General features: G+C 37.0%; 58 protein-coding genes (1 of these 58 cut by a window edge). 41 read left to right on the forward strand and 17 right to left on the reverse strand.

Annotation, left to right across the window (positions count from 1 at the left end; translation table 11 throughout):
• Positions 1-183 precede the first annotated feature (183 nt).
• A complete protein-coding gene (locus HND50_12330; protein NOG46019.1) occupies positions 184-1,131 on the reverse strand; it encodes a serine/threonine-protein phosphatase in 948 nt (315 codons plus the stop codon).
• A gap of 340 nt (positions 1,132-1,471) precedes the next feature.
• Between HND50_12330 and HND50_12335 the strand changes: the two genes are divergently transcribed.
• The gene (locus HND50_12335) at positions 1,472-2,236 is read left to right on the forward strand and encodes an enoyl-CoA hydratase/isomerase family protein (GenBank protein NOG46020.1); all 765 of its coding nucleotides are present in this window, start codon (positions 1,472-1,474) and stop codon (positions 2,234-2,236) included.
• Positions 2,237-2,921: 685 nt separating this feature from the next.
• Here HND50_12335 and HND50_12340 read toward each other — a convergent pair.
• A complete protein-coding gene (locus HND50_12340) occupies positions 2,922-5,732 on the reverse strand; it encodes an insulinase family protein (GenBank protein NOG46021.1) in 2,811 nt (936 codons plus the stop codon).
• Positions 5,733-5,976: 244 nt separating this feature from the next.
• Here HND50_12340 and HND50_12345 point away from each other — a divergent pair, with 244 nt between their 5' ends.
• The 11 genes from HND50_12345 (at position 5,977) to HND50_12395 (ending at position 15,798) form a co-directional block, all read left to right on the forward strand.
• Complete coding sequence (locus HND50_12345) at positions 5,977-8,748, forward strand: T9SS type A sorting domain-containing protein (protein NOG46022.1); 2,772 nt, start codon at positions 5,977-5,979, stop codon at positions 8,746-8,748.
• A 333-nt stretch (positions 8,749-9,081) separates the two neighbouring features.
• Positions 9,082-9,393, forward strand: coding sequence for a BrnT family toxin (locus tag HND50_12350; GenBank protein ID NOG46023.1), 312 nt, complete (start codon positions 9,082-9,084; stop codon positions 9,391-9,393).
• Positions 9,368-9,646, forward strand: a complete 279-nt coding sequence (locus HND50_12355; protein NOG46024.1) for a hypothetical protein — start codon at positions 9,368-9,370, stop codon at positions 9,644-9,646. Before HND50_12350 ends, HND50_12355 begins: the two co-directional genes overlap by 26 nt.
• 346 nt (positions 9,647-9,992) lie before the next feature.
• The gene (locus HND50_12360) at positions 9,993-10,190 is read left to right on the forward strand and encodes a hypothetical protein (GenBank protein NOG46025.1); all 198 of its coding nucleotides are present in this window, start codon (positions 9,993-9,995) and stop codon (positions 10,188-10,190) included.
• 58 nt (positions 10,191-10,248) lie between these two features.
• Positions 10,249-11,196: a YafY family transcriptional regulator gene (locus HND50_12365; protein ID NOG46026.1), complete on the forward strand. Its 948-nt coding sequence runs from the start codon at positions 10,249-10,251 to the stop codon at positions 11,194-11,196.
• Positions 11,197-11,305: 109 nt separating this feature from the next.
• Complete coding sequence (locus tag HND50_12370) at positions 11,306-12,178, forward strand: alpha/beta hydrolase (GenBank protein ID NOG46027.1); 873 nt, start codon at positions 11,306-11,308, stop codon at positions 12,176-12,178.
• Between the two features lie 171 nt (positions 12,179-12,349).
• Entirely contained in the window at positions 12,350-12,943 is a 594-nt protein-coding gene (locus HND50_12375; GenBank protein NOG46028.1) for a hypothetical protein, read from the forward strand.
• The gene (locus tag HND50_12380) at positions 12,944-13,762 is read left to right on the forward strand and encodes an arylamine N-acetyltransferase (protein ID NOG46029.1); all 819 of its coding nucleotides are present in this window, start codon (positions 12,944-12,946) and stop codon (positions 13,760-13,762) included. It abuts the gene before it with no gap.
• Between the two features lie 47 nt (positions 13,763-13,809).
• On the forward strand, positions 13,810-14,295 hold the full coding sequence (locus HND50_12385; protein ID NOG46030.1) for a hypothetical protein: 486 nt from the start codon (positions 13,810-13,812) through the stop codon (positions 14,293-14,295).
• A 48-nt stretch (positions 14,296-14,343) separates the two neighbouring features.
• Positions 14,344-15,321, forward strand: a complete 978-nt coding sequence (locus HND50_12390; protein ID NOG46031.1) for an NAD(P)-dependent alcohol dehydrogenase — start codon at positions 14,344-14,346, stop codon at positions 15,319-15,321.
• A gap of 24 nt (positions 15,322-15,345) precedes the next feature.
• Complete coding sequence (locus HND50_12395) at positions 15,346-15,798, forward strand: pyridoxamine 5'-phosphate oxidase family protein (protein ID NOG46032.1); 453 nt, start codon at positions 15,346-15,348, stop codon at positions 15,796-15,798.
• A 36-nt stretch (positions 15,799-15,834) separates the two neighbouring features.
• On the opposite strand, the gene HND50_12400 is transcribed toward HND50_12395, so the two are convergent.
• Positions 15,835-17,316 (reverse strand): PLP-dependent aminotransferase family protein, encoded by a 1,482-nt coding sequence (locus HND50_12400; protein NOG46033.1) that lies wholly within the window; start codon positions 17,314-17,316, stop codon positions 15,835-15,837.
• A gap of 106 nt (positions 17,317-17,422) precedes the next feature.
• Between HND50_12400 and HND50_12405 the strand changes: the two genes are divergently transcribed.
• Genes HND50_12405 through HND50_12425 form a run of 5 tightly spaced genes read left to right on the forward strand, consistent with a single transcriptional unit; the run spans position 17,423 to position 19,649 of the window.
• Positions 17,423-17,983 (forward strand): pyridoxamine 5'-phosphate oxidase family protein, encoded by a 561-nt coding sequence (locus HND50_12405; protein ID NOG46034.1) that lies wholly within the window; start codon positions 17,423-17,425, stop codon positions 17,981-17,983.
• Positions 17,976-18,266 carry a DUF1272 domain-containing protein gene (locus HND50_12410; protein NOG46035.1) on the forward strand — a complete coding sequence of 97 codons (291 nt, stop codon included), beginning with the start codon at positions 17,976-17,978 and terminating at the stop codon, positions 18,264-18,266. The genes HND50_12405 and HND50_12410 overlap by 8 nt, the downstream gene beginning before the upstream one ends.
• A gap of 6 nt (positions 18,267-18,272) precedes the next feature.
• Positions 18,273-18,854, forward strand: a complete 582-nt coding sequence (locus HND50_12415; protein ID NOG46036.1) for a LysE family translocator — start codon at positions 18,273-18,275, stop codon at positions 18,852-18,854.
• A 35-nt stretch (positions 18,855-18,889) separates the two neighbouring features.
• On the forward strand, positions 18,890-19,192 hold the full coding sequence (locus HND50_12420; GenBank protein NOG46037.1) for an antibiotic biosynthesis monooxygenase: 303 nt from the start codon (positions 18,890-18,892) through the stop codon (positions 19,190-19,192).
• A gap of 22 nt (positions 19,193-19,214) precedes the next feature.
• Positions 19,215-19,649 (forward strand): GNAT family N-acetyltransferase, encoded by a 435-nt coding sequence (locus tag HND50_12425; GenBank protein ID NOG46038.1) that lies wholly within the window; start codon positions 19,215-19,217, stop codon positions 19,647-19,649.
• Positions 19,650-19,652: 3 nt separating this feature from the next.
• Here the strand turns inward: HND50_12425 and HND50_12430 are convergent, their stop codons facing one another.
• Genes HND50_12430 through HND50_12445 form a run of 4 tightly spaced genes read right to left on the reverse strand, consistent with a single transcriptional unit; the run spans position 19,653 to position 21,352 of the window.
• Positions 19,653-19,871, reverse strand: coding sequence for a hypothetical protein (locus HND50_12430; protein ID NOG46039.1), 219 nt, complete (start codon positions 19,869-19,871; stop codon positions 19,653-19,655).
• A gap of 30 nt (positions 19,872-19,901) precedes the next feature.
• Positions 19,902-20,051: a hypothetical protein gene (locus HND50_12435; GenBank protein ID NOG46040.1), complete on the reverse strand. Its 150-nt coding sequence runs from the start codon at positions 20,049-20,051 to the stop codon at positions 19,902-19,904.
• A gap of 45 nt (positions 20,052-20,096) precedes the next feature.
• Complete coding sequence (locus HND50_12440) at positions 20,097-20,960, reverse strand: hypothetical protein (protein NOG46041.1); 864 nt, start codon at positions 20,958-20,960, stop codon at positions 20,097-20,099.
• 11 nt (positions 20,961-20,971) lie between these two features.
• A complete protein-coding gene (locus HND50_12445) occupies positions 20,972-21,352 on the reverse strand; it encodes a GntR family transcriptional regulator (protein NOG46042.1) in 381 nt (126 codons plus the stop codon).
• A gap of 180 nt (positions 21,353-21,532) precedes the next feature.
• Here HND50_12445 and HND50_12450 point away from each other — a divergent pair, with 180 nt between their 5' ends.
• The 4 genes from HND50_12450 to HND50_12465 all read left to right on the forward strand — a co-directional run bounded on the left by HND50_12450 (position 21,533) and on the right by HND50_12465 (position 24,190).
• Positions 21,533-22,822, forward strand: a complete 1,290-nt coding sequence (locus tag HND50_12450; GenBank protein ID NOG46043.1) for a hypothetical protein — start codon at positions 21,533-21,535, stop codon at positions 22,820-22,822.
• A gap of 222 nt (positions 22,823-23,044) precedes the next feature.
• The gene (locus tag HND50_12455; protein ID NOG46044.1) at positions 23,045-23,401 is read left to right on the forward strand and encodes a glyoxalase; all 357 of its coding nucleotides are present in this window, start codon (positions 23,045-23,047) and stop codon (positions 23,399-23,401) included.
• A gap of 15 nt (positions 23,402-23,416) precedes the next feature.
• Positions 23,417-23,812: a DUF3224 domain-containing protein gene (locus HND50_12460; protein ID NOG46045.1), complete on the forward strand. Its 396-nt coding sequence runs from the start codon at positions 23,417-23,419 to the stop codon at positions 23,810-23,812.
• A 15-nt stretch (positions 23,813-23,827) separates the two neighbouring features.
• A complete protein-coding gene (locus HND50_12465) occupies positions 23,828-24,190 on the forward strand; it encodes a DUF1801 domain-containing protein (GenBank protein ID NOG46046.1) in 363 nt (120 codons plus the stop codon).
• Positions 24,191-24,272: 82 nt separating this feature from the next.
• Here the strand turns inward: HND50_12465 and arsM are convergent, their stop codons facing one another.
• The 5 genes from arsM to HND50_12490 all read right to left on the reverse strand — a co-directional run bounded on the left by arsM (position 24,273) and on the right by HND50_12490 (position 28,360).
• Complete coding sequence (gene arsM, locus HND50_12470) at positions 24,273-25,076, reverse strand: arsenite methyltransferase (protein ID NOG46047.1); 804 nt, start codon at positions 25,074-25,076, stop codon at positions 24,273-24,275.
• Between the two features lie 281 nt (positions 25,077-25,357).
• On the reverse strand, positions 25,358-25,675 hold the full coding sequence (locus HND50_12475) for a winged helix-turn-helix transcriptional regulator (protein NOG46048.1): 318 nt from the start codon (positions 25,673-25,675) through the stop codon (positions 25,358-25,360).
• Between the two features lie 178 nt (positions 25,676-25,853).
• A complete protein-coding gene (locus HND50_12480; protein NOG46049.1) occupies positions 25,854-26,747 on the reverse strand; it encodes a diacylglycerol kinase family lipid kinase in 894 nt (297 codons plus the stop codon).
• Between the two features lie 15 nt (positions 26,748-26,762).
• On the reverse strand, positions 26,763-27,470 hold the full coding sequence (locus HND50_12485; protein NOG46050.1) for a 1-acyl-sn-glycerol-3-phosphate acyltransferase: 708 nt from the start codon (positions 27,468-27,470) through the stop codon (positions 26,763-26,765).
• On the reverse strand, positions 27,467-28,360 hold the full coding sequence (locus tag HND50_12490) for a diacylglycerol kinase family lipid kinase (protein ID NOG46051.1): 894 nt from the start codon (positions 28,358-28,360) through the stop codon (positions 27,467-27,469). Before HND50_12490 ends, HND50_12485 begins: the two co-directional genes overlap by 4 nt.
• A gap of 225 nt (positions 28,361-28,585) precedes the next feature.
• Between HND50_12490 and HND50_12495 the strand changes: the two genes are divergently transcribed.
• The 10 genes from HND50_12495 to hydF are packed head-to-tail and all read left to right on the forward strand — an operon-like array spanning position 28,586 to position 40,743.
• Entirely contained in the window at positions 28,586-29,197 is a 612-nt protein-coding gene (locus HND50_12495; protein NOG46052.1) for a redox-sensing transcriptional repressor Rex, read from the forward strand.
• Between the two features lie 48 nt (positions 29,198-29,245).
• Positions 29,246-29,731, forward strand: a complete 486-nt coding sequence (nuoE, locus tag HND50_12500) for an NADH-quinone oxidoreductase subunit NuoE (protein NOG46053.1) — start codon at positions 29,246-29,248, stop codon at positions 29,729-29,731.
• Positions 29,724-31,658 (forward strand): NADH-quinone oxidoreductase subunit NuoF, encoded by a 1,935-nt coding sequence (locus tag HND50_12505; protein NOG46054.1) that lies wholly within the window; start codon positions 29,724-29,726, stop codon positions 31,656-31,658. The genes nuoE and HND50_12505 overlap by 8 nt, the downstream gene beginning before the upstream one ends.
• A 17-nt stretch (positions 31,659-31,675) precedes the next feature.
• Positions 31,676-33,397 carry a 4Fe-4S binding protein gene (locus HND50_12510; protein NOG46055.1) on the forward strand — a complete coding sequence of 574 codons (1,722 nt, stop codon included), beginning with the start codon at positions 31,676-31,678 and terminating at the stop codon, positions 33,395-33,397.
• 9 nt (positions 33,398-33,406) lie between these two features.
• Positions 33,407-35,395 (forward strand): 4Fe-4S binding protein, encoded by a 1,989-nt coding sequence (locus HND50_12515; GenBank protein ID NOG46056.1) that lies wholly within the window; start codon positions 33,407-33,409, stop codon positions 35,393-35,395.
• A 41-nt stretch (positions 35,396-35,436) separates the two neighbouring features.
• Positions 35,437-35,844, forward strand: a complete 408-nt coding sequence (locus HND50_12520) for a response regulator (GenBank protein NOG46057.1) — start codon at positions 35,437-35,439, stop codon at positions 35,842-35,844.
• Between the two features lie 4 nt (positions 35,845-35,848).
• On the forward strand, positions 35,849-37,012 hold the full coding sequence (locus HND50_12525; GenBank protein ID NOG46058.1) for a response regulator: 1,164 nt from the start codon (positions 35,849-35,851) through the stop codon (positions 37,010-37,012).
• On the forward strand, positions 37,002-38,057 hold the full coding sequence (gene hydE / locus HND50_12530) for a [FeFe] hydrogenase H-cluster radical SAM maturase HydE (protein NOG46059.1): 1,056 nt from the start codon (positions 37,002-37,004) through the stop codon (positions 38,055-38,057). The genes HND50_12525 and hydE overlap by 11 nt, the downstream gene beginning before the upstream one ends.
• Positions 38,048-39,472, forward strand: a complete 1,425-nt coding sequence (gene hydG, locus HND50_12535) for a [FeFe] hydrogenase H-cluster radical SAM maturase HydG (GenBank protein NOG46060.1) — start codon at positions 38,048-38,050, stop codon at positions 39,470-39,472. Before hydE ends, hydG begins: the two co-directional genes overlap by 10 nt.
• Before the next feature lie 23 nt (positions 39,473-39,495).
• A complete protein-coding gene (gene hydF / locus HND50_12540) occupies positions 39,496-40,743 on the forward strand; it encodes a [FeFe] hydrogenase H-cluster maturation GTPase HydF (protein NOG46061.1) in 1,248 nt (415 codons plus the stop codon).
• Between the two features lie 7 nt (positions 40,744-40,750).
• On the opposite strand, the gene HND50_12545 is transcribed toward hydF, so the two are convergent.
• Positions 40,751-41,173, reverse strand: a complete 423-nt coding sequence (locus HND50_12545) for a DedA family protein (protein NOG46062.1) — start codon at positions 41,171-41,173, stop codon at positions 40,751-40,753.
• A 164-nt stretch (positions 41,174-41,337) separates the two neighbouring features.
• Here HND50_12545 and arsC point away from each other — a divergent pair, with 164 nt between their 5' ends.
• From arsC to HND50_12560, 3 genes are all read left to right on the forward strand, one after another.
• Positions 41,338-41,688: an arsenate reductase (glutaredoxin) gene (gene arsC, locus HND50_12550; protein ID NOG46063.1), complete on the forward strand. Its 351-nt coding sequence runs from the start codon at positions 41,338-41,340 to the stop codon at positions 41,686-41,688.
• 106 nt (positions 41,689-41,794) lie between these two features.
• Complete coding sequence (locus tag HND50_12555) at positions 41,795-42,073, forward strand: transcriptional regulator (GenBank protein ID NOG46064.1); 279 nt, start codon at positions 41,795-41,797, stop codon at positions 42,071-42,073.
• A 31-nt stretch (positions 42,074-42,104) separates the two neighbouring features.
• The gene (locus HND50_12560) at positions 42,105-43,472 is read left to right on the forward strand and encodes a TrpB-like pyridoxal phosphate-dependent enzyme (protein NOG46065.1); all 1,368 of its coding nucleotides are present in this window, start codon (positions 42,105-42,107) and stop codon (positions 43,470-43,472) included.
• 76 nt (positions 43,473-43,548) lie between these two features.
• On the opposite strand, the gene HND50_12565 is transcribed toward HND50_12560, so the two are convergent.
• Both HND50_12565 and HND50_12570 read right to left on the reverse strand, forming a co-directional pair.
• Positions 43,549-45,477: a hypothetical protein gene (locus tag HND50_12565; GenBank protein NOG46066.1), complete on the reverse strand. Its 1,929-nt coding sequence runs from the start codon at positions 45,475-45,477 to the stop codon at positions 43,549-43,551.
• 107 nt (positions 45,478-45,584) lie between these two features.
• Positions 45,585-47,087 (reverse strand): cytochrome C, encoded by a 1,503-nt coding sequence (locus tag HND50_12570; protein NOG46067.1) that lies wholly within the window; start codon positions 47,085-47,087, stop codon positions 45,585-45,587.
• A gap of 277 nt (positions 47,088-47,364) precedes the next feature.
• Between HND50_12570 and HND50_12575 the strand changes: the two genes are divergently transcribed.
• Complete coding sequence (locus HND50_12575; protein ID NOG46068.1) at positions 47,365-47,901, forward strand: cytochrome C554; 537 nt, start codon at positions 47,365-47,367, stop codon at positions 47,899-47,901.
• 34 nt (positions 47,902-47,935) lie between these two features.
• Here HND50_12575 and HND50_12580 read toward each other — a convergent pair whose 3' ends face one another.
• Both HND50_12580 and HND50_12585 read right to left on the reverse strand, forming a co-directional pair.
• Positions 47,936-49,306, reverse strand: coding sequence for a sigma-54-dependent Fis family transcriptional regulator (locus tag HND50_12580; protein NOG46069.1), 1,371 nt, complete (start codon positions 49,304-49,306; stop codon positions 47,936-47,938).
• Positions 49,307-49,308: 2 nt separating this feature from the next.
• On the reverse strand, positions 49,309-50,706 hold the full coding sequence (locus HND50_12585; protein NOG46070.1) for a HAMP domain-containing histidine kinase: 1,398 nt from the start codon (positions 50,704-50,706) through the stop codon (positions 49,309-49,311).
• 329 nt (positions 50,707-51,035) lie between these two features.
• Here HND50_12585 and HND50_12590 point away from each other — a divergent pair, with 329 nt between their 5' ends.
• The 6 genes from HND50_12590 to HND50_12615 form a co-directional block, all read left to right on the forward strand.
• Entirely contained in the window at positions 51,036-51,410 is a 375-nt protein-coding gene (locus HND50_12590; GenBank protein NOG46071.1) for a hypothetical protein, read from the forward strand.
• A gap of 21 nt (positions 51,411-51,431) precedes the next feature.
• Positions 51,432-53,381 (forward strand): T9SS type A sorting domain-containing protein, encoded by a 1,950-nt coding sequence (locus HND50_12595; protein NOG46072.1) that lies wholly within the window; start codon positions 51,432-51,434, stop codon positions 53,379-53,381.
• A gap of 263 nt (positions 53,382-53,644) precedes the next feature.
• Positions 53,645-54,706, forward strand: coding sequence for a hypothetical protein (locus tag HND50_12600; GenBank protein NOG46073.1), 1,062 nt, complete (start codon positions 53,645-53,647; stop codon positions 54,704-54,706).
• 132 nt (positions 54,707-54,838) lie between these two features.
• Positions 54,839-56,011, forward strand: a complete 1,173-nt coding sequence (locus HND50_12605) for a hypothetical protein (GenBank protein ID NOG46074.1) — start codon at positions 54,839-54,841, stop codon at positions 56,009-56,011.
• 14 nt (positions 56,012-56,025) lie between these two features.
• Positions 56,026-56,916 (forward strand): cytochrome c3 family protein, encoded by an 891-nt coding sequence (locus tag HND50_12610; GenBank protein NOG46075.1) that lies wholly within the window; start codon positions 56,026-56,028, stop codon positions 56,914-56,916.
• Positions 56,917-56,924: 8 nt separating this feature from the next.
• On the forward strand, positions 56,925-57,671 hold the 5' portion of the coding sequence (locus tag HND50_12615; protein NOG46076.1) for a cytochrome c3 family protein. 288 nt of this gene lie beyond the right edge of the window; only the first 747 of its 1,035 coding nucleotides appear in the window; it begins with the start codon at positions 56,925-56,927; the stop codon falls past the right edge of the window.

Raw genomic sequence — 57,671 nt, forward strand, 5'->3', positions numbered from 1 at the left:
AATAAAAGGTTTCATAAATTTTACGATAAGTAACCTAAAGAAAAACCGCTGCTTTTTCAAAAGGCAATTTCAATACCTGTTAAAAATCCATTTACCAAGAAAAGGTGTATTAATATTAATAGTGAAGTTTAATCAAGGCGAGTAAAATGTGATAGGTTGGATAGAACATAAGAAGATTTAATCTTATCCCAAATAAGTTAAGCCCAAAATAGAAATATCATCCTCAAATTTTATGCTGCCTGTAAACTGGGAAAGTTCGCGGATTGTATCATTGAGGGTTTCATCCAGGGAATTGGAAATATTTTTTTTAATCACGGAATTTAGGCGTTCATCCCCGAACCAGGTTTTGTCATGGTTTCTCGCTTCACAAATCCCATCGGAGTAAAGAAATATTCTATCACCTTTTTCCAACTGGTAATTTATTACAGGATCAACCCTGTCAAAGTCCCAACCAATTGGCAAGCCACCTTCCTTACTCTGCTGGATACATCCATCAGCGCGTAGAATAATTGGTGGGTTGTGGCCAGCACGACTAAACTGCAGGTCTCCCGTTCGGATATTAATTATCATATAAATCATTGTAAAAAAAATCTGGTAGCGCTCAAAAAACTTTTCATCATTTAATAATGATAAAACCCTGGACGGAGAATTAATCATATAATAAGGTTTATTTTTCAGAACGGTTTTTAACAAATTTTTATTGGATATATTTGCGTTGAGCATCTGAGATAAACTTACACTGAATAAAGCCGCGGCAACACCATGCCCGGAAATATCAATTTGGTACAAACCGACGTGATCCTCATCCAAACGGAAAACATTATAAGTATCGCCCGATACATACTGCGAGGGAATAAAGCGCGCCGCAAAATCGAGTTTTGATGTAAAATCAATCTTGGTTGGCAAAAGGTTTATTTGTGCCATACTTGCATTGTTTAGATCAGTTTTTACTGTATCAAGCTGCTTTTCTAAATGATAGTTTTTTTCAATGAGATCGCCATGTTGATAGATTATTTTATCAAGGATATGCTCTAAACCATATTTATGGATTTCTTCACGTTCATAACCAGTAAAAAGCGTATCCATTGCAACCATGTATTCTTCACGGTTCATAATTTTTGTCCGTTCCATTAACACTAACCAATCGTAACTGTTTAACAACAGCAAACCGGATTATGCTGATTTTTCTTTGAAATAAATTCGCCGGTTTGGCAAACGTATAGTTCAAAAAAGATTATTATTTAATTTGAATATTATTATTGTCGGTATTGCTATTTGTGTCTTTATACAATGATTGAAATGGCTTATATTTTAACCATTATATTTTATCATTCTCTTAATCTTAATCATACTCTTACTCGCCTTTAAGTTTTTGCTCATCCTCAACTTTAAATAAAATATGAGCAAGAGTAAGACCAAAGATTATGATAATGAGGTTTTTATATTAGCTATAGTTTTCTGGAGAAATCAAATGAAATACTTAAAAATTGAAAAACATGGTGAACGCTTCGATCTGATTTTAAACAGATCCAATAAGTTTAATGCTTTAAACCGCCCTCTTCTGGAAGAGCTGTTCAGCACATTTAACGAACTTGAAAAAGACAAACAATGTCGTTTGGTGGTTTTACGCAGTGCCACAGATAAGGCTTTTTGCTCGGGTGTCGACCTGGACCAGCTGCTCTCCTTCAAATCTATTGAAGAGGCGCGTAGTTTTGCACTCATGTTTGATGAGACCATGATCCGCTTATTAAAATTTCCAAAACCTATTATTGCGGCCATTGACGGATTGGCTTTTGGCGGTGGTTTTGCGCTTGCTTCCGCTGCTGATTTACGCATCATTACTGAAAATGGAAAAATTGCATTTCCTGCCGGGCGGCTTGGTGCAGTGCTGCCCCCTGCGTTAACTTTTATGCTTAATGCCCTTGTCGGTATTGGTATTAGCAGGGATTTATTAATGACAGGCCGCGTTGTAAATGCCGATGAATCATTTCGTTTGCGTCTGGTAAATCGCTTAGTTAATTCATCAGATATTGAAAATTCAATAGACAAAGAGGTGCATGAAATTTTAAAGAGCTCTGATACCGCTCTTCAAATGACTCGCCGTATTACAAACCAACAGCTGCTTGTTGAGATTGAAAAATATAATCTTACCGGTGCGGAGAATTTTGCTTTTCTTGCTTCGACTGAGGAATGGCAAAAGAGGGTTGCTTCTTTTTTTAATAAAAACAAGAAGTAGTGTTTTGGCTTTTATTTTATTTCAGCGATAGCTGAAAATGCGAATTTTCTGTTGGAGCAAGTGAAATCAGCAAATTAGTAATGGCCCACCGCGACTTTAAATTCGCAAAAGACTTTTGGTACTTTTAGTCTCTTTAAAAGTACGTTCCTGTCTATTCCTGATAAACCAAACCTCAATATTTACGGTAATAAAAACTAAAAAATACGTTCTTTTGTCTTGATACAAAAGAACCAAAACATCAAGGACAATTTTAACTCGCAATAGATCGTTTGTAAATTGAATAGTCTACTTGCTCAGACAGAAAATTGTCCGAAAAACAAAACCCTATTTCAGCGATAGCTGAAAATGCGAATTTTCTGTTGGAGCAAGTAAATCAGCAAATTAGTAATGGCCCACCGCGACTTTAAATTCGCAAAAGACTTTTGGTACTTTTAGTCTCTTTAAAAGAACGTATTAACGCTCTTCCCTCGAATTAGAGAAATACGTTCTTTTGCTTTGGCCCAAAAGAACCAAAAGGCAGTGGCAAACAGAAACTCAAACAAAGTTTTGGCTATAGTGATATCCCGGATAAAGAAATATAATCTTTCCAATTCGACTCGAACAATCTGTTTGCCCTTTCGATTTCATCGAACTAAGTTTTTAGTTTTTCTCCGTGTTCTATGTGCTTTCCGTGGTGAAATAATTACTATTTTCCCCAATCCTCAGGATATAAAACCACATCAACATAATTCTCCGTATCAAGATACTTTTTAGCAGCATCCTGGATATCCTGCAAGGTAAGTGCTTCAATCATTTCCGGGGTTTTTAAAATATTTTCCAATGGGAAACCATGAAAATAGGATGTTTGAATCTTGGTTAACCAAAATCTATTCTCCCGCAAACTGAGTTCATAATTACGTGATTTGGTTTCCTTAACTTTGTCCAGATAATCCTGAGTTGTACCAAAATTTTTAAGACTATCAATTTGTACAAAAACCTCTTTTTTCAATTCCTCAACCCGCTCGGGATTTGCGCCAAATGAAATCGTAACTTTATAACGCTCCTTAGGATAATGCCCATAAACGGTCCGAACACCAACCCCATAAGTACCGCCCTTATCCTCACGCAAACGCTCGCGAAGTTTAATACGCAGAACATCTTTAAAAGCTGTCATCTTAAAACGATCCTCTGCGTTGTAATTAATATCGCCGGTAAACACAAGCGCAACAGAACTTTTAGGTTCCAGGCCTTTGTAAACTTTTCGCTTATGGATGCCTTTTGGATATTCAAAATTATTATCCCGCCAGGTTTCTTCGGACTCCAGAACCGGCAGTAAACCGAGGTATTTCTCAATCAGTGGCTTAATCGAATCGAGCGTGAAATTGCCCACAAAAAAGAAACGAAAATCGTTGCCATCAGCAAAACGTTCTTTAAAAATCTTTTCCGACTGCTCCATATTCAGCTGAGAAATATCTGCATAAGTCATCGGTTTGCTGCGTGGATTGTGACGCGTCAAAATGCCATTGAGCGTATCATTAAAAGCTGTGCCGGGACTGCTATCCCGATTTTCCAGAATGGCTTCCATCCTTTTCGAGAATGAGGCAAAGGCATCATTTTCCATGCGTGGCGCTTTAAAATAGGCATACACCAGCTGCAGCAAAGTTTCCAAATCCTGCGGTGATGCGCTGCCATAAAAGCCCTCACTGATATCACCGATATAAGGCGAGGCCGAAGCCACTTTATCCGACAGGAATTTTTGCAATCCAATAAGATTATAATTGCCAACACCGCTATTCTGGATAAGCGCATCCGCGGTTTCCCCGGCAATCAAATCGGCCGTTTCGATTAGCGAAATGCCGCCGGGACTTGTTGCTGAAAAAAGTATCTGATCATTTTTAAAATCCGTTGGTTTGAGCACAACTTTTACACCATTGGCAAGCTGTAATTCAGTCACACCCACATCTTCAAAAACCATTTCTTTTACGATTTTAGATACGCCGTCCGGAAGTTCCACAATCGGTTTATCGAGTGCGATATCTTCATAAGGCAAAATTTCTTTCTGGTTAAATGCCACAATTTCTGCCATAAGCGCATCTTCTTCAGGAACAACAACGCCCTCCTTTTCCGGCAGGCTTACCGTGACCACCCGCCCGCTTTTCTTGACCCACAACTGCCCCACTTTATTAACCTCATCCAGGGTGATTGTTGGCAGATATTTTTTATAAACCTCAAACTCATATTCCAAACCCGGGATTGGCTCTCCGTCCAAAAAGGCGCGGATATACTCCGAAGCAAAACGGTTGGATTTCTGTTTGTCATACTCACGCATGGCCTGCTCCATACTGCGCAAAAATGATTTCTTTTCACGATCCAGTTCGCTGGCAGTAAAGCCATAAAGTTTTACACGCTCGCTTTCTGTCAGGATTGCATTCAGGCCGGATTCCAGTTTATTCTCGCTGACGATGGCATTCATCACATAAAAACCACGTGTCTTTACAAAATGGCTTTCCCCGGTTTGGGCAGCTAAAAATGGCGGATTCTCTTTTTGGGTCAATTCCGAGAGACGCTGGTTTAACATGGTGGAATACAATTGCTTCACGATTGACTGGCGGTAATCGGCGACGGTTTTATCCTGGTGCACTTCTATTTTTGTATACAAGGCCAGGCTGGAATAACGCACTTCCGGATCGCTGGCAATGGCAAACATCAGCTCCTCATGATCGGGGATTGGGAAATCTTTATGCTCGCGTGCGGGATCAGGATTTTCTAATTTTTCAAAATGCGATCTGATCAAACCTTCCACGTTGGCCACATCAAAATCACCAACGGCGATAACGGTAATCAAATCGGGGCGGTACCAATCTTGATAAAAGCGTGTTAAAGTTTTGTGCTCAAATTTTTCCAGGATTTTCTTTTTACCGATGGGCAGGCGATCGGCATATTTGGAGTTATGAAAAAGTGTCGGGAACTGCTTATCGCGCACCCGGCTGCTTGCACCACGACCGATGCGCCACTCTTCCACAACCACGCCGCGCTCCTTGTCAATTTCAGCAGAATCAAACGTGACATTATGCGCCCAATCTTCCAGAACCTGGAAACCGGACTCAAAAATTTTTACGGAATCGGTAGGCAAGGTGAGCATATAAACCGTTTCATCAAAACTGGTATAGGCATTTACATCGGCGCCAAAACGCATACCCGATTTTTCCAGGAAATCGACCAACTGCTGCTTTTCAAAATTTTTGGTACCGTTAAAAGCCATGTGCTCCACAAAATGGGCCAGACCCTGCTGATCATCATCTTCCTGCACGGAACCGGTTTTAACCACCAGGCGCAACTCAGCACGTTTTTGCGGCTCCGGGTTTTGGCGGATATAATATTTTAAACCGTTATCCAGCTCACCGGAAATAACTTTCTTATCCTGCGGGATTTGATCATCCAGGTTTAGAATGATTTGCTCCTGAGCTGCTGCTAAAAATGGGATTAAAAAGAGAAGAATTAAAAATTGACGTAACATGGTTTTAAGCTCCAATAATTTTTTATTTTAAAATGTGATTTTGAAAAATACTAAATGATTAGACGCCAATAAAGTTCAAATGCTATTCTCTGAAAAGTGCATTTTTTATATCATATTTTCATAAAAAATAATTTATTCACTATATTTCTTAAAAGGTAATCCTATTAAATTCCTCGAGCTTTATTTTCGATAAAATCTATTTATAAATTTTACAAACGATTAATGAAGAATAAGGATGTTTATTGTGAAACTAATTTTAATATCAATACTTCTATTTACAAACCTAGGTCATTTAATTTCCCAAGATTTTAGTCAATATGATTTAAAATTTACTGAAAACAATATTATTGGTAATACTAACTTTGGTAACTCTGTCTCTTCAGCAGGTGATTTAAACAATGATGGATTTGATGACTTAATAGTAGGGGCATATACCAAATCAATCGCGTTAATTTATTTTGGAGGGGCATTACTGGACACTATTCCAGACTTAATACTAACAAATGAAGGTGGCTATTTTGGTTATTCAGTGTCCACTGCAGGTGATGTTAATGGGGATGGCTTTGATGATGTTGTTATCGGTGATTATGTATATAATTCAAAAGGAAGGGCTTATCTGTATTTTGGTGGTTTAAATATGGATAATGATCCTGATATTATTTTTGATGGATCGGATGAGATTAGCAGTTTTGGATGGTCAGTCTCTGGTGCGGGTGATGTTAATAATGATGGTTATGATGATTTAGCTATTGGTGCTCCATATCTAAAAGGAAAGGTTTATATTTTTTTCGGCGGAAGTAATATGGATAATGTTTTTGATATTGAATTCTATGGAATGGATAAGTCACGTGGTTTTGGACATCAAGTCTCATTAAATGGAGATGTGAATAATGATGGCTTTGACGATTTAATTGTGAGCGCCAGTCACCAAGTATATGCATCATTACTATTTAATTCAGGAACTGGCTATGTTTTTATGGGTGACAATAATATGGATAACGAAGCTGATGTTATTTTAGATGGAAATGGAAGGGATGATTATTTTGCTTATTCTACTGCAAATGCCGGAGATGTAAATAATGATGGTTTTGACGACATTATAGTTGGTTCTTTTGGGTCTGATAATTGCTATTTATATCTGGGAAGTTCTCAAATGGATAGTATTCCTGATGTTCTTTTTACTTCCGAAAATGAAAATACTAATTTTGGGAAGTCGGTTTCTAGTACCGGCGATGTTAATGCTGATGGATTTGACGATATTTTAATAGGATCTGAATTTTCAGATAACAAGATTGGTAAATCGTTTATATTTTTTGGGAATACAAACATAAACAATATTAGTACTTTAACTTTTGAGGGAGAAAAAGAAAACTCGCATTTTGGGAACTCAGTGTCGTACGGTGGAGATATCGATAATGACGGATATGATGATGTCATCATTGGCTCGTACAAGTATGATATTTCTACAGGGAGAGCATATGTATACAATGGCAGTGCAATTGTTGACACAATTGCAGATCTTACTCTACCTGGAATAAAAACAGATAATTTTTTTGGTAGCAAAATTGCCCATATTGGTGATGCAAACAATGATGGATATGATGACTATATGATTAATGCAACAGGCTTTTCTAATGGTAAAGGACGCGTATATTTATATTCTGGCAATAATCTGTTTCCTGAAAAACCATTTAGGATCATAGATAGAATTGATAATCAGAGGAATTTCGGTTTTAACATTGCTGGTGTTGGTGATTTTAATAACGATGGATATGATGATTTTATTACGAGAGGGCTAGTAGGATTTGTAAGTAATTATGAAAAATATGAATGTAATTTATTTTTGGGTGGCACTTCTATCGATTTAGTCTCAGATCAAGCTTTCTTTTCAGACATATCTAATGATTCTTTTGGAAGTACTATTTCTGGCTTTGGTGATATTAATGGTGACACCTTTAGCGATATTTTAATTGGAGCAATGGAAAGCACCGTAGAAAAAGTTGGCATAAACGCTGGCAAATGCTATATATATTTTGGAAATACCAATTCATCTAATACCGAAATAATAACACTAAATGGGGAAGAACCGTATGATTATTTTGGGAAGTCCATTGCGACAAATGGAGATATCAATAATGATGGTTTCTCAGATGTCTTGATTAGCGCTATAGGAGATTATTCCACTGATGGTAAATGCTATATATATTTTGGTGGGGCACCTTTTGATACTGTTCCAGAAGTAATTTTACCAGGTAAAGAAATTGCTTTTATAGGTGACATAAACAATGACAGTTTTAGTGATTTTGTAATTCCTTCGACAAATAATCTTAATTGGAAAATAGATTTATTTTATGGTGGTTTAGTTTTAGACACTATTCCAGATTTAACTCTAAAGGGTGAAAATTTACATACAATGGGAATTGGTATTACAGAAGGAATTGGAGATTTTAATTCAGATGGTTTTGATGATTTATTGATAGGTGTGAATGATTGGCCTGGGAGAGCCTATGTTTATTTAGGAGGTACAAGTTTAGATACAATTCCTGATTTTACAATTATTGGCGAGGGAAATAGAAATACTTTTGCTTGGTCATTGTCAATCCTCGGGGATGTTAATAACGATAAATATGATGATTTTATGATAAGTGATATTCATAATGAATTTAACGGTGCAACTTATCTTTACTCCGGCCAAAATTTCATGACAAGCATAAAGACATTTAAAGAAGTGTATCCAAATACTCTAAAATTATTTCAGAACTATCCAAATCCATTTAATTCATCAACTATTATTTCTTATCATGTTCCAAAGAAATCCAAAATCAAATTAAATATCTACAACGCATTGGGACAATTAGTCCGCAAATTAGTTAATGAAAGACAACTACCGGGAAACTATAGTATAATTTGGAATGGTAAAGATAATCAAGGTTTAGCGTTATCAAGTGGAATATATTTTTATAATTTGGTAACAGAAGTGCAAAATATTTATATGAAAATGCTAATTATAAAATAGTCTTTAGAATGTAATGATTAAAGTTTGAATTACAGTAAGTATCCAGTTTTTTACACTTTTGTAAAATAGTAAGATAAAACCTTCTTTTTGAGAAATATTACATTCGGTTTAAGGAGAATAAAGTAAATTCCATAAATATAGGAATTCTTTTTCTGTTTTTCTGTTTACCCCCGTTGAAATGCATTCAATTATTTGGCACATTCCGGCATGAATAGAATTAACCGGGTTTCCTCCATCCTCATTAAATTACAATCGCAGCGGGTTGTAAAGGCAAAAGAAATCGCCCAGTAATTTTTCATTGCAAATTCGCGTATATTTTTATAATATACATCCATGATCGAAATTCTTGACAAATGCACAGGTTTCCAATGGGATAAAGGCAACTCTGAAAAGAACTGGGAAAAACATAAAGTTGCCCGGAATGAATGCGAGCAAGTTTTTTTTAATGTGCCTTTAATAATCCGGGATGACCCCGGACATTCAGAAAATGAAAGCCGTTGGTATCTACTCGGGCAAACGGATTCATCACGTTTCCTTTTTGTGGTGTTTACAATCAGGAAAGAATTAATCCGGGTTATCTCAGCTAGAGATATGAATAAAAAAGAAAAGGATGTATATAATGAGCAAATTAAAAAATATTCCTAAATTTAAAAGTGAAGATGAAGAGAGAGCTTTTTGGGCAGAAAAAGATTCTTCAGAATATATTGACTGGAGAAAATCTAAACCAATGTTCTTTTCAAAATTGAAACCGTCTACAAAAACTATTTCGTTGCGGTTGCCTGAATTCTTGTTGGAAGAAATACGGATGCTTGCCAACAAAAGGGATATACCGTATCAATCACTTATTAAGATTTTTCTTAAAGACAAGATAGATCAGGAACTAAAAAAGACTGCCTAAAAAAGCCAAACAATTCTCTTAGTTTATTTCTTCCTGATTCACATCTGCAAAATAATTTATGAACAGAATTAACCGGGTTTCCTCCATCCTCATTAAATTACAATTGCAACGGGTTGTGCGGGCAAAAGAAATCGCCGATATGTTTTCCATCAGCCTGCGCACCGTTTAACACCACATCCGAACTCAATAAAAAAATTGTAAATTACAAAATTGGCTTTTGCCAAAATCGTTATTGCTTATTAATTTATGTAAAGATGTATTTACAAATTTTGAGGAAATAAAAAGATGTTGAAAATAAGGAAAGAACTACCCAAAGATTACGACTCGGTTAGAAACATTAATAACCTTGCATTTCAGCATCGTGCTGGGGCATGAAAATTATTATCCAAAGTTTGGCTTCGAGAAAGCTTCAAATCACAATTTAAAGACACAATGGGAAGGTGTGCCTGATGAGGCTTTTATGGTTCTTATTCTGGATAAATCCGTAATGACCGGGGTTTCCGGTGTTGCTGAATACAGATCAGAATTTGATGAAGCAATGTAAACTATTAAACACAATCCATCCCGGTTGAAATTCATTCAATTTTTTGGCACATTCCGGCATGAACAGAATTAACCGCGTTTCCTCCATCCTTATCAAATTACAATCGCAGCGGGTTGTACGGGCCAAAGAAATCGCCGATATGTTTTCCATCAGCCTGCGCACCGTTTACCGCGATATCCGAACCCTGGAAGAAGCAGGCATCCCCATTTTAAGTGAAGCCGGTGTGGGCTATTCCATTATGAAAGGCTACTTCCTGCCTCCGGTAATGTTTACGCACGATGAAGCCGTTGCCCTGTTAACCGCCAAAAAGTTTGTCGAGAAAATGGCCGATAATACAATTAATTCGGCTTACTCCAATGCCATGCTCAAAATAAAATCCGTTTTAAAAATGCCGGAAAAAGACTCGCTGGAAAACCTGGATCCACGCATTGAAGTTATAAGAAGGCCGGAAGACCTGGGCATTAAATATAATGATGAAACCTATCAGACAATCCTAAAAAGCATTTCGCAAAAACAGATAATTAATATCAGCTATATCGCCGGAAAGGATGACAATCTTACCGAACGGAATATTGAACCGGTTGGCGTGCTTTATGGTGATGACCACTGGTATACAATTGCCTTTTGCCATCTAAGAAATGGCTATCGCAATTTCCGGCTGGACCGCATAAAGCACATTTCTTTAACAGATAATATTTTCGAAATTGACCACCCCACTTTAAAGGAATATCTCCAGCAAGTTTCCGATGAGAGACAACTTCAATCGGTAACCGTTGCTTTTAATAATGAGGTTGTCCAATACACGGACAGGCAAAAATATTATTTTGGATTTGTGGATTTGGAAGTCCGTGAGGATAAAACCACCATGACTTTTCTTACAAATCAGCTTGATGAAATGGCCCATTGGCTTTTGATGTTCACAGACAAAATAGAAATAATATCGCCGCAAATCCTATCACAAAAAATAAAAGCCCTTGTTGTTGAACTGCACAATCACTACAAATAACCTTTCGCAAAAAACAGCCTGCTAAAATAATTATAAACATTGTTGACATACTGTTGTCACCACGGCTTCTTATCTTGTTTCCAACAATGAACAAGGAGGCATTTTACACATGTACAAAACACTGTTAATAATGATTATGATATTGGTTAGCTTTAACTCTTCATGGTCAAAAAACAATATTCCAAAGGAGCAAACTATGCAGATCGAATTTGATAAAACAAAAATCAGCTATACGGAAAAAGGTCAGGGTGATATCACATTATTGTTTATCCATGGCTGGTGTATCAATAAAAGTTATTGGGATGCGCAACTAGAATTCTTTAGCAAAAATTACAAAACTATTGCGCTCGATTTACCGGGATTTGGAAACTCCACAGCCGAACGGGAGAACTGGACTATCGAAGAATACAGTTCAGATATTATCAATTTTATGGATCGGCTTAAACTAAAGAATGTAATTTTGGTTGGTCACTCCATGGCCGGCGAAATTATTTTGGAAACTGCGCTTACAGATCATCAGGCCATAAAAGGCATTATTGGGATTGATACTTTTAAGATAATCGATGTCCCCTTTTCACCAAAGCAAATAGAGGAAATGAACGCTTTTATGAAAGAGCTGGAAAAAGATTTTAACAAGATGGCGCCCTCTTATGTGGATTTAATGCTGGTCACTCCCGCAACTGATCCGGCGGTTACAAAAAGGTTAAAGTCAGATTTTGCCACTACTAATCCCGCGGTTGGGTTTCTGTCCATTAGCAGTTATATCAACTATACCCGGATTGAAGCGGGTAAGCTTCAGAGTTTGAATTACAAGCTTCATTTGCTGAACAGCGATGGTGTGCCAACTAATATTGCCGGTCTTGAAAAACATTGCAAAAGCTCTTTTGAACTTTTTGATGTGAAAGCCACCAGCCATTACCCGATGATTGAAAATCCGGATGGCTTTAATCAAGAGCTGCAAAAAATCATCAATCAAATATAAAATTTTTCCTTTTGCAACTAAGCCTTGCTGATGTCGTTAATCAGTGAGGCTTTTTAATTTATAATGGATTTTTTTTATCCTGCCGTTCGTTAAAATTTATAATTTGCATTTTGTCGGTTTGCACATAAGGTTAATCTCAAAACAATAATTGAAAAACTGCGAGGTCGCTAAATGAGAAGATATATTGTTTACATTTTTTTGATTTTATTTCTACTGTCATTAATTCCATTAAGCGCGCAGCACGAAATCAAACTACCTCCGGAACCCTTTACTTCTGTACAAAAAAAGCTTCACCCCGATGCGCCGCCGGAGACAAAATTACTAAGCCAGCTTTTTGGTGAATGGGATGCTTACCAGGTTAAAAGGAATAAGGACGGCAGCTGGTCCAGCGACACAACCCATTCTGCATGGCGTTGGTATTCTATTCTTGATGGGCATGCCATCCAGGATGACTGGATTACAATTTCTCCCGGATGGACTCCGGAACGCAAAATTGTTGGCACCAATATTCGTATTTACAACGCCAAAGAAAAGCAATGGCACATGGCCTGGATTGATAAAACCAATCGCCGGACGGCAACTTTTACTGCCAAGAATGAAAACGATACGGTTATTATGTCCGGCAAAAATGCCATGGGTAGAGATGTGAAAATTACTTTTTATAATTTTACCAAGGAAACATTCGACTGGAAACAGGAATGGACATTTGATGGTGGCCAAAGCTGGGTTGAAGTGACCAAGATGCATTGCAAAAGGAAACTATAATTGAGCCAATTAATTGTGAATAGAAAAGAAATAGTTCAAAATTACCTTCAGGCAATCAATCTGGGCTACAAAAATTTAGATTTTAACTTTCTAAAAAATCTTGTAAAGCAACACGTTGCTACTTTTGCTTTTAGCAGTGTCGGTTGTCAGCTTGGCGATGAGCTTCCTCTGGATCTTGAGTCCCTGTATCAAAGAATTGTTGTTAAAAAACGTGGCGGTTATTGTTTCGAGCAAAACGGTCTCCTTTTTGAAATATTGGATGAATTAGGTTTTGCCCCAAAACTATATTTAGCCCGCGTCATCTATAATCAAAATACACACCCGGGATTAACACACAGAATTTCCGTGATTAATTATGACCATGAAAATTATGTCATGGATGTCGGCTTTGGTCCGGATGGTCCTCGTATTCCGGTTGCACTGTCCGGAATTGAAATGAAAGATGGGGATAAGATTTTTCGCATAGCAGAGAAAGAAGCTGACGAATATCATATGCAGGTTTTAAAGAATGGAGCGTTTTTTTCTTTATACAGATTCGAGCTGGCACGCTACGGTCAGGCAGATTGTGAGCTGGGCCATTTTTATTCCCATAAGCATCCTAAAGCAAATTTTGTTAACCATCTTGTCGTTTCATTAATCAACGAAAAGGAGATTCGATCTTTGCGCGATTTAGAGTACTGGGTTATAACAAATTCAAATACGCATCGTCAGGAAGTTGACAACTACCAGCGATTAAAAACCATTCTCGTAGATGAGCTTGGAGTGCAGGTTAATGAGAATGAAGCCAGACAATTATATGATGGGTTGGTAATATCATGAAAGCAGTTATATATAAAAAACAGTTAAACTGAATAGGTAACTAAATATTGCAAAAAACTGTATCAAGAATTCTGTTCGGTTTGTTAATTTGTGTTTTAATTAGCTGTAATGATGTTACTGATATTTTTCCGGAAGATGTTAACTCGATTAAGCACATTGAAAACTATCACTGCTGGCCTTATAATGTTTCAGTTTATTCCATTGATCAATTAGAAATTGATTCACTATTTTTTACTTATCCTCTCAAAAGCTATTTTGAAGATTATAGTATTTACGAAGTTTCAACATGGTCATTATATTCAGAGTACGATACTGTTTTATGGCATGGATTTGATAAAACTCTCAGAGCTTGTGATGGTAACATAGAATTGATTAATCAGGTAATGAAAAAAGTAGATATCTATTACTCAGGCTGTTATCGTTATGTGAAAGATCGTGATAGTGAAGACAGAAAGCGTTATGAGAAAATCTTGTTCTTAGATTTAAGAAATAAAAAGCTACATATATTTCAAGACATCAACAAAATCTACTAATTAATATGCAAGTTTATCAATATCTTAAAGTGGACATTGAGGGATAAAATGAAAGCGGTTGTATACAAAAAATATGGTTCACCAGACGTTCTTCACGTTAAAGAAATTAAAAAGCCAACACCCAAAGATGATGAAATTTTGTTTAAGGTTAATGCGGCGGAAGTAACAAAAGCAGATTGTGAATTAAGAAGTTTCAATTTCCCGGTGAAATGGTTTTGGCTGCCAATGCGGCTTGCTTTAGGCATCACCAAACCACGCAAACAAATCTTGGGCGGATACTTTTCCGGGGAAGTGGAAGCAACGGGTAAAAATGTATCAAAGTTTAAAATTGGTGATCAGGTTTTTGGGAACACTGGTTTTGCATTCGGGGCACATGGTGAATATGTTTGCCTGCCGCTCAGCACAACACTTGTGCACAAACCAAACAATTTATCATTTGAAGAAGCTGCAGCAGTTCCGCTTGGTGGATTGAATGCACTTCACTTTATGCGCAAGGCAAATATCCAAAAAGGCGAAAAAGTTTTGATAAACGGTGCCGGCGGAAGCATTGGTATTTTTGCGGTGCAGATTGCCAAAGAGATGGGCGCCGAAGTTACGGCCGTTGACAGCACTATTAAAGAAAAAATGCTCCGTGAGTTGGGCGTGGATCATTTTATTGATTATACAAAAGAAGAGTTTTTAAAAAGCGGCCAATCTTATGATGTTATTTTTAATATGGTTGCCAATTGTTCCTATTCCGCATGTATAAAAGCTCTAAATCCAAAGGGGCGATATGTGATGGGCAATCCTCGCGTATCCAACATGTTTAGATCGATATTGACATCAAAATTTACAAATAAAACGTCTATTTTTGCCTTTGCCGGGGAAAAGGAAGAAGAGTTACAAACACTTAAAGAGATGATTGAAGAGGGCAAAATAAAATCAATCGTAGACAGAGTTTATTCATTTGAACAAGCCGCCGAAGCACATCGAAGAGTTGAAACTGAACAAAGGATAGGACCGGTTATTATTTCCGCAGATAGCTAATTTAATTTTGAAAGAGTTTAGAATATGAAACTAACAAACGAAATTAAAAATAATATCGATAAAAGTGTTTTATGTTGGCTGGCAACGGTTTCAGCAGAAAATATACCCAATGTATCGCCGAAAGAAATATTCAATTATTATGGGACGGATGAAATAATAATTGCAAATATTGCCTCTCCGCAAACTGTGAAAAATATCATACAGAATGAAAACGTATGTGTAAGCTTTATCGATATTCTTGTCCAAAAAGGTTTTCAGATTAAAGGCAAAGCTGAAATTATTAAAAAGTCCAACCCGCTGTTTTTAAAACGAGAAAAGGTCCTATCTGAAATGACCGGCGGGAAATTCCCTTTTGCTTCCATAACAAAAATCACCATTGAAGAGGTAAATCCGATCATAGCCCCAAAATATATTCTTTACCCTGAAACAACAGAATCGGAACAGATTGAAAGCGCAAAACAGGCATATGGGTTTTAACCCTTGCCAATCTATTATAACATTCTGCTGATAGAATTATGCAAAACGTGAAAAGGCCTCTTTTAAAGCAGTCATATTAGATTTGATTTCTTCGTTATCAAAAGCAGAATAACCAAACAGCAAACCATTCAAATCATTTCTTTCACCGCAGTAATTTGAAAGCGCCGCTGCATGAATATTTACTTTGGCGGCCTTCTGCTGCAAATCAACATCCTTATATTTTTTATTTAAATAAGCAATGTTGTGCAAACCGGCATGGCAGCTATCCATCGTACCAAATCCTGCAAGATGTTTATTAAATTCTGAAATCAAAACCTGCTGTCGTTCCTCGTAGATTACCCGCATCCGCCGTAGATGCCTTCCAAAATGGCCTTCTTCCATAAAGCGGGCCAGAATCAATTGTTCCAGCATCGGCGCATTACGGTCAACAACCGTTTTTGCAAGTGTAAATGGCTCCACCAGGGTTTCCGGTACAACCATGTAACCCAATCTTAAACCGGGATAAAGCACCTTGCTAAACGTACCAATATAAATCACGGGACTTTTATCAGCCATTCCCTGTAAAGAAGAAAGCGGATTTCCGGTGTAGCGGTATTCACTGTCATAATCATCTTCTAAAATTAGTGCAGAATTGTTTACTGCCCACTGCAATAGCTCGAGCCGTCTTTTTAAGGACATAGTTGGCCCCAAAGGAAATTGGTGCGAAGGTGTGCTGTAAATTAGTTTTGCTTGTGTGGCGGATTGTTTGATTTTTTCAATATTAATTCCATCGGAATCAACAGGGATGTAGGTTATCTTTGCACCTGTAGTTTTAAAAACTTCCAGGGCGCTCTGATATGTCGGGTCCTCAACAATAATTTCGTCATTACTATCTAAAAACATTTTGGCGGCAAGCAATAATGCCTGCTGTGCACCGTTGATAATAATAATCCTGCCGGCATCGCATTTTACACCACGCGATTGTCTTAAATAAAGCGAAATCATTTCGCGCAGCGTTAATAATCCACGCGGATCGCTGTAACCCATTTCGGGGTGTGAAAGATCTTTTGCGCTTTTTTGAGCAATTTTCGACCACAGCTCGTAAGGAAAATCTTTCAACGATGGTATGCCGACCTGGAAAGGCCTATATCCGGTATATATGTAATTTTTAAAAATGGATTTGTCCAGCCTTTTAGCAAACTCAGAAAAGTCCGGCATAACAGGTTCTTCGTTAATGGACGATGTGGTTGGCTTTACGGTTAAAAACTTTTCCGGCAGATTGTTGCATACAAAAGTCCCCGATCCAGGCTGTCCAAATATATAGCCTTCTGCCATTAGCAGATCAAAAGCATTTTGCACAGTTGAGCGGGACACTTTACAGAATTTGGCGATAGAGCGTGTTGGAGGTAATTTTTCGCCCGGATTAAATCTTTTCTCCAAAATCGCACTGCGTATGGAATCATACATTTGGTAATAGACCGGCTGATCGCTGTTACTTATAAATTCTTTAAAAAACAGGTCTGATCCTTTTCCAAGCATAAAACAATCTCCATTATAATTGGCCTGCCAATATATAAACAAATGGATCTTTTGATCAAGCCAATTTTTTATAGATTAATTTCAACTTTTAAACAATGGAGGTGAAATGCCCAAAGATTATTCCAAAATTCCAATAAACCAAGCCCGTAGAAAAGACCGTGAAACAGACGAATTTGCAGTTAAAGATTTTTTAAAAACAGCACCCTACTGCTCAATTGCCAATATCCATAATGGACAGCCTTTTATCCATACAAATACCTTTTACTTTGATGAGCAGGATAATGCCATTTATTTTCATACTGCTGCAGAAGGCCGTTTTCGATTTAATGTTGAAAATAATAACAAAGCCTGCCTGTCTGTTTCAAAAATGGGTCGTCTTTTACCTGCAAAAGAGGCAATGGAATTTAGTGTGGAATATGAAGGAGCGCTTGTTTTTGGAAAAGTTCAAATAGTTGAAGATAAATTCACACAAAAAAGAGCACTTCAAAATTTATTAGACAAGTATTTCCCACATTTAAAACCAGATGTGGATTACACGAGCACCACGGATAAGGAACTAAAACTTACAGCAGTTTACAAAATGGATATTGAACAAATGAGTGGCAAGAAAAAACAAGAAGCTGATGATTTTGATGGTGCCTTTTATTATGGAGGACTCAATGCTTGAAATAAGATTAAACTGTGAAAACTGTGATACTCCCTTACCTAATGACAGTACGGAAGCGATGATCTGCACTTTTGAATGTACTTATTGTATAAACTGTGTAGAAAACATTCTGATGAATGTGTGCCCAAATTGTGGAGGCGGATTTGAGAAGAGACCTACAAGGCCAAAAGCATTACTGAAAAAACATCCACCAAGTAAAGAAAAAGTTTTTAATCCTGTCAATATTGAAAAGTTTGAAAAAGTTTTAAACCGTAAAAAAAATATTGACCCAAGAAAAAGGTAACAAGATATGATTCCTAATTTCTATTTATTTATGATCCTGATTTTAGCTTTTTATGCAACACCCGGCCCGGCAACTATAAGCATTGTCGCCAGTGGCGTATCTTATGGTTTTAAAAAATCTATAGCTTACGTCTGGGGTACTATTTCCGGTGGTAGTATTGTAATTATATTATCTTTTATTGGAGTTTCCTCTTTAATAAGCATCCATGAAATTGTTTTGACAATTCTGAAATATATATCGCTGGCTTACATGCTCTATCTTGTTTATAAAATTTGGAATACCAGCCATATCGAGATTTCGGATTCCAAACCATTGTCTTATATGAACGGGGTTTTGTTGAATGTTCTCAATCCAAAAGCCTACATAGTTACCGTTGCCCTATTTACACAATTTCTTGCAACAAGCAGCGGATTTATTATCGGTTTGCTTATAATAATTTCTTTTATGATTATCGGATTTTCTTATTGTTATCTTGGCGAGACAATGTTCAAAATACTTTCAAAAAAGAAGATTTTTAGCAGCATTAATAAAATTATGGCTGTTCTGTTATTGGCAACAATTGTCTATTTGTCTATGTTGGATCAATAGATGGTTATACAGTCAATCAATTAAAGGAAATAAATATGATTGCAAGAATATGGCATGGCCGAACTAAAATTGAAAACTTTGAAGAATACACAGATTTTTTAAAACGTGTCGCAATTCCTGATTATCAAAAAACTGAGGGATTCATAAAGTTAACATTTTTAAGAAATCAGAAAAACAATGTTGGACACTTTACTTTGGTAACGTTTTGGGAAAGTTTAGATATAATCAAAAATTTTGCCGGTGAAGATTTTGAAAAAGCGAAATATTATCCGGAAGATAAAAATTATTTGCTGGAATTTGAAGAGAATGTAACTCATTATGAAGTTTTTGCAGATTAAAAATTATAAAACAGATTGAATCATGAAAAAAAGAATAAAATATAGAATAGCAACCCTCGATGATCTCCCGGCAATGGAAAAAATTGGGGATCACTTGTTTGATAATCCTATTAAACCGGATCGTGCCAAGGAGTTTTTAAATGATCCTCGCCACCATTTGGTTTTAGCATTTAACGGTGAAAATATTGTGGGGATGGCTTCTGCTTTTCATTATGTTCACCCAGACAAGGATCCGGAGCTCTTCATTAATGAAGTGGGGGTAATTGATGAATTTCAAAATCAGAGTATTGGACGAACCCTAGTAAAAATAATCCTTGAAGAAGGAAAAAAGCTAAACTGCACCGGAGCCTGGATAGGAACAGAGGTATCCAATATTGCCGCACAAAAATGTTATAAATCAGCCGGAGGAGTTGAAGACGAAGAGAATTTCATTCTTATAAATTTTAAAAAATTGTAAAAATTATTCGACTTTTTCATTAATTGAAACAGGTTTTAAACAATGCTTATTAGATCTCTGTTTCTGTTCTTTAGAAGCAAGCCAGCTAAATGGTATAAACCAAACCGCAATAATTAAATAAGTTATTGTATCACTTCCTCCCAAATAGGATGCCAACAAAATAGTTGCTGCAAAAAATAAAGCTACCCCAATTTGTAATGCTGCTATTTTTCTTGAATTCATATTTCCCTCTTTTTTATTAGTAATAAGTTTTTACAATGTTTCTCCGGTACTAAAATCTTTATCAAGAACACCAATTTCTTTTAGTTTGTTCTCCAACTTACTAATTCTTTGATAAGAAATAAGTGCGAAAGACAAACCGGACATCCCAAAAACAAATCCTATTATTCCCAATGATTCCATAATAAGCTCCTTTTCTTTTTAATACTTTAGTTTTCAATTATCCAATCAATTGTTTTGTACGTCTTTTTTATACACATCAAAATTCATGTCCTCCAGCCGTTGATTGCGCAGCAAAGAACCAAGTCCTATAAACATGATAAACTGCAAATAGAAACTCATCAAAACAGGTTCATAATAATCAAGATTAAACTCATCTATTGCTTTAATTGCTATTAAGAAAATGCTTGCCACAATACTCATGTATACCAAAGATTTAATTGTAACTTCAACTTGCCTCATTCGGTCTTCAACTGCCTGGTGAGGATCCAATTTCTTTCCATACAGGTTCCAAAAAATGATACCGGCAAAGATTAAGTTACTAAATACCAGGGATAACACTATTACAAAGGTTTTGTTCTCAAAATCAAAGCTGAATCCATACAAGCTGTAAAAGAATGCAATACAAGCAACAATCAAAATAAAAGCAAAACTAACCGCTACCGAAGACACATAATCAAACAAATTGCGTGGCTGTAAATTTGCTTTTCTGGTTGTACGCATATCTGCTTTACGCATCATTTTAAAATATGCAAAGCCTGATATTTCCATTAACAAAAGTGGTATCATTTGTAAAAAGAAATATGCAATTGGAATAGCTTCTGAAACTTTTCCCACAGATGAATTATCCCAAACTCCAATAACAACGATTACAATTAATCCAATCGCTAAAATTATGAAATTGATTATTTTATAAATAAGCTGACCTGCTTTATAATAGTCAGGATGTTTTGGATAAAGTTTCGGATATTCTTCAGGAGGGAACGTTTTTAAAACGTAGCTTATCCGAATTAGAATCTGCTTTGGATAATAATATGAAATTAACAGAATCTGGCCTAAAAATACAAAGTAAAATAGAATATTTTCCAACATGTTTTTTCTCCTTAAATTTTTCTTTTATTCATAACATTGCCAAAAGCAATACGGATTTCCGAATCCGTAACGCCTGCTTCTCTAAAGGATAAAATTATTTCTGCTAACCGGGTTTCTACCCATTCCTTTAAATTAACAGTGCTATTGGCAACCGCATCCGGATGGATAAAAGTGCCACGATAGCCTTTGGCCTGAATCACGGAATCCCGTTCTAACAGCCGGTATGCTTTGGCCACTGTCTTGCTGTTAAGGTTAAGATCATTAGCCAGCTGCCTGATTGATGGCAGAGGCGCACCAGGTTTTATATTTCCTTTAATAACCGCTTCTTTAATTTGTGCGATCAGTTGTTCAAACAAAGGTGTTGCGTCTTCAATATCTATTATTATTTCCATGATTTATCTTGTCCCAGTTGTACCGTGTGGTGTAATGGTACATAAGGATCTTTAAAAATGCAAATAAAAATTTTTAGTTTACGGTCATATCCCGCACCAAGTCGTTTGAAAAGTTAATTGTTTGTCGGCTTTTGAATAATTAAATTCCAATCTGATTTCTCACCTAAACCTGGATGAATTATGAAATATTTTATTACAATAATATTTATAGCATTACTATTTACGTCTTGTAAAACACAATCACCATCAATGGATGAAATTGCTGAAAGTTATGTCCGGCTATCCCTGGAGATTGGTCTTTATGACAGCGACTTTATTGATGCCTATTATGGGCCTGAAGAGTGGAAACCAAAGGTAGAAAAGTCAGATTCATTACCTTCGGATAAGTTTATTAATCAAGCGAATGCTTTGTTAAAGCAATGCGAAAATGTGGACCAAACGAATTATAAAGAGATTGACAAAGCGCGTCTTTCGTTGATGAAAAAACAACTGATTGCAGTAAAAACCAAAGTAGAAATGATGGCAGGGAAAGTTTACAGTTTTGATGAAGAAGCCCGCCTGCTATACGATACTGATCCTCCTCATTTTACTGAAGATTATTTTGACAACGTTTTGGCTGAACTGGAAAAAACTGTTCCCGGAAAAGGCGATTTATCCACCAGATATAACGAATATGCCAGCCAGTTTATTATTAAAAAAGACAAACTTGACATCGTTTTTAAAAAGGCCATTGATGAAGGCAGAAAAAGAACAATGAAATATGTTGATTTGCCTGAAAATGAAAACTTTGTTTTGGAGTTTGTAAGTAATAAAAGCTGGGGCGGCTATAATTATTACCAGGGAAATAGCCAAAGCCTCATTCAGATAAACACTGATTCTCCAAGTTTTATCCAACGGGCAATTGATACTGGCTGCCACGAAGGCTATCCGGGTCATCATTTTTTAAATGCGCGTCTTGAGCAAAACCTGGTAAATAAAATGGGATGGAAAGAGTTTTCAGTTTATCCGCTTTTTACACCGATGTCACTAATCGCGGAGGGAACTGCTAATTATGGAATTGAAGTGGCTTTCCCAGGAGAAGAAAAAATCACATTTGAAACTGAAGTGCTCTATCCTTTAGCAGGATTGGATCCGGCAAAAGCCGTGCAGTATTCAAAAATTTCAGAACTAAGATCCAAACTTGGCTATGCAGGCAATGAAGCAGCACGTAAATATCTTAATGGAGAAATCTCCCGCGAAGATGCTGCAAAATGGAATGAAAAATATTTGTTGATGACACCCAAACGAGCATTACAAAGGATAAGTTTTGTTGATCAGTATCGCAGCTATGTCATCAATTATAACTGGGGAAAAGATCTTGTTAAAAAATTTATAGAATCAAATGGCGGCACAGCAGATAACCCGGAAAAACGCTGGGAACTATTTATAGACTTGGTCAGCAATCCACATTCTGCAAGTGACTTAAAATAAATATCACCTATTTAATAAAAGGCATTCTGTCACAAGGATGCCTTCATATGAAGTAATACCCACTCAAACTATGTATTTCCTGGTTAACCACAAAAAACTTTAAAACCGGATTAATTATTTTACAAATTTTCTACTTTTCCAGGGAATTGATTTGATTTATTTGGGGTTATATTTACAACCTAAAGAGTAAAGATTTTTACGAGAAAGAAGGCTTCTTTGGAAATAAAAAGAATTGTTCCAAACATTAGTTCAAATCAATTTGAAATAAGTAAACAATTTTATATCGACTTTCTCGGGTTAAAATTAGTAATGGATATGGATTGGATTTTGACATTTGCATCTGAATCAAATCCGACTGCACAAATTTCTATTGTCAAAGAAGAAAAAATCCACACTAAAAATTCCGATATTATGATTTCTATCGAAATATCTGACGTAGACATAGTTTATGATAAAGCCAGGTCTTTAGGTTTGAAAATAATATATCCAATAACGAATGAGCCTTGGGGAGTAAGGCGATTTTTTGTTAAAGACCCAAATGGCGCAACTATAAATCTACTAAGCCATGTTCACATATAAAAAGCCGGAGAGAAAATGAAAGTTAGTGGAATATTTGAAGTAATCCTTAAACCATTAGATTTTAGCTCACCGGGAATCGAAGGAGTCAATCTGGGAAGAATGTCCATTGACAAAACTTTTTCTGGAGAATTGAACGCAACAAGTAAAGGTGAAATGATTAGTGCGATGACCCCGGTAAAAGGTTCAGCCGGATATGTAGCTATAGAACAAGTTACGGGAAGTTTAGAAGGGAAAACCTGTGGTTTTGTTTTACAACACTTTGCAACAATGGCCAATGGAGAAAACCGACTTATACTTGAAGTTGTGCCTAATTCAGGAACAGGTGATCTGGTTGGTTTATCCGGAAAAATGTCAATCAATATTGAAGATGGTAAACATTTTTATGAATTTGAATATACTCTGAGCAAATAATTTTAGGGTGAAAAAATGAAAAGTAATGCGACCAACGTTGATCAGTATTTACAGGAAGTTCCGGAAAAAAGAGTACAAGCAATTACTAAATTACGAGCTTTATGTAAAGAAATATTAGTTGGCTATGAAGAAAGTATGATTTGGAAAATGCCATCCTACAAAAAAGATCAGGATGTGGAAGTGGCTTTTGCCAGCCAGAAACAACATATCTGTGTTTATATTTTAAAACACGAAGTCATGCTCAATAATAAAGAACTTTTAAAAGGATTAAATCACGGGAAAGGTTGCATCCGTTTTTCCAATCCCGATAAAATTGATTATGATGTCATTACAAAGCTGCTAAAGGAATCGACAAAATCTGAAGCAGGTATTTGCTAACTTTCTTTCAAATGCATTACAAAAAAAAAGAGGCGTCCTGAAATAAATCAAAATACCTCTTTTTGCATTTACTTATGTATGGTTAGCTTATTCTTGCAACCACAGTAATACTATAAATACCCAAACCACTTTTGTTATATTTCTCCATTTGCAGATCATCAAGATAAGTTTTTAACAACTCATCCGGTAATACTATTTCTCGGGATTTTTTTACTTCAATATCTTTGAATCCGGCATCTTTAACAATTTGCAAGTATTCTTCTCGCTGCAAAGCCCCGGAAACACAGCCCGCATACATCTCTGCTGATTTCTTTAAGCCCGCCGGAATTTCTCCTTCTAAAACTATATCGGAGATGCAAAAATGTGCACCAGGCTTTAATACGCGGTTAATTTCATTAAAAGCTTTTTCCTTATCCGGCACAAGATTGAGAACGCAATTACTGACAACCACGTCACTCATATCATTTTCAAGAGGAAGATTTTCAATATCACCTAATTTGAAGTCGATATTTTCAAAACCCAACTTTGCTTTATTGGCATTTGCTTTTTCGATCATTTCCGGTGTCATGTCTATGCCGATTACTTTGCCACTTTCACCTGCTAATTGTCTGGCCACAAAAACATCATTGCCGGCGCCAGAACCTAAATCTACGACAGTCTCACCCGCTTTTATTTCTGCAAACTCCGTGGGAATTCCGCAACCAAGCTGAAGATCAGCATCGGCCACATAGCCATCCATTTTTGTATAATCCAGGCTGAATGCTGAATAATCAACCTCCTCAGTTCCACAGCCGCATGAGGATGGTCCACAACATGAAGTATCATTTGTAACGATTTCGGCATATTTATCTTGTACAATCTTTTTTAGATCTGCTGCACTACTCATTTGCTTCTCCTTTCTTTTCTTTTATTTTTGCTGGTTTTTCATCAGGCGTGCAACATGCCGTTTTGCCACAGCAAGAATTATTTACAGTATTGTCTTGACCTTTGCTCATGATATTACTCCTTTTTTTGGTTTCTTTAATTTTAATTTTTAGTTTGTTGGGCCCGCCGAAACAAATTCCTTGATCTTCTTAATGCCATTCCTACAGGTTTTAACCAGGAATCTAATCCCTGGCTTCAGCTCCACGACAAAGAAATTCGGGGATGACATTTCGATCAGCACTCTTAGCAACATTTAAAAGTTGAAAAAAGTTTTGTAAAAGCAGCTTTGGTTTTTTCAACAATTGCCTCATTCAAACAATAGCATGTACGTGGCCCTTCTATCTCTCCCTTTATAAGTCCAACACGTTTTAACTCCTTTAAATGCTGGCTCACTGTGGATTGCGACAAAGGTAACCTGTCTACAATCTCTCCGGTAATGCAGGAATTCAATTCATTTAAGATCCTAAGAATACTAATTCGTGCCGGGTGAGATAATGCTTTTGCTATATCAGCAAGCTGTGTATCGATTTGTTCAAATGTTTCTGTTTTTGCAACGGGCATATATTCTCCATTTATCGTTCATCGTAAATATACGATTAATTAATTCTGAAATGCAAATCTTTTTTGTAATTTAGTTTTTGAATGGATGATGATGAGCGAAATAATCGCTCAAATTCGGTTGTTAGTTACGTAGTTTCAAAATGAATGGATGGGCCGTTTTAATATTATGCATAGCTTTTCAAATCCAGAAAAACTCCACGTCTTTGTGAAGGCATTCAACATCTATCGGTGTGCTGCCAAAAAGTTCACCATCAGGGATTAATACTTTTGGAATATCTGTTTCAATTCGGATTTTTTTCGCCTTAAAAACTTCCACCTTCTCATCAAGAACATGTTCACCTTTAAAGATAGTAGGCAATAGTTTAATTATTCTACCTCGTGAAGCTTTATTTGCAAGAATAATGTCAAGATAGCCATCGTCAATTTTGGCATCTGGAGCCATAATAAAAGTTGAACCCGTGTATCGTGTGTTGGCAATCTCCACAAATATACCGTCTCTTTGAACAGTTTTTCCATCCATTATTAGTATCATTTTAAAAGATTTTAAGAAAGCAATTTGGTAAAGCACCCCAAGCAAATACGAAAGTTCGCCAAGTGATTTTATTTTTTCTACGGATACGCCAACATCTGCTACAAAACCGATTCCCATAATATTCAAATAATGATAGGTCTTCCCTTCTGTAGTTAATCGGACAGAATCAATTTTCTTAGGTTTGTTTTCAGAAATAATATCGATAGCTTTTTGCCACTGGTATGAAGTAAGACCGAGTTCTTTGCCAAATGCATTACCCGTCCCGATTGGCAGTAAACCGAGTGGAGGCTTATTTGCACCTGAGTTTTGATAGTACCCATTAACAGTTTCAAATAAAGTTCCATCTCCTCCTGCTGCAATAACTCCTTCATATTTTGCAAGATTTGCATTTTTGACCAGCTCAATTCCATGCCAGCTGTATTCAGTTATTAGAACTTCAACATAAATTTTTTTTTCTTCAAAGTAGGATTTTACTTCCGGTAGTATTTTTGCGGCTCTTTTTCCACCCGACTCTGGGTTATAAATGAGTAGTAACTTCAAACAATCCTCCGAAAATCATTGTTCTGATATTAAGTTTTTAATTTTCTTTTTTGTATAATCCCGTAAACTAACCGTATCCATGTCATTAATAATATTAATACCAATAATTTCACCAAATTTTAACCGTATTCTTCCAGGATTGATTAATAATGAAGTTTTATTATTTACCCTAAACATATCCAGAATTGCAACCGGGATAATTTCTTTTTGAGTCTTCTTTGCAAGGTGAAAAGGTAGTTTTTTAAACGGTCTAAGTTCTCCATCACTTGTTCTTCCACCTTCAGGAAAAATAATTAATGATTTTCCTTTCTGTAAGAATAATTCGGCTTCGGTATAACTTTTTATGGATGCATAAATATTTTCGCGCTCAACCGGAATATTGCCTAAGCGCCGCATGACCCAACCATACAATGGCCATTTATGCTGACGCGATGCTTCAATCCCACGCACAAATCCTGGAATAAATCCACCAACCAAAGGAATATCAAAAAAGCTTACATGATTGATCATATAAATGTAAGATTGGCTGGTATCTACTTTTTCCAGGAATTCTAATTCTATTTTAAAGAAAATAAATCTAAATAATCCACGAAGCATTTTCTTAACAAGCCAATCAAATTTTTCGACTGGCAAAAGAAAAGAAAGCAAAAGTGTAATCAGTAAAAAACCAGTGTAATACAGGCCTCCAATAATCCACAAAAATATGGATAAAACATATTTCATGGACAAAAAACCTCGATAGCCTGGTGCAGGCATTCAATTTCCACCGGCGTGCTACCAGCTAATTCACCATCGGGTGCAAGTATTTTGGGGATATTACTATGGATGGTTATTTTCCTGGCTTTGAATGCTTCAACTTCATCCATATTTACATGAGTACCGTTAAAAATAGTTGGGAAAAGGCGCAAAAGTTTTCTCCGCGAAACTTTATTTAGCAAAATCACATCAAGAAAACCATCATCAATTTCGGCCTCAGGTGCCATTAAAAATGTAGATCCTGTCCAACGGGTATTTGATATTTCTACAAATATGTTTTCCCGTTCATAATTTTTACCATCAAGTTTAATTTCAATTTTGAAAGTTTTCAAAAATACCATCTGATAAAAAACCCCAACTGTGTAGGCAAAATTTCCAAGAAACTTAAGAGGATGTGCAGTAACGCCAACATCAGCAACAAAACCAAGTCCAAGAATATTAAGATAATAAAATATTTTCCCTTCGGTCGAAAACTGGGCGACATCTACTTTACGTGTTTTGCCTGAACAAATGATGTTAATTGCTTTTTCCCACTCAAATGTGCGGAGATCTAAATCACGAGCAAAAGCATTTCCGGTACCCATGGGCAGGAGTCCAATAGGAGGCTTTCCAGAACCTCTGTTTTGATAATAGCCATTGATCACCTCAAACAGGGTTCCATCACCGCCGGCCGCAATTACACCATCGTATTTTTGCAGATCACTGTTCTTTACAAGCTCAATACCATGCCAGCGGTATTCTGTCAGTTTTACATCCAACTCAATACCTTTTTCCACAAACCTGGTTTTAATTTTGTTAAATATTTTTCCGGCTTTTTTATGCCCGGCATGAAGATTGTAAATAAGAAGCAGTTTCAAATCATTCCTTTCCAAATTGTAAACTAAAAATAAACAAGTGATACAAAACATTCAATTTGCTATGAAAATGAAATCAGGAAATAAGAATTCCTGGTACTTGGATTCATTGAAATTAAATTCAAAAAAAAGTATTTATTGACTGATTATTAATTGCACTGGGCATATTTATTTTTTACATTCCCTGTGAAATATTTCACACTGTGAATTAATTAACGGTAAATTAAGATGCAGCTACCAGAAAAAACAATTGAACGGCTATTGCTTTATAAAGTATTGCTGTTGGAACTAAAAAACCTGGACAGAACAAATATTCATTCTCATGAGCTGGCAGAAATAGCAAATAACAACTCTGCGCAAGTACGTCGTGATATTATGGCTACAGGCTTTACCGGAATACCCGCCAAAGGCTATCAGATTAACGATCTTATTAATAAAATAAAAGAGACATTAAATCTTAATTCCAAGATAAATATGTGTCTGGTAGGAATTGGAAATTTAGGAAGTGCAATTATTCATTTCTTTGGAGAACATAATACCCGTTTTGAGTTAAAAGCCGCTTTTGATACAAATCCGCAAAAAGTAAATAATACAATTGCAGGCTGCAAAACATATAAAATGGATGATCTTTCCAGTATTATAAAACAAGAAAAAATAACTTTGGGGATTATTGCGACACCAGCTTCAAATGCTCAACAGGTTGCAAATAGTCTTGTCGAAAATGGTATAAAAGGAATTTTCAATTTTACATCACATCCTTTACAAGTACCGAAAACGGTTAAACTAAACCGCTTAGATATAACATTGCAATTAGAGAAGTTGGCTTTTTTTAGTCATTAAAAAAAAAAATTAGATAACTTTGTGAATTTTTTCATTTAAGAGGAATTTATGGGAACGCAACTACAAAATATTTTAGATAACAATGCAGGAAGAGGTAGAGAAAGTTTAATTCACATCCTTCAGGAAGTTCAGGAACAACAGGGTTATTTGTCACAGGAAGCTGTTATTGAAATTGGAGCCCATTTAAAATTACCAACAAGTAAAATTTATGGTGTTGCTACTTTTTACAATCAATTCCGGTTTAAACCATTTGGCCAATATCACATCCAGGTTTGCCGGGGAACAGCCTGCCATGTTAAAGGCTCTGCTTCAGTGCTTAATACCCTTCAGCAGGAATTAAAAATTAAAGCAGGAGAAACAACCCGGGACGGATTATTTAGCATTGAAGTTGTTGCATGCATTGGCGCCTGTGGTTTAGCACCGGTTATAAGTATTAATGGTGAGTTTTTTGCGGGCGTTGACAATGCTGCAACTCGTAAAATTCTAAAAAAATACAAAAGAAGTGCAAAAAAACAGGAGGTTGAAAATGCATAACTTTACACCTTCTGCGGGAAGAGATAATAGTCTTTTTGATAGCATTGTGCACTTTTCTGAACCTTTAAAAAGAGTAACTCAAAAAAAAGTAAATATTTTCCGTCGTGAAATTATTGAAAAACCAGTTTTTTATATAGGTGCAGGAACATGCGGACTTGGCGCGGGGGCTGATAAAACAAAGAAAATTTTGATAGACTATCTTCAAAAAAATGAAATTGACGCAGATGTAATTGAAGTTGGCTGCATTGGCCTTTGCTCTGCCGAACCACTTGTTGATATTCAGATTCCCGGAAAAACCCGCCTGGTTTACAACAATGTTACAGAAGATAAAATAATCGCTATAACCGAAGCGGCATTAAAAGGAAAAATTACCCTTGAAAACATTCTTGCCCAACACCGTAACAAAAACCTTACTCACTGGGAAAATATTCCATTTTTAGATGAGCATGCTTTTTTCAGACAGCAAACACGGCGTGTTCTTAAAAACTGTGGTATAAATGATCCGGCAAATATTAATGATTATATCGCCAATGATGGTTACAAGGCATTTTCCAAAACATTGCATACCTACAAGCCTGAAGAAGTATGTGAGATTGTTGAGCAAAGTGGTTTGCGCGGTCGTGGTGGCGGTGGTTTCCTGACAGGCAAAAAATGGAAATTTGCACTTAATACAAAAGCCGATCAAAAATATATGATTTGTAACGCGGATGAAGGCGATCCCGGCGCATTTATGGATCGTGCAATTATTGAAGGTGATCCGCACAGTGTCCTTGAGGGTTTGGCCATTTCTGCTTATGCCATTGGTGCAAGTAAAGCTTATATCTATATCCGGGCAGAGTATCCATTAGCAATAGAACGTTTGATTCAAGCTATTGATCAGGCAAAAAATTATGGCCTCCTGGGTAAAAACATTCTTGGTAAAGGATTTGATTTTGACATTGTGATTAAAAAAGGGGCCGGTGCTTTTGTTTGTGGTGAAGAAACAGCCTTAATTCACAGTATTGAAGGAAAACGTGGAATGCCAAGACCCAGACCGCCCTTTCCTGCTGTTAAGGGATTATTTGGAAAACCAACAGTGATCAACAATGTTGAAACAATGGCCAATATTGCCGGCATTATTCTTAATGGCGCCCATTGGTATAAAAGTATTGGCACTATGGACAGCCGCGGTACAAAAGTTTTTGCTCTATCAGGAAAAGTAGAACGCACGGGCCTGGTTGAAGTCGCCATGGGCATTAATATCCGCGATATAATTTTTGATATTGGTGGCGGAGTAGAAAATGAAGGCCGTTTTAAAGCTGTTCAATTTGGCGGCCCTTCCGGCGGATGTATTCCTGAACAACACCTTGATATTCAAATTGATTATGAATCTTTAAAAACAGTCGGTGCCATGATGGGATCTGGCGGGATGGTTGTTATGGATGAAACAACCTGCATGGTCGATCTTGCTAAATATTTTATGAACTTTATTCAAAATGAAAGCTGCGGAAAATGTATCCCATGCCGGGAAGGCACACGGCAGATGCTTGATGTTTTGGAAAATATTTCCAGTACAAAAAGCGATCCGTTATCCCGTTTTAAAAGTGTTATGTACCTGCCTCGTTTAGCTGAAGTAATTCAGGAAACAAGTTTATGTGGATTGGGCCAATCGGCACCCAATCCTGTACTAAGTACCTTGCGCTGGTTCCGCCACGAATACGAAGAACATATCTACGAAAGGAATTGTTCTGCCGGTGTCTGCCAGGATATGTTAACTTTTGCAATTGATAAAATTAAATGTATCGGCTGTATGGCTTGTGCACGGAAATGCCCGAATGATGCAATAATTGGTGATAAAAAGGAAGCTCATTTCATCCTTGATGATAAATGTATCGGTTGTGGTGTTTGTAAAGATGTTTGCCGCTTTGACGCGGTTTCTGTTAACTGATTTCGGAAGGAAAAAAAATGTTTGAAATTGAAGTGAATGGACAAAAAATAGAGGCTATTCCCGGGGAAACAGTTTTATCGTCTTTAGAACGCTCAGGAATTTCTGTTCCAACCCTGTGCCATATTAAAGATATGATTCCAAGTGGTGCCTGCCGTATTTGTTCAGTTGAAGTGGAAGGACAAAAAAGTTTAATACCAAGCTGCTCGTATCCTGTTTATGAAGGAATGAAAATAAAAACAAATTCTCCACGTGCAATAAGGGCACGTAAAACTATTGTGGAGCTTTTACAAGCCAATCACCCTGATGATTGTTTGTATTGCGTTCGTAATACGGATTGTGAACTCCAGTCATTATCCGCCCAACATGGCATTCGTGAAAAACGTTATATCGCTGAACCATGTAAACACCCAACTGATGTTTCGTCTTCAGCCATAATCCGCGAACAGGATAAATGTATTTTGTGCGGCAAGTGTGTGCGTGTTTGTGAAGAAGTGGTTGGTGTCGGGGCAATTGATTTTGTTAACCGTGGCAGCAAAACCATTATCGCGCCTGCCTTTGAGCAAGGGATGAATGTCTCCAGTTGTATTAATTGCGGCCAATGTGTGGTTGTTTGCCCAACCGGTGCCCTGCGTGAAAAAAGCCATATAAAAGAAGTTACAAATGCTCTTCAGGATCCTGAAAAAATTGTAGTTATACAGCATGCCCCGGCAATCTCAGTTACAATTGCAGAAGAACTTGGCCTGCAGGATGCAAAAGAAGCAGACAAAATTATGGTGAATGCATTAAGAAAACTTGGCTTTGACAGGGTTTTTGATACCTCATTCTCAGCCGATTTAACCATTATGGAAGAAGCCTCTGAGCTGGTGCAGCGTATCCAAAGCGGTGGCACTTTACCAATGATGACCAGTTGCTCTCCGGGCTGGGTAAAATATATGGAGCAGTCTCATCCGGAATTATTGGACAATGTATCTACATGTAAAAGTCCACAGCAAATGCTTGGTGCAATTATAAAAAGCTATTATGCGCAAAAAGAAGGCATCGATCCTAAAAATATTTACAGTGTTGCAGTTATGCCCTGCACCGCCAAAAAATTTGAAGCCGGTCGCCCGGAACTTGGTTCGAATGGTTTATCCGACCTGGATGCAGTTTTAACAACCCGTGAGCTAATCCGCATGTTTAAAATGTTTGGGGTTCAATATAATTCTTTGGTTGCAGCTGAACCCGATTTGCCATTTGGCGAACGAAGCAGTGCCGGAAAACTATTTGGCGGAACCGGTGGTGTTATGGAAGCTGCATTGCGAACAGCACATAAAATGATTACCGGAAATGAGATGGACGAACTGGTTGTAAAGCAGGTTCGCGGACTTTGTGCATTTAAAGAAACAAAAATAAAAATTGGCGACATGGAACTTGGCATCGCTGTGGCAAATGGTATTAAGAATGCAAAAAAAATCCTCCAGGAAATAAAAGATGGCAGAGATGATATCCATTTTATTGAAGTAATGACCTGCAATGGCGGATGCATCGGCGGCGGCGGCCAACCTTGCAACACCAACATGGATAACATCAAAACGCGGCTTAAATCACTTTATCAAATTGATACAAATGCGCCTGTCCGAACATCACATGGAAATAAAGCAATAAAAGAATTATATGATGATTTTCTTGGTGAGCCTTTGGGTGAAAAAAGCCATGAATTGCTTCACACTCATTACTCAGCCCGTGACGTTTTACTTTAAGGAAAAATTGTGCAAGCAAGCGATAAACTAATCACAACAAAAAAAGAATTATGCCGGGTTTGTTATACCTGCGTTCGCGATTGCCCCGCCAAAGCCATACGAATTAGTAGTGGTCAAGCCGAGGTAATACAAAGCCGTTGTATCGGTTGTGGCAACTGTGTTTTGGTTTGCAGCCAAAATGCAAAACAATATTATAGCTCAATTGATGAAGTCAACGCGACGCTTTTGTCCGGCGTCCGGACTGCGGCCATTATTGCACCAAGTTTTCCTGCAGATTATCCTGATTTGGATTATCAGCAATTGTGTGGCATGGTTCGTGGACTCGGTTTTGATATCGTAAGTGAAGTATCTTTTGGTGCTGACCTGGTTGCACAGGCTTATAAAAAACTTGTGGCTAAGCATGATGAAAACAGATTTATTGCCACTACCTGCCCGGCTGTTGTTTCTTTTGTTGAAAAATATCATCCTGAACTGGTTTCTTCACTTGCTCCGGTTGCTTCTCCAATGGTTGTGATGGGCCGGGTTTTAAAACGCATTCATGGCGATGATTTGCGAATTGTTTTTATCGGACCTTGTTTCGCTAAAAAATCTGAAATAACTCGTTCAGGGGAAGATTGTGTTATCGATTCTGCCCTGACATTTAAAGAGCTTAACCAAATGCTGGATAGCACAGGTATTAATAGTGCAAATGTTCAAAAGTCTAACTTTGATCCTCCATTACCCGGCTTAGGTTCTCTTTTTCCAATAAGTGGTGGAATGCTTCAGGCAGGTGATATGACAGAAGATTTACTTACTGCAGATGTGGTTTGTGCGGATGGAAAATCCAACTTTACACACGCTTTAAAGGAATTTGAAAATGGCTCCCTGGATGCAAAGTTGCTTGAAGTTTTGTGTTGCCAGGGCTGCATAATGGGTCCCGGTATGAGCAACGATCTTCCGTATTTTTCACGGCGAACAGCCGTTAGTAAATATGCCCGCGAAAGATTGAAAAGCGTTGATCCCGATATTATGCAAAACCAATATGATACTTTTTCCGATATCGATACTGGAAATACGTATCGACCAGATGACAAACGTCTTGCCCTGCCTTCGCCAGTTGATTTGCAAAATATTATGAAACGAATGGGCAAAGTGAATGATGAAGATGAATTGGATTGTGGCGCCTGTGGTTATGCTACCTGCCGTGAACATGCTATTGCGATTCATAAAGGCCTTGCAGAAAATGAAATGTGCCTGCCAAATACGATTGACCGCTTAAAAAAATCGCTTACAGATTTAAACATTTCAAATGATAAACTTTCCAAAACGCAGGTGGCGTTGATCAATGCTGAAAAACTGGCCGGTATGGGTCAGCTCTCCGCAGGGATTGCCCATGAAATTAATAATCCCCTTGGCGTAATTTTACTTAACTCTCAATTAATGCTTGATGAGTGTAAACCTGATGATGACAATTTTGAGGATATCAGCCTGATTGTTGAGCAGGCCGAGAGGTGCAAAACCATTGTTTCCGGTTTGTTAAATTTTGCCAGAAAAAATGAAGTGAACCTGGAGATTGTAAATATTAGCGCCTTAATTGACCGCTGTTTAAAAACAATTATTTTACCAAAAAATATTCGTGTTATTGTGGAGCATAAAATCCAAAACCCGCAAGTTGAAATTGATGAAGGACAGATGATTCAGGTATTAACCAACCTGTTCAAAAATGCAATTGAAGCTATGCAGGATGGTGGGGAATTACATCTGAAAACACATGACAAAGGACGTTATTTCAAAATTATCGTTTCTGATACCGGAACAGGCATACCCGAGAAAGTAAAGAAAAAGATTTTTGAACCGCTGTTTACAACAAAAAAAGTTGGTAAAGGTACGGGGCTTGGATTAGCTGTAGCGTATGGAATAATTAAAATGCATCGTGGCAAAATTGACGTGCAATCAAATGCTGATCCTGAAAAAGGTAAAACCGGGACAAAATTTTCAGTCACGCTACCAAAATGTTAATAGTTAAATCACAAATAATCTTAAAGCATGAGGATTAAAAAATGGATACAAATACCCAGGAAATACAAAAAAAAGTGTTAATTGCTGATGACGATTATGATTTGTTGGAAAAAATGAAAATAGAGTTGCAAAGCATGGGTTTCTCGGTTGTTGATGTACAATCACAGGCAGATGCAGAAGCTCAACTCGAACATTTTAAACCCGATCTGGCCATTTTTGATTTGATGATGGAAAACCAGGACAGTGGATTTATCCTCAGCTATAAGGCAAAGAAAAAATATCCTGATGTACCTGTTATGTTAGTTACGGGTGTGACAAAAGAGACCGGAATGCATTTTGATACATCCACAGAGGAAATGCAGGAATGGCTTAAGGCAGATGTTGTGCTAAACAAAGATGTGCGGCTTGAACAACTTAAAGCTGAAATTGACCAATTATTAAAGGACTAATACGATGGAAAAATTAAGTGTTTTAATCGTTGATGATGAATATGGTATGAGGCGTGGTGCGCAAAAGGCCTTAAAAAAATATAAAGTAATTATCGAAGAGCCCTTTGCTGAAGTTGGATTTGAAATTGATCAGGCAGAAAATGGCAGTGAAGCTCTTGAAAAATTATCTACCAAGCATTTTGATTTATTATTGCTCGATTACAAAATGCCTGATATGACTGGATTGGAAGTCCTGAATTATGTTCAGGAACAAAAGATTGATGTACTTACTGTAATGGTGACAGCATATGCCTCTTTGGAAGTTGCAGTTAGCGCCACTAAAAATGGTGCCTTTGATTTTTTGGCAAAACCTTTTTCACCTGATGAACTTCGATCGGTTGTTGGAAAAGCTGTTAACAACCTTATCTCAAAAAGACAAGCGCGTAAATTAGCAGCAGAAAAAAAACGTGTCCGTTTCCAGTTTATTACTGTTTTAGCCCACGAATTAAAAGCCCCGTTAGCTGCCGTTGAAAGCTACATGCAACTTTTAAAACAGCAGACTTTGGGTGATGAGTTAATTAATTACGACAAAGTAATTTCAAGATCAATCACCCGAATTGAAGGTATGCGTAAAATGATTCTTGACCTGCTTGACCTGACGCGGATTGAATCCGGGCAGAAAAAAAGAATTCTCCAGGACATTAACATAGGCCCGATTGCCAAAACCTCCATTGAAATGATACAACTGGTGGCAGAAGAACGTGGTATATCGATTAATCTTGATGTTCCCAAAAAACTAAATATACAGGGCGATCCTGATGAACTGCTGATTATTTTCAACAATCTTATTTCCAATGCAGTAAAATATAATCGTGAAAATGGGCAGGTAAATGTAAAAATAATCCCGGGTGAAGAGCAGGTTACAATCTGTGTTTCAGATACCGGGATTGGCATGACCGCCGAAGAACGTGAAACCCTGTTTGGCGAATTTGTACGAATCAAAAATGAAGATACCCGTGCAATAATAGGGAGCGGACTTGGACTTTCAATCCTTAAAAAGCTTGTTTCTTTGTACAATGGAAAAATTAGTATTGAAAGCGAGAAAGGCAAAGGCAGTACTTTTACAGTTATTTTAAAAAACAAACAGGTTGCTCAAAGCGATCAGGAAGAGGGATCGAATGCAGCCTGATGAAGTAATGCATTGGCTTAAAGAAGAAGATGAGCAGACACTGGAAGTTTTATGGAAGAAAGCAGATGAAACGCGCCGGGAATATGTAGGAAATGATATCCACTTACGCGGGATTATTGAAATATCCAACTACTGTGTTCGGCTTTGTCATTATTGTGGGATAAATGCAGCAAACAAAAATATTAAACGCTATTTGATGACTGTTGAAGAAATCATGAATGGTGTAAAAGAGATTGAATCTTACGGATATGGAACTGTTGTTTTGCAGGCCGGAGAAGATGCCCGTATTAAGGCCGATTGGATTGCGGAAATTATAAAAAGAATCAAAAATGAAACAAGCCTATCGGTTACGCTTAGTTTGGGAGAGCGAAAAAAGAGTGAACTGGAATTATGGAAAAAAAGTGGCGCTGACCGATACCTGCTAAAAATTGAAACGGGGAATCAAAGACTTTTCAAAAGTATTCATCCAACTGCCTCTAAATTTGAATGGAGTAATCGCATTCAAATATTATTTTTTTTACTTGAAACGGGCTATGAAACCGGTAGTGGTATAATGGTTGGAATACCCGGACAAACATATAATGATATTTTGACAGACATATTTCTCTTTAAAAAACTTGGCGTTCACATGCTGGGTATTGGACCTTTTCTGCCACATCCGGAAACAAGCTTGGGAAAAGAATTTTTTGAAGGATTAGAAGATAAAGACCAGGTACCAAACACCGAATTGATGACATACAAAGTAAACGCTTTAACACGCATTATTTGTAAAAATATAAACATTCCAACAACAACAGCTTTGGCAACCATAAATAGCAAAACCGGAAGGGAACTTGGGTTAAAAAGAGGCGCCAATGTTATCATGCCAAATTTTACGCCAATAAAATATCGTCAATTTTATGAGATTTATCCCGGGCGGATTTGCCTGGAAGAATTTGGCACAAAAGTTAATAATATGATCCATGAACGCATAAAATCTGTTGACAGGGAAATTGGTTACGGGCCAGGTTCTGCAATTCAAAATAAGGCACAAAAATGTATTTAGATAAAACACTATCAAAAAACGCAAAAGATTTTATTGATGATGACAAAATTCATTCATTACTAAAAAATACCAAAGAAAATCCAAAGCAGGTTAAAAAAATAATTGCCAAAAGTCTTGAGAAAAAAGCGCTTAATCCGGAAGAAACAGCAATACTTCTTAAAACCGAGTCTCCCGAACTTGTGGAAGAAATATTCGAAGCTGCACGGAAACTAAAGCGAGATGTTTATGGAAACCGGATTGTATTGTTTGCACCGCTTTACATCGGGAATAATTGTGTTAACGATTGTACCTATTGCTCTTTCCGCAGAAGCAACAAAGAAGCTGTTAGGAGAACTCTTTCTGAAACTGAAATTGGCGCACAGGTAGAATCTCTTGAGGATAAAGGCCATAAACGCTTGATACTTGTGTATGGCGAACACCCAAAATATAATGCGGATTATATCGCCAAATCTGTTAAAGATGTTTATCGCGTAAAAAAAGGTAATGGAGAAATTAGAAGGGTAAATATAAATGCTGCTCCGATGGATATTGAAGGTTTCAAAAAAATTAAAGAGGCCGGCATTGGAACTTACCAGATTTTTATGGAAACCTATCACCATGAAACTTACCAAAAAGTACATCCGGAAAATACTTTTAAAGGTGACTATCTCTGGCGGCTTGATGGATTAAACCGTGCCAATGAAGCAGGATTGGATGATGTAGGAATTGGCGCGTTATTTGGTTTATATGATTGGCGTTTTGAAGTTTTAGCAATGATCCATCATTCCCAATTTCTTGAAAAGCAATATGGCTGCGGACCACACACAATTAGTTTTCCACGGTTAAAACCCGGGTTGGGAATTGAGTATGATGAAAAATACCTGGTTAATGATTATAACTTTAAACGGTTAGTCGCCATTCTTCGTTTAGCTGTGCCATATGCCGGCATGATATTAACCGCCCGTGAAAGCGCTGAGTTACGAAAAGAAATTCTTGGTTTTGGTGTTTCTCAAATCGATGCGGGAAGCAGGATCGAACTGGGAGGATATACAGAAATTGGAGACGCCCAGGTACAGTCATCTGAGAAAGAACAATTTTTATTATCAGATTTACGCCCCCTGGATGAAGTAATAAAACAACTTCTTGATGATGATTATATCCCCAGCTTTTGCACCTCATGCTACAGGCAGGGACGAACCGGAGAACAGTTTATGGAGTTTGCAATTCCCGGGTTTATAGAGCGATTGTGTACGCCAAACGGGCTGATAACTTTACAGGAATATTTATATGATTATTCCTCTGAAGAAACAAAAGAATCCGGAAAAAAACTAATTCAAAGACAACTATCAAACATGCCCGATTCGAAAATGAAAACACGTGTTGTTGAGAGGCTGAATAAAATCGAGCATTCAAATGAGCGGGATTTTTACTTTTAGAAATTGAAAAAAAGAGCACAAACATGAAAAAAACACCAAAAGGAATGCGTCTTCATATTGGGATTTATGGCAGGCGTAATGTTGGAAAATCATCTTTGGTAAATGCGATAACCAGGCAACAGGTTTCAATAGTTTCAGACGTTGCCGGCACCACCACTGACCCGGTAGAAAAGCCAATGGAAATGTTACCCATTGGCCCGGTTTTATTTATCGATACGGCAGGGATTGATGATGAAGGAGACTTGGGGAAAAAACGTATTCAAAAAAGTCGCAAAGCAATGGAGCGCACGGATATTGCCATAATTGTTTCAACTGCTGATTTATGGGAAGATTTTGAGCAAAACCTGATTAACGAATTTTCCAGACTAAAAATTACGGTTATCGTTGTTTTCAATAAAGTTGATATTTTATCTCCAAGAGCGGACCAATTGGATTCAATTTCAAAGCAGGGTATTTCAGTTGTTCAATCCATAGCTTTTAAAGCGGTGGGGATTAATGAATTGCGCGATGTGCTGATCGCTAATGTGCCTGATTATTTTTTGAAATCTCCATCCGTTACAGCCAATCTTGTACCACCTGGAGAAATGGCATTGCTGGTGGTTCCAATCGATTATGAAGCGCCCAAAGGTAGATTAATTCTGCCACAGGTTCAGGTGCTTAGAGATTTACTGGATAATGACGCTTATAGCATGGTTGTAAAGGAAACAGGATTAGTGCAGGCATTGAACAACCTGAAAAAACCACCTGCGCTGGTAATTACAGATTCCCAGTCATTTAAAGAAGTAGGCAGAGATACGCCAGTAGAAATTCCGTTAACATCTTTTTCTATTTTGTTTGCACGCCTAAAAGGCGACTTAAAAGAATTTGTAAAAGGCGCGTTATCGATTGGAAAATTAATTCCCGGTGACAATATCCTTATTGCTGAGTCTTGCAGTCACCACCCCATAAAAGGTGATATAGGACGTGAAAAAATTCCACTTTGGCTGGACAAATATGTTGGTGGAAAACTTAACTATTCAACGGTTCAGGGACATGATTTCCCAGAAGATTTGAGTAAATACAAGCTTGTTGTTCAATGCGGATCGTGCACTTTCAATCCCAGATTATTGAAAACACGATTAAATATTTGCAGGAGCGCAAATGTCCCGATAACAAATTATGGCGTTGCAATTGCGTTTATGCATGGTATTTTCGAAAGAGCATTAGCACCATTTGATGAGGTAAAAGGAATCCTGGAAGAAAACCGAAAAGAAGCTTTGCTGGCGGGATAATTTTTATTTAAACAAAAAAGTAAATAAGAGCATAGTAGCGGGCAATTCTTAAAGTAAAAACTATTATCGAAAACAAGAGAAAATTCCAGCGCAGGACTCCGGCAACAATTGTTATGGGATCACCAATTATTGGTAACCATGAAAGCAGCAAAGACCACCAGCCATATTTATGAGCAATCTCATAAGCCTTTTGTGTGCTTTTATTAATCTTTTTATCCAACCACTTTTGCCCAACCAAAAGGCCAATAAAATAATTAATAACTGTTCCCAGAATATTTCCCAGGCTGGCCCAAATTAAAACCGGAATTGATTTCATTTCCAGAAGCAACGCGCCTGCAACAGCACCTTCGGAGCTAACAGGAATTATAGTAGCTGCCATCAGACAAAAAAGAAATAAACCAAAGTAACCGTAGTCTTCAACAAAATTCATTGGCAAGCTTAAAGAATCAAAAATCAAGAAACAAGATTCTGTAAAACAAGAATAAAAAGGGACTAATAAAAGCAGGAAGTAATAAATCTAAATAAAGAACATTTTTAACTTTTTATGATCTTGGCTAACTTGGTTTTCATTACAACTATAAATTTGGAGGAAAATTGAAAAACAAAATATATCATAATCCCCGCTGCAGTAAAAGCCGGCAAACTTTACAATTGATGAATGATAACAATGCCGAAGTTGAAATCGTTGAGTATTTAAAAACTCCTCCAACTGCCGAAGAGATTCTAACACTTTGTAAGCAAATTCGTATAGCTCCAAAGGATCTTGTTAGGATGAAAGAACCAATCTTGAAAGAACTAGGTTTCTCCAAAAAGTCCGAGCTATCCGACAAAGAGTGGTGCAAGTTGATGTCTGAAAACCCAAAGTTGATCGAGCGACCGATTGTTGTTTATAATGGAAAAGTTGTATTAGGCAGGCCGCCAGAAAAAGTGTTGGATATTATTTAGCATTTCCGCTGATTTTTATACTTTATTTATGACTTATATGTCTTTTATTATTTGATGGAAGACATATTTTTTTATAGCTTTGTTTCTATATATAGAAACATGAATTATGAAAAACAATATAAAACAAATTTGTGATTTATTAGCCGAGACAAATGATTCAAGTAAAATAAATCATTTATTAGAAAGCTTTTTTACCCCCGCCGAATTAGCTGATCTTGATTCCAGATGGGAAATATTAAAACGATTGAATAAAGGTGAAACACAACGGAAAATAGCTAAAGACCTGCATCTGGGGTTATGCAAAATTACACGTGGATCGAAAGAATTGAAGAAACCCAACTCTATTTTAAAAAAAATAATTACCAAAATAGAAAAAGAAAACTAGTCAAAATAATATTTACATAGGAGACACCAACATGGCTGTTAAAGTATTTTTAACCGAAGATGAAATGCCAAAGCAATGGTATAACCTTGCTCCAGATTTACCCACACCTATGCAACCGCCATTAGGACCTGATGGAAACCCTATCGGACCGGAAATGCTGGCACCGGTTTTCCCGATGAACCTGATTGAGCAGGAAGTTAGTGCAGAACGCTGGATTGATATTCCCGAAGAAGTTAGGGAATTGCTCTTCAAATGGAGGCCTTCTCCATTGCACAGGGCCGTTTCATTAGAAAAAGCTTTAGGCACACCGGCACGAATTTATTACAAAAATGAAAGTGTTTCGCCGGCAGGGAGCCATAAACCAAACACAGCAATTCCTCAGGCTTGGTATAATAAACAGTTTGGCATAGAGAAGCTAACCACGGAAACCGGGGCCGGCCAATGGGGAAGTGCTCTTTCATTTGCCTGTTCGCTGGTTGGGCTTGAATGTAAAGTATTTATGGTACGAATTAGCTTTGACCAAAAACCAATGCGTAAACTGATGATGGAAACCTGGAATGGAACATGTATTCCAAGCCCAAGTGACCAAACTGAAATCGGCAAAAAATTTCTTGCTGAAGACCCCAATACACCAGGCAGTCTTGGAATTGCTATAAGTGAGGCCGTTGAAGCGGCAGTAACTGATCCGACAGGAAAATCGCGCTATTCTCTTGGCAGTGTATTAAACCATGTAATGCTGCATCAAACCATAATTGGTCTTGAAACAAAGAAACAGTTAGCCAAGATCAACGAAAAAAATGTTGATGTTGTAATTGGCTGCGCAGGTGGCGGCAGTAATTTTGCCGGTCTGGCCTTCCCTTTTGTAAATGATAAAATAAATGGCGCAAATATCGATATTATCCCAGTAGAGCCTGCATCTTGCCCAACGATGACAAAAGCACCATTTGCTTATGATTTTGGTGATACCGGCCAGATGACTCCACTGATGCCGATGCATTCATTGGGTCATAAATTTATTCCACCTCCAATCCATGCCGGTGGTTTACGTTATCATGGTATGGCGCCATTAGTTAGTGCGGCTATAAATGATGGATTATTAAATCCAACTTCTATCGGCCAGGTAGAATGTTATAAAGCTGCTGTACAGTTTGCCCGTACCGAAGGGATTATTGTTGCTCCTGAAACCAGCCATGCAGTCGCATCTGCAATCCGTGAAGCAAATAAAGCCAAAGAAGAAGGAAAAGAAAAAGTTATCGTATTTGGATTAAGCGGACATGGATTAATGGATTTACTTGGTTACGAAAAACATTTCACCGATGATTTGGATCATCATGCAATGTCCGATGAAGAATTAGCAGAGTCAATTAAATGCATGGATGGCTTGCCAAAACCGAAGTAGCTTCGACAAGCTCAGCTACATATTTCGCTTAAAAAAAAAGGCCATCGTATGATGGCCTTTTCTGTTTCTCTTAAGTTTATAGTCTGGTACCGTCCAGCTTGTCATTCTTTAGAAGTTCTTCATATTCTTGCGGATGGTGATGTTTTAAATCTTCAAGAGACATTTTACCGTCAGTCCAGGTAACATCCATCGGATATTTTTCCGGATGATAAACAACAAAGAACCAATGCCAGACAATTATAGCCAATGTAGCAAGCCAGGCTTCTAAGTAGTGAACAACTTCTGAAGCTTCAAATACCCACGACGGTAAGTACTTCATAAAAAATTCCGGGAACCACAATACAAAACCCGTTGCTACCATAACAAACGTTCCCCAAATTAGCGCAAGATATTCCGCTTTTTCAGTATAATCAAAACGCCCGCTTTTTGGTTTTTCTTTTGATAGTCTTAGATAAAACTTCATATTTTTAATGAAGTCAGTAACATCTTCAATCTTTGGCATCAATGACATAATTTCTTTTCTGCCGTTTCTACTAAAGATGAAATAACCGGCTTGAATAGTTGAAGCAGTAATCATCACAATAGCAGCAACCCTGTGCGTAGTTGAACGAATCGCCTCATCCATTCCCATCCAGGTAATTAACTGCACCCAGCCAGCATCGGGAAATTTTAAAGCAAAGCCTGTAATTACAAGAGCAAAAAAGCTGGTTAACAAAGCTAAATGTTGATAAACTTCCCACGGCCTAAAACGCTGGTAGGTAGGTTTTAAAATGTGGGCTCTGCGCTTTCTTACAACATGGTAAATGTAAATGATCGTGTTATGTATAACCATTCCTCCAATAACAACAATTATCATCCAAATGTAAATTTCATTTAAATAATACGCGACTGGGTTTCGAGCCTGCTGTTCGATAGGATGCATATCAATTTTAACAAAATCTTCGGAAATATTTTCATGGCATTCGCCACATGTGTTTTCCAAGTTTGAGATATGAACACTTGACTCAGGGTTTCGTGAACTTTTTATGGCATGGACTTCATGGCAACTTGTGCAAGTCGCGGCATCATCAGAACCGCGCAAAACTGAAAGACCGTGATAACTACGTAAATATGATTCCATACGGTTGGGATCAAGCCCAAAACGGCCCATCATTACTTCAGATGCGTGACAACCCTGGCATATTTGTGATGATTGGTTAAATTTGTTTGTTAAAGCATCCTCATCTTTTGCAGATGCAATACTATGTTCACCGTGGCAATCGTTACATCCGGGAGATTCAGAATGTCCTCGTTTTTTGCCCTGCCAATGGATGCTTTCAGAATATTCTTTGTATTCTTCTTCATGACATGTTCCACATGTTTTTGGCAAATTTATTTCCGAAGTCAGACACTCAGGATCAGTCTTCAACATTATTTTATGCGCACCATGACAGCTAATACATGTTGGAGCATCACCATCAGGATCTTCCAGTAAGTTTTTATTATGTACACTTTCATGATACATTCCAACCGGGCCATCTCCTTTAATATTCAGGTAAGCAAGTACCTCGGGTTTGGAGTGACAATCGGAACACATTTTCTCAATGTTCATTCTGTGTGAAGGTGAATTTTCATCATCGTAAGCTAAAATGTTATGCTTACCATGGCAATCAACACAATTCGCTGCATATAAACCATTGTCTTCATTTGTCAAAGCATGAGCACTTAAATCATAGTCAGCCTGGGCATCATCGTGGCACTCTGCACAATTAACTTTTTCCAATGTTTCTGCATGTTCCTCATCAAAGTCTTCCAAATCCATATGGCATTCTACACAATCCATATCACCATGGATAGATTGTTCAAAATCCCCTGGTTCAACATGAAGTGAAATTTCTAATGAGTCATTTATTTCTTTTGTCATTTCAGGATCATCGTGGCAATCATAGCATGCGTCATTGTCCTGCCCAATTAGCAAACTGTTCAACAAGAATAGTAAGAATGTAAGTGTAAATATGAATTTCATGGTAATTCCCTAATTAGATAAATAATCCTTAATATAAGAAAATTTTTCCATATTAGTGATTGTTTTCTCATTGTATTTTTTCATTTTCTTTAAAACTAACTTTTACTCTATGGATCAAGACCTGTATGACATTCAGTGCAGTTGGTGTCCATCCACTCATCTTCTTCTATTTCTCCGCCGGGGTGTCTAAAATCGATAAACCCAGTAATAGTTGCCATTTCCAGATCTTCGGGAGGTCCCTGAGCCTTTATTGTATGGCAGATATTGCAATCCCTGCTTATGGCTTTGTCATCTTCACTAACATGCTGATCATCATGACACCGGAAACAACCATCAAATTCTAAATGACCAATATGGTTTGGATATGCATCCCATTTTACATTCATTTCCGGGAAAATATTTACAACAAATTTGTCCTGTATTCCTTTTACGGCCTGCTTAATCATTTTCATTTTGGATTCTGCAATTTCAGGATAGTCCTCTTCATAAAATTCAATTACAGTCTTTTCAATATACTGGCGCGCAGAATCCGTTGTTGAAAATTCTTCGGCGCAGATTTGCATGGCAAGCGATTTAATTTCAGGAAGTTCGATTGGAATTATTCCTGCCGTAATTGCCTCATTTATAAAAAATGCCGGTGGTTTATAACTATGAGCCGGCCGGTTGTGGCAATCCATGCAATCCATTAAGCTAATATCAAATTCCTGAATCTGCTCTTCATCAAGTGTATCTTCTTCATTATTATAAATTGTTACATCTCCTGTTTTTAAATTGGTATACCTAACCCAGGAGATGTTCTCTTTCTGTTCGTGTGTTGATATATATTCTATTTTTACATCCGGATTAATATGCCAGTGGATTCCTTCATCAAAACTCCGTGCAGAAAGTTGTGAACCAAGTTTCATATTAAGATATATATCCCATTCGCTGTTTTCTTCGTCATTAAGATAGTGGCGTTCCAGCCTTTGTTTATTTGCATAAAATTTTTGTGGCCAATGGCATTGTTCACACGTTTCTCTGGCAGGCCGCAAATTTGCGATTGGTGTTGGAATCGGTTTGGAGTACTCATTTGTTAAAACTGATATTACCTGATGTAACCCTGATATTTTTGCTTTCACAAACCAATCGGCACCTGCACCAATATGGCATTCTGCACATGCAACCCTTGCATGTGAAGAATGTTGATAAGCATCGTATTCAGGCTTCATAACCTCATGGCAAAGTGTGCCACAAAATTCTACTGATTCTGTATAATGAAAAGCCTCATAACTGCCAATGGCCGACAGCAGAAAAAATATGGCTGTACCTAAGACAAATAGAGTTACAGCATTTCTATGGCGTTTCAAGTTTAAATCAATAAAAGGCAAAGAGTTTTGAGTTTTGGATATTTTTTTCCGGTTTAGTAACATTCCGACCGGAATTAAAATCAACCCCAAAATTAAAACCGCAGGTAAAAGCATATAAATGATAATCCCAAGGTATATTGGTTGGCCCGAGAAAAAAGTAGCTATCACAAATAGAAATATCATCATGAATAATACAATTATTGCAATCGTTGCCCCTATAAGTGAAATCCAATTCTTTGCCGAGCGCGGTAATTCAAATTTCATGATGAGTCCTTAAAAGTTTGTTTTTTCATTTGTCGTTAGAAATATTTTTAAACAATATAAATAATTTACTATTTTGATTTTTACATTGTGTATCGGCAATTCCCATGCCACTTTTATATTGTGCATCACAAAGACACAAAGCTTCCTGGAATTAAAATTCTTATTTTTCATTTATTGAAACTAATATTTGATCGATAAAGTAGAATTATAAATTTGAAATGAGAAATTTATCTAATTAACTTTGCGACTTAATAGTTTGTTAAACCAGGAGATTAATATGAAACGAGTGTTTATACTTGCATTTAGTTTGTTCTTTGTAGCCGGCTCTCAATTATTTGCACAGGAAAGCCACCAATACATTGGCGCCGAAAAATGCAAAACATGCCATAAGAAAGAAAAAGCAGGCAAACAATATTTAATTTGGAAAGATGGCCCTCATGCCAACGCAATGAAAACTCTGTCATCCCCCGAAGCAATGAAAATTGCCAAGGAAAAAGGAATAGCAGATCCGGCTAAGGATCCATCATGTTTAAAATGCCATTCAACTTATGCTAGTTTAAAACCAGAACAATTGCATGCTAAAGGGAAATTGAAATTAGAAGAAGGCGTTTCCTGTGAATCTTGCCATGGAGCTGGCGCCGATTACAAAAAGAAAAAAATAATGAAAGACCAGAAAACAGCAATAGCAAATGGCTTAATTCTACCTGAAGAAAAGGTTTGTAAATCTTGCCACAATGATGAAAGCCCAACTTTTAAAAGCTTTGATTTTAAAAAGGCCGTAAAAGAAATAAGCCATCCAACACCTGCTAAATAATAATTAAAAAAAAGGGGCTCAATAGCCCCTTTTTTTATTCTTCATAAATTATATTATACTTATTGATAAGACGGTGAATAGATCGTCTGTCAAGACCGCACAATTCTGCAGTTCGGGAAATATTGCCATTGTTACGTTTTATATGATGCGTTAAATATTCCACCTCAAACTTTTCCATTAAATTTTCTTTTGCATTTTTATAAGAAAGATTGATTATATCGTCATCAAAAATTGCATTCTCTTTTTCTTTTGAGATTGGTAAATCTGCTTTTTGAATTATTGAATTTGAGCAAAGATAAAATGCACGACTAATAATATTTTGCAGCTCACGTACATTGCCGGGCCATGTATAGTTTTTTAATGCTTTTTCTGCATCGCTTGATAAACGAACCATTGATTGGTCATTTTGACAGCAATGCTCTGTGAGAAAATTTTTTGCAAGAGGAATAATATCATCCGGACGTTCTCTTAATGGAAGAATTTTGATTTCCATGGCATTTAGCCGATAGTAAAGATCTTCACGAAATTGTTTATCATGCACAGCTTTATTCAAGTCTTTATTCGTTGCTGCAATAATCCTAACATCAATATCAATTTCTTGTTGCCCACCCACTCTTCTAATTTTTCGTTCTTCCAGCATTCTTAACAGCTTAATTTGCATAGCCAAACTAAGGTCGCCAATTTCATCGAGAAAGAACGTTCCATGGTTTGCAAATTCCAAAAGCCCCGGCTTTGTTTTAATCGCGCCTGTAAAAGCTCCTCGTTCATGGCCAAACAACTCACTTTCAAAAAGGTTTTCGGGTAAAGCACCACAGTTTACGGGCACAAATGGATTCAGGTTTCTTTTGCTCAAAGAATGAATTGCACGAGCAAACAGTTCTTTGCCAGTTCCACTTTCACCCGTTACAAGAACGTTCATATTTCCCGGCGAAATTCTCTTTACAACCCGTATCAAATCTTCTATTTGCTCACTTTGATAAACAATCCCGGAAAAGGCATCTTTACCTTTTGAAGAATCTTCCAGTTTTTCAGTTTTTTTATAATTTTGGCTGAAAGCGTGTTCAATTATTTCATATAATTTTTTAGATGTGAATGGTTTTTCAATAAAATCAAATGCCCCTTCGCGCATAGCTTCAACACTTGTATCAATTGTGCCATAACCAGATATAACTATCACGATACTATCAGGAAAAGTCCCTAATGCCTTACGCAGTATCTCCATTCCGGAAACATTTTTCATTTTAAGATCTGTGATAATTAAATCATACTTCGTTTTGCCTACTCTATCCAATGCTTTTTGCGCATCTTGTTCCATCGATATTTTATATTCAGAATTACGGCTCAGTAGCTTGTGCAAACTGTCCAGCATATCCTGTTCGTCATCAATTAGTAAAATATTTTTCATTATTATTTCGCTTTATTAAATAGAATGGTAAATGTGGTTCCTTCTCCGAATGCACTTTCACATTCAATATCCCCACCATGATTTTTTAGTATATTTTTTACAATATATAATCCAAGCCCTGTCCCTTTTTGGGCTGATTTGGAAGTAAAAAATGGTAAAAATATCTTTTCTTTAGAAACCTCATCTATACCCATTCCATCGTCTTTAATTATAATTTGAACCTTCTCATTATTGGTGCATCCAACACTTATTTCCAGGTTACCGCTATTATCAATTGCATCGATGGCGTTATTAATTAAATTTGTAGTAACCTGTTCAATCTGTTGAGCATCTCCATAGATGAGCGCACTCTTACATTTGTCATCACATAGAAAGATTTTTTTTAGTAAAATATTTCTTCTGATTAGTCGTGGTTCAAAAATTTTAATACTTTCATTAATAATTTTCATCACATCTATTTTATGAAAATCTTTTGGAAGCTTTTTACTATACTTAAGAATATTATTTGTAATCCTGGCAATTTTTTGGGTTTGCTGTAAGATAACCTCAATATCATCGCCATATTTCTGCAAACCAACCATGTTCTCAGATTCGAGCTGAATATAGTCAGCGCGTGCCATAATCACACCCGCAGGATTATTTATTTCATGGGCCATTTCAGCCGCCAATTCTCCAAGGGTTACTAACTTGTCAGCACGTTGTAGTTGCTCAAAATGAAATGAATTTATTTCCTGCTGAGACTTTTCAAGCTGGTTAACCATATTATTGAAATGTCTGTCAAGCAATCCAAATTCATCCTCTTTTTTCTGTGGTCTTCTTATATGCAAATTACCTTTTTCAACTTCACTCAAAGCATCAATTACACCTTTTAGTGGTTTACTAATAAAAGAGTTGAAAATTAAATACAGTGTTATAATCAGGATCAATATCACAACAATCCCAAGAAATATTGAATGTCTTATCCCTGTATAAAACTGTACCTCTGGTTTTGTCAATCGGGAATCGATGTCCAGATAAGCGATTGTATCTTTCTGTTCATGGCACCTCTGGCATTTTTCTTCATTTTTAAACGGAGTAATTGCAGAATATATCGTATCCGGTTCAATTAATGTAATACTTTTTATATCCCTTTCTGCAGTATGGTGTGGAGCAATAAAACTAATATCTTCACCAATTTCTGATGTGTCTGTTGCATATAATATTTTACCGGACAAATCAAATATTCGCATGTTTTTTATATGTTCACTTACAACATGTCTTTCTAAAACTATTTGGATGTTTTTTTCATCATGTTCCATGTTATGGCTGATACAAGATAACACCACATTTATTGTTGTCTCCAACATCATTACAGAACGTTCTTCGAAGTTTTTATTAAACTGGTAAACAAAAAAACTCATTGGTCCGCCTACAGCCAATATTATTATCACAATTGCCGAAACTATAAATTTACTTTTTATGGAATTAAACATCATCTTTCCTTTAGAAAACAATATTTTCAATGAAAGTAATATCGAGCTTTTTTAAGCTATTGTAAAGCATTAATAGTGTCTCAAAAAAGTCCCAGTGGGACATTAATTCCCCACATTTTTAAGCATCTAAAAAAAAATAATAGATATAATTTAATCAATAATAATGGAGTTTTCAGCTATTTTACTCTTATTTAATTCTTACGGACATAAAACGAACATTTGGCATACTAATTGAATAACGAATAACCATGAAAATCATGCTAATATCAAGAGATAAAGAATTGTTCAACAGTTTATTAAAACTTCAGAAAGAAATTTCTTTACCGGTAGAGTTATTTTCCGGCGCCGAAGACCCATTGGATATATTGTCTGAAATCTGTAGTGAAAACGCGTCCCTTGTTATTTTAGATGACGATTTCATTAAACCAGGATCTGCAGTTTTATTAAAAGCTATTCGAAAAGTTAAGGAGTCACTGGATATAATCTTTTTAACTTCAAATGATAGCATTGAGTTGGGCAAGGAGATTACTTCATTATCAGTACAGTTTTATGCGATTAAACCCATTTCGTCTAAAGAACTAATGCAATCAATTAATTCCATAATAAAATACAAATCAAAACAAATTAACTAATTATTATCCAGGAGGATTTATATGAAGACTTTTTTACTAACTTTAATTGCACTTTTTTTAATTAGTGCACCAACATTTTCACAGGATCAAGTTGGTCCTGAAAAATGTTTGACTTGCCATAACAATGTCGGTTTAGGTGATATGACAGGCTGGCGTTCATCAATGCATGCCAATGGTTATTCTGTCCAATTAGACGATGCTTTCAGTATGCAGGATTTATATGGAATGGTAAATGATTATGATGAAAATGGAATTGATGACTTTAAAGATGGTCTCAATTTCAACAATATCGATAGTAAGTTTGATCCCTATAAACCCAACGCGCCAATTCTATCATATAGCGCAGAAGGTGGTTACAAAATGCAAATGGGTGATGTAACCCATAAAGTAATTATGACATATGGCGGCAGCGGATTGTACAAACAAAGATATATGTTGAGTGTAGAAACCTCTGAAGGGTTTTCAAAAGGTTACTATGTATCTCCTGTCCAGTATAATGAAAAGACAAAAGAATATGTTGTTTACCATGGCAGTGACTGGTATGACGCTTCTAATCTTCCAATATATACATCTACTTCAACTTTGATGGATATTGCCGGAAATAGCAGAAATATTGCAAAAAACTGTTCCGGATGTCATTCTAATGGACTAGAAGTTTGGCAAGATGATAATAATGAATGGTTAATGAAAGGTGCGCCTGTTGATGATGAGGCCGCTTATGATGGATTAAACAATGTGTTTGATATTGATGGCGATGGAAATCTTGATCAAATAAACACCACTTGTGAAAGATGCCATGGTCCAGGAAGTGACCATGCTGCTGCTCCAACAAAAGAAAATATTATTAATCCTTTAACTGATTTAACTGCTGAACAAAATAATAATCTTTGCGGGATGTGCCACTCCCGTGGGAAAAGTAAACCAAACAACACTTTTGGTTTCCCATTTCAAGATGATGCAAGCACTTTAGTAACTTGGGCTGTTGGTGATCTGGTTGAGCCGATATACACCAACGGCGGCAAAAATTTTGGTGATGGTGTTACATCTTCCTCACACCACCAGCAATTTTGGGATTTATACCAAAGTGACAAACCCACATTCCAATATCACCCAGTTTCTTGTAATGAATGTCACGATGTTCACAATGAAGTTTTACATCACGTGAGATCAGAAATAGTTGAGAAAGATACTTCTGGAGCTGACGTTCCTATAGCAACAGCAAGTGGAAATAATACACTTTGCCTGGCCTGCCATGCAACTCACGGAGCTTTTGCCGATATTTCTGTTGAAATGGTTGCGGATTATGATAACAATGTTACCGCAATTGGCGAAATAGTTTCTGCTCACACAAAACATAGCTACGATCCAGAAGGGATCGGTACTTCTAATTGTGTTAGTTGCCATATGGCAGTAACATCAAAATCAGCTGTTGCTTATGATGTTCATGGACATACATTTGAAGCAATTCCTCCGGAAAAAACTAAAATGTATACAATGCCTAACTCATGCGCTGTTAGCTGCCATGGAAACGTTGATGCAGCCGGTGGTGATTTTGGAACAAATATTACTGTAGACGATCGTACATTTTGGGGCGGAATTGCTCAGCAAGACCTGGCAGATAGTTTAATGTATTACTATGGTCCTGATGGAAAATGGTGGACTCATAGTGTAACTACAATCGATATTACAGAAAACGAAATGCCGACAAAATTCAGCTTGTCCCAAAACTATCCAAATCCATTTAACCCTACAACAAACATTGTATTTGAATTACCAAAATCTACAACTGTTAGCTTGAAGGTTTATAATGTAGTTGGCCAGTTGATTACTACACTTATTGACAATGAAGATATGACTTCAGGTAAAAAGCTATTACAATTTGACGCTTCGAACCTTTCAGCGGGTCTTTATTTCTATACGTTGAAAACAGCTACTTTTACAGAGTCTAAGAAAATGGTTTTAATAAAATAATTTCTTAAACCTTTTTGTTTTAATTACTAGGCCTTCCTTCTTTTTTGAGGGGAGGTCTTTTATTAAATACATTTTAAGTCTCACTGAGACACAAATGTCCCACTTTTCCCTTCATGTATATACATCCATCTTTAATTTAAGACAATTGAATCCTATTATTATCAGCCTTTATGCAATGTATTCAAGTTTGTGATAAATGGCACATGAATTGCATAACCTCAGATGTCTATTAAAAATTAATTATTCTACCAGGAGGTTACATTATGAAGAGAAATTTAATATTAAGTTGGTTATTTACCCTATCTGTTTTATTGATAATGGGTTTAACCAGCTGCGAAGGCCCAGCCGGTGCTGATGGTGCGGATGGTACTAATGGAGTTGATGGCGCTGATGGCAAAGACATAACATCAACTGCTTGTTTGACATGCCACAACGACGACGTAATAATAGAAAAACGTGCTGAATTAAATATGCATGATCATGCAACTATGGCAAACTCTCTAAGCCGCGGTGGAAGAGCAGGATGCGGAAGATGCCATTCCCATGAGAATTTCAGAAATTTTGTTGAAACAGGTGCCGACATGAGTTTGGAAACTGTTACTGGCTTGACCTGTGAATCTTGCCACACACTTCACGATAGAGATAACGTTGCTGACTTCTCTTATGGCGTGCATGTAACAGATCCTCCTGAGACCTTAACAGGTGTAAGTATTTCTTTTGGTGACAGTGTTACAACTAATTTATGTCTGCAGTGCCATCAACCGCGCCGCGATTTAACAGCCTATGATGAAACACCTGAAGACGGTTCCGATAACGTTTCAATTACAAGTAGCCATGCAGGACCACACTATAGCCAAACTGGTTCAAATCTTTTTGGGCTTGGTGCTGACGACAGAAATGGTACTATTACATTAGATCAGGGACCAATGCTTCACGCCACAGGCGCAAGTTGTGTTTCATGCCATATGGGTGCAAATGCAAATCATGAATTTGCAGCTGTTGTTGATAATTGTACAGCATGTCATGCTGGTGCGACAGATTTAGATATCAATGGTGCAGCAACAAAGATGATGGATGCACTCCACGCCATTGAAGACAAACTAGTTGAAAAGGGTTGGTATGAAGTTGATGATGAAGACGGTAGTTTGCACAGTCTTGCATCAAGCAGTACTCCACTCGATTTAACAGGCGCAGAATTTACAGCGTTCTGGAACTATAATATAATTCATGCAGATCATGGTGCTGTTTATCATAATCCACCATTTGCTAAGGCTGTAATAAATAGTGTTGAAGAAAACCTTGGAATGCCAATTACAGTTTGGTAACAGGAAAACACTCTAAATATAATTAGATTTGGTTAATTAATTAAAAGCCCTGAGAAATCAGGGCCTTTTTTTTGTTGAAAGTTTTATTTTTAATGGGTAAGATTATATACCCAAAAACTAACGGAAACGCATATGAAAAATATATTATACTTAATCTTAGGCAGTTTTTGCTTTCTTTCGGCTCAAGTAAATATTCGGGGTAATCTTTCAACATCACTGTATTCTTTTGAATCAGCCGGTAATGAAAATAATCTGAATTTTTATCAGGGGCTGTATTTTAAAGTTACACCGGAAAACAACCCGGACTTTTATTTTAAATCTAATCTCAGGTTAATCAAAACCAGCAACCCATCTGAGTGGAATAATAAAGTTTATAATTCCCACATTGGGTGGCGCACTTCTTTGATGAAAACAGAGTTAAGACTTGGACGCCAATTTGTTTATTCCGGGGTTATTAGCGGAACAATGGATGCACTCTACCTTTCGCTTTCTCCGGTAGCAAATTTAAATATGAAATTTGTTGGCGGAGTGGTTGCCCCATTTGATCGCAAACCCGAAGTAACACAATGGGATGATGGCAATGTTTTAGGTGCTTACACCTCTTATAGGTTTGACAAGGCTCTGAAAACAGACATTAGTTATTTCCAAAAAACACGAAATGAAGAGCTTTATTGGCAACAAGCCGGCGCCTCTTTTTCAGGGACAATGAATCAGCTATTTTATCGTGTAAAGTACGATCATAATTTACTCACATCAGAATACCAGGCTATTCGTAGCAATCTTACGTATTATCTGGATCTCTGGTCATTTTCGGCAGAATATAGCAGCCAAAGACCAAGAGTTTACGAAGACTCATTTTTTAGCATTTTCAAAATTAAAGCCCATAATCAAATCCGTGTCGCGGCAACAAGAAATATCAGCGAATATCAAGTCGGATTGCAGTTTATTAATACAAGCTTTGAAGAAGGTGAATCTTCCAACCAGGTTTTAGCAACATTAGGTAATAAATGGGGCATTTTAGGACTTATTTATCAAGGCGGATATGGAGGCGATAATATTGGTATATATGCTGAAGTAAAATACCAGTTATTAAACAATCTCAAATTAAACCTGCATAGCAGCCACTATAAATACCAAAGGCAATCTGTACAGATTGATGAAAATGCAACAGCATTTATGGCCGGATTACAATACCAAATGTTAAAATCATTACGGCTCGATTTGCAACTTCAGGAAAGCATAAACAATGCTTACGAATCAGATCTTCGTGGTCTGTTTAGATTAAATTACTCTTTCAAATATTAAGACGGATGAAAATTATGCGAACAAAGTATCTGATTATTCTTATCTCTCCCCTGCTATTCCTATTCTGGGGTTTTACAATCCAGGATCAGGTTCCGTCAAAAAGTGAATTTTCCCATAAATATCATATTGAGGATGAGGAACTTGCCTGTAATGATTGTCACACAAATGTTAACACCAGCACTACCGGCACGGATGATTTAATGCCTGTACAGGATGTATGTGCAGATTGCCATGAAATTGATGATGAACCAGCTGTCAAAGCATCTATGCAAATGCAAAGAGTGACAGAATACAGCACTCTGTTTTCACACCAATTGCATTCTGAAAAAGAGTTTAATTGCGTTGATTGCCATGGTGATGTATCTCAAAACGAAGTAGGGCAAAAAGCACTTACACCTAATATGAAATCCTGTATGGATTGTCACCAAACTGAGCAGGCCGAAAATACATGTTATACATGCCACACTACTGATGAGCAATTAATGCCAGCAAATCACAACTTAACTTTCATACATAATCATGGTGATTTAGCCAGAAATGATATTATGACGGTTAGCGGCGAAATGAATTGCCAAACCTGCCATACAAAACAGTATTGCCAGGATTGCCATGAAGGCGAAAATGTTGACAGAATGATTCACCCATTGAATTTTGAATTTACACATGCCTTGACCACCCAAGGTAAAGAAAACAATTGTATTACCTGTCATGAAGAACGTTCGTTTTGCAGTTCATGCCACATCGAAAATGCTGTAATGCCACATAACCATGTGCCAGGTTGGGCTAACCAAATCCCGGGTGATGGCGGACTACACAGAATTGAGGCGACCATCGATCTTGAAAATTGCATGTCTTGCCACGAGCATAATGCTGAACAGATTTGCGCACAATGTCACAATAACTGATGGATACTATGAAAACACAAATTATAAAATACGCTCTGGCTTTATTGTCATTAACTTTCTTATTAGCCTGTTTGGAAGAAAGAAATCCTTTTGAGGTTCCAACACATCCCGAAGGTTGGATGGATAAAAGTTCTGATATTTTTCATGGGACAGCTGTCTTTTCAAGCGAATTCTATTCTGAAAATTGTCAATCCTGCCATGGTGAAAATTATGATGGCGGAACATCAAATGTTTCCTGCTCTGCTTCCGGATGCCATGGAAGCTATCCGCACCCGGAAAATTTTGCCTTTAGTGCAACTGAAGAATTTCATGCGGATTTTATTCGTAACAATATCAATTGGAATATTAATAAATGTCAAACATGCCATGGCTCCGACTATAAAGGCGGTGAAAGCCCAAATGAAACAATAGCCAGGCAAAAAGATTGTACACGCTGCCATACCCAAAATGACAATCCATTGGCCTCCGGACCTGAAGCATGCAATACCTGTCATGGAAGTATAAACAACCCAGCTCCACCTAAAGATTTAGCTAAAAATGAATTGACATCTTTTATAGGAGTTGGTGCACACCAAGCACATTTTGACACAACATTTACAACAGCATTTATTGGCGATTGTAAATTGTGCCATAGTGAACCAGAAATATTAAATCACCCCGGCCACATTGATGATAACACACAATTTGCAGAAATGGTGTTTGACCAATTTGTTTCGGATTCCGGAAATGTAAATCCTACCTGGGATCATGAATCG

The organism is Calditrichota bacterium (genome assembly GCA_013112635.1).
GTDB lineage: Bacteria > Calditrichota > Calditrichia > Calditrichales > J004 > JABFGF01.

What these genes read in the sequence shown, in the direction of transcription:
- HND50_12485 (NOG46050.1), bottom strand. Translation starts at nt 27,470, where the DNA reads ATGAAATATGTTTTATCCATATTTTTGTGGATTATTGGAGGCCTGTAT.
- HND50_12525 (NOG46058.1), top strand. Translation starts at nt 35,849, where the DNA reads ATGGAAAAATTAAGTGTTTTAATCGTTGATGATGAATATGGTATGAGG.
- HND50_12555 (NOG46064.1), top strand. Translation starts at nt 41,795, where the DNA reads ATGAAAAACAATATAAAACAAATTTGTGATTTATTAGCCGAGACAAAT.
- HND50_12330 (NOG46019.1), bottom strand. Translation starts at nt 1,131, where the DNA reads ATGGAACGGACAAAAATTATGAACCGTGAAGAATACATGGTTGCAATG.
- HND50_12575 (NOG46068.1), top strand. Translation starts at nt 47,365, where the DNA reads ATGAAACGAGTGTTTATACTTGCATTTAGTTTGTTCTTTGTAGCCGGC.
- arsM (NOG46047.1), bottom strand. Translation starts at nt 25,076, where the DNA reads ATGAGTAGTGCAGCAGATCTAAAAAAGATTGTACAAGATAAATATGCC.
- hydF (NOG46061.1), top strand. Translation starts at nt 39,496, where the DNA reads ATGAAAAAAACACCAAAAGGAATGCGTCTTCATATTGGGATTTATGGC.
- HND50_12405 (NOG46034.1), top strand. Translation starts at nt 17,423, where the DNA reads ATGCCCAAAGATTATTCCAAAATTCCAATAAACCAAGCCCGTAGAAAA.
- HND50_12375 (NOG46028.1), top strand. Translation starts at nt 12,350, where the DNA reads ATGAGAAGATATATTGTTTACATTTTTTTGATTTTATTTCTACTGTCA.
- HND50_12545 (NOG46062.1), bottom strand. Translation starts at nt 41,173, where the DNA reads ATGAATTTTGTTGAAGACTACGGTTACTTTGGTTTATTTCTTTTTTGT.
- HND50_12400 (NOG46033.1), bottom strand. Translation starts at nt 17,316, where the DNA reads ATGCTTGGAAAAGGATCAGACCTGTTTTTTAAAGAATTTATAAGTAAC.
- HND50_12450 (NOG46043.1), top strand. Translation starts at nt 21,533, where the DNA reads ATGAAATATTTTATTACAATAATATTTATAGCATTACTATTTACGTCT.
- HND50_12420 (NOG46037.1), top strand. Translation starts at nt 18,890, where the DNA reads ATGATTGCAAGAATATGGCATGGCCGAACTAAAATTGAAAACTTTGAA.
- HND50_12335 (NOG46020.1), top strand. Translation starts at nt 1,472, where the DNA reads ATGAAATACTTAAAAATTGAAAAACATGGTGAACGCTTCGATCTGATT.
- HND50_12390 (NOG46031.1), top strand. Translation starts at nt 14,344, where the DNA reads ATGAAAGCGGTTGTATACAAAAAATATGGTTCACCAGACGTTCTTCAC.
- HND50_12410 (NOG46035.1), top strand. Translation starts at nt 17,976, where the DNA reads ATGCTTGAAATAAGATTAAACTGTGAAAACTGTGATACTCCCTTACCT.
- HND50_12580 (NOG46069.1), bottom strand. Translation starts at nt 49,306, where the DNA reads ATGAAAAATATTTTACTAATTGATGACGAACAGGATATGCTGGACAGT.
- HND50_12610 (NOG46075.1), top strand. Translation starts at nt 56,026, where the DNA reads ATGCGAACAAAGTATCTGATTATTCTTATCTCTCCCCTGCTATTCCTA.
- HND50_12365 (NOG46026.1), top strand. Translation starts at nt 10,249, where the DNA reads ATGAACAGAATTAACCGCGTTTCCTCCATCCTTATCAAATTACAATCG.
- HND50_12415 (NOG46036.1), top strand. Translation starts at nt 18,273, where the DNA reads ATGATTCCTAATTTCTATTTATTTATGATCCTGATTTTAGCTTTTTAT.
- HND50_12565 (NOG46066.1), bottom strand. Translation starts at nt 45,477, where the DNA reads ATGAAATTCATATTTACACTTACATTCTTACTATTCTTGTTGAACAGT.
- HND50_12445 (NOG46042.1), bottom strand. Translation starts at nt 21,352, where the DNA reads ATGGAAATAATAATAGATATTGAAGACGCAACACCTTTGTTTGAACAA.
- hydG (NOG46060.1), top strand. Translation starts at nt 38,048, where the DNA reads ATGTATTTAGATAAAACACTATCAAAAAACGCAAAAGATTTTATTGAT.
- HND50_12605 (NOG46074.1), top strand. Translation starts at nt 54,839, where the DNA reads ATGAAAAATATATTATACTTAATCTTAGGCAGTTTTTGCTTTCTTTCG.
- HND50_12370 (NOG46027.1), top strand. Translation starts at nt 11,306, where the DNA reads ATGTACAAAACACTGTTAATAATGATTATGATATTGGTTAGCTTTAAC.
- HND50_12440 (NOG46041.1), bottom strand. Translation starts at nt 20,960, where the DNA reads ATGTTGGAAAATATTCTATTTTACTTTGTATTTTTAGGCCAGATTCTG.
- HND50_12425 (NOG46038.1), top strand. Translation starts at nt 19,215, where the DNA reads ATGAAAAAAAGAATAAAATATAGAATAGCAACCCTCGATGATCTCCCG.
- HND50_12435 (NOG46040.1), bottom strand. Translation starts at nt 20,051, where the DNA reads ATGGAATCATTGGGAATAATAGGATTTGTTTTTGGGATGTCCGGTTTG.
- nuoE (NOG46053.1), top strand. Translation starts at nt 29,246, where the DNA reads ATGGGAACGCAACTACAAAATATTTTAGATAACAATGCAGGAAGAGGT.
- HND50_12495 (NOG46052.1), top strand. Translation starts at nt 28,586, where the DNA reads ATGCAGCTACCAGAAAAAACAATTGAACGGCTATTGCTTTATAAAGTA.
- HND50_12460 (NOG46045.1), top strand. Translation starts at nt 23,417, where the DNA reads ATGAAAGTTAGTGGAATATTTGAAGTAATCCTTAAACCATTAGATTTT.
- HND50_12560 (NOG46065.1), top strand. Translation starts at nt 42,105, where the DNA reads ATGGCTGTTAAAGTATTTTTAACCGAAGATGAAATGCCAAAGCAATGG.
- HND50_12430 (NOG46039.1), bottom strand. Translation starts at nt 19,871, where the DNA reads ATGAATTCAAGAAAAATAGCAGCATTACAAATTGGGGTAGCTTTATTT.
- HND50_12395 (NOG46032.1), top strand. Translation starts at nt 15,346, where the DNA reads ATGAAACTAACAAACGAAATTAAAAATAATATCGATAAAAGTGTTTTA.
- HND50_12595 (NOG46072.1), top strand. Translation starts at nt 51,432, where the DNA reads ATGAAGACTTTTTTACTAACTTTAATTGCACTTTTTTTAATTAGTGCA.
- HND50_12355 (NOG46024.1), top strand. Translation starts at nt 9,368, where the DNA reads ATGAGCAAATTAAAAAATATTCCTAAATTTAAAAGTGAAGATGAAGAG.
- HND50_12585 (NOG46070.1), bottom strand. Translation starts at nt 50,706, where the DNA reads ATGAGTTTTTTTGTTTACCAGTTTAATAAAAACTTCGAAGAACGTTCT.
- HND50_12520 (NOG46057.1), top strand. Translation starts at nt 35,437, where the DNA reads ATGGATACAAATACCCAGGAAATACAAAAAAAAGTGTTAATTGCTGAT.
- HND50_12600 (NOG46073.1), top strand. Translation starts at nt 53,645, where the DNA reads ATGAAGAGAAATTTAATATTAAGTTGGTTATTTACCCTATCTGTTTTA.
- HND50_12590 (NOG46071.1), top strand. Translation starts at nt 51,036, where the DNA reads ATGCTAATATCAAGAGATAAAGAATTGTTCAACAGTTTATTAAAACTT.
- HND50_12465 (NOG46046.1), top strand. Translation starts at nt 23,828, where the DNA reads ATGAAAAGTAATGCGACCAACGTTGATCAGTATTTACAGGAAGTTCCG.
- HND50_12570 (NOG46067.1), bottom strand. Translation starts at nt 47,087, where the DNA reads ATGAAATTTGAATTACCGCGCTCGGCAAAGAATTGGATTTCACTTATA.
- HND50_12510 (NOG46055.1), top strand. Translation starts at nt 31,676, where the DNA reads ATGTTTGAAATTGAAGTGAATGGACAAAAAATAGAGGCTATTCCCGGG.
- HND50_12340 (NOG46021.1), bottom strand. Translation starts at nt 5,732, where the DNA reads ATGTTACGTCAATTTTTAATTCTTCTCTTTTTAATCCCATTTTTAGCA.
- HND50_12505 (NOG46054.1), top strand. Translation starts at nt 29,724, where the DNA reads ATGCATAACTTTACACCTTCTGCGGGAAGAGATAATAGTCTTTTTGAT.
- HND50_12475 (NOG46048.1), bottom strand. Translation starts at nt 25,675, where the DNA reads ATGCCCGTTGCAAAAACAGAAACATTTGAACAAATCGATACACAGCTT.
- hydE (NOG46059.1), top strand. Translation starts at nt 37,002, where the DNA reads ATGCAGCCTGATGAAGTAATGCATTGGCTTAAAGAAGAAGATGAGCAG.
- HND50_12350 (NOG46023.1), top strand. Translation starts at nt 9,082, where the DNA reads ATGATCGAAATTCTTGACAAATGCACAGGTTTCCAATGGGATAAAGGC.